Source organism: Flagellimonas meridianipacifica, from assembly GCF_003001695.1.
GTDB classification, from domain to species: Bacteria; Bacteroidota; Bacteroidia; order Flavobacteriales; family Flavobacteriaceae; genus Flagellimonas; species Flagellimonas meridianipacifica.
On the sequence record NZ_PVYX01000001.1, the window covers coordinates 1,038,086 to 1,095,756 of the forward strand.

Annotated in this window: 60 protein-coding genes (2 of these 60 running past the window's edge); 47 read left to right on the forward strand and 13 right to left on the reverse strand. The window is 39.3% G+C overall.

The window, feature by feature from the left end; all coding sequences use genetic code 11:
- The 7 genes from CLV81_RS04585 to purD form a co-directional block, all read left to right on the forward strand.
- On the forward strand, positions 1-1,122 hold the 3' portion of the coding sequence (locus CLV81_RS04585; RefSeq protein ID WP_106143867.1) for a hypothetical protein. Its footprint begins 27 nt before the window's first position; 1,122 of the gene's 1,149 nt are visible here — the last part of the coding sequence; the start codon falls outside the window, past its left edge; its stop codon occupies positions 1,120-1,122.
- A 3-nt stretch (positions 1,123-1,125) separates the two neighbouring features.
- Positions 1,126-2,481: an O-antigen ligase family protein gene (locus CLV81_RS04590; RefSeq protein ID WP_106143868.1), complete on the forward strand. Its 1,356-nt coding sequence runs from the start codon at positions 1,126-1,128 to the stop codon at positions 2,479-2,481.
- Complete coding sequence (locus tag CLV81_RS04595) at positions 2,468-3,517, forward strand: glycosyltransferase family 4 protein (RefSeq protein WP_106143869.1); 1,050 nt, start codon at positions 2,468-2,470, stop codon at positions 3,515-3,517. The genes CLV81_RS04590 and CLV81_RS04595 overlap by 14 nt, the downstream gene beginning before the upstream one ends.
- Positions 3,501-4,637, forward strand: a complete 1,137-nt coding sequence (locus tag CLV81_RS04600; RefSeq protein WP_245911918.1) for a glycosyltransferase — start codon at positions 3,501-3,503, stop codon at positions 4,635-4,637. Before CLV81_RS04595 ends, CLV81_RS04600 begins: the two co-directional genes overlap by 17 nt.
- A gap of 228 nt (positions 4,638-4,865) precedes the next feature.
- Positions 4,866-6,131 (forward strand): exopolysaccharide biosynthesis polyprenyl glycosylphosphotransferase, encoded by a 1,266-nt coding sequence (locus CLV81_RS04605; RefSeq protein WP_313790278.1) that lies wholly within the window; start codon positions 4,866-4,868, stop codon positions 6,129-6,131.
- A 3-nt stretch (positions 6,132-6,134) separates the two neighbouring features.
- The gene (locus CLV81_RS04610) at positions 6,135-7,112 is read left to right on the forward strand and encodes a UDP-glucuronic acid decarboxylase family protein (RefSeq protein WP_106143871.1); all 978 of its coding nucleotides are present in this window, start codon (positions 6,135-6,137) and stop codon (positions 7,110-7,112) included.
- 42 nt (positions 7,113-7,154) lie between these two features.
- A complete protein-coding gene (gene purD / locus CLV81_RS04615; protein ID WP_106143872.1) occupies positions 7,155-8,426 on the forward strand; it encodes a phosphoribosylamine--glycine ligase in 1,272 nt (423 codons plus the stop codon).
- Here the strand turns inward: purD and CLV81_RS04620 are convergent.
- On the reverse strand, positions 8,421-8,642 hold the full coding sequence (locus CLV81_RS04620) for a DUF6341 family protein (protein ID WP_106143873.1): 222 nt from the start codon (positions 8,640-8,642) through the stop codon (positions 8,421-8,423). The two genes, purD and CLV81_RS04620, sit on opposite strands and share 6 nt — an antisense overlap.
- A gap of 39 nt (positions 8,643-8,681) precedes the next feature.
- Here CLV81_RS04620 and CLV81_RS04625 point away from each other — a divergent pair, with 39 nt between their 5' ends.
- Genes CLV81_RS04625 through CLV81_RS04635 form a run of 3 tightly spaced genes read left to right on the forward strand, consistent with a single transcriptional unit; the run spans position 8,682 to position 11,290 of the window.
- Positions 8,682-9,611, forward strand: coding sequence for a hypothetical protein (locus tag CLV81_RS04625; protein WP_106143874.1), 930 nt, complete (start codon positions 8,682-8,684; stop codon positions 9,609-9,611).
- Between the two features lie 37 nt (positions 9,612-9,648).
- Positions 9,649-10,257 carry a DUF4254 domain-containing protein gene (locus CLV81_RS04630; RefSeq protein ID WP_106143875.1) on the forward strand — a complete coding sequence of 203 codons (609 nt, stop codon included), beginning with the start codon at positions 9,649-9,651 and terminating at the stop codon, positions 10,255-10,257.
- Positions 10,241-11,290, forward strand: coding sequence for a glycosyltransferase family 9 protein (locus tag CLV81_RS04635; protein ID WP_313790279.1), 1,050 nt, complete (start codon positions 10,241-10,243; stop codon positions 11,288-11,290). Before CLV81_RS04630 ends, CLV81_RS04635 begins: the two co-directional genes overlap by 17 nt.
- Here CLV81_RS04635 and CLV81_RS04640 read toward each other — a convergent pair whose 3' ends face one another.
- Positions 11,291-11,908, reverse strand: coding sequence for a TetR/AcrR family transcriptional regulator (locus CLV81_RS04640; protein ID WP_106144906.1), 618 nt, complete (start codon positions 11,906-11,908; stop codon positions 11,291-11,293).
- Between the two features lie 273 nt (positions 11,909-12,181).
- Between CLV81_RS04640 and CLV81_RS04645 the strand changes: the two genes are divergently transcribed.
- The 15 genes from CLV81_RS04645 to CLV81_RS04715 all read left to right on the forward strand — a co-directional run bounded on the left by CLV81_RS04645 (position 12,182) and on the right by CLV81_RS04715 (position 25,630).
- Positions 12,182-12,472 (forward strand): hypothetical protein, encoded by a 291-nt coding sequence (locus tag CLV81_RS04645; protein ID WP_106143876.1) that lies wholly within the window; start codon positions 12,182-12,184, stop codon positions 12,470-12,472.
- Between the two features lie 146 nt (positions 12,473-12,618).
- Positions 12,619-13,044 (forward strand): VOC family protein, encoded by a 426-nt coding sequence (locus CLV81_RS04650; RefSeq protein WP_106143877.1) that lies wholly within the window; start codon positions 12,619-12,621, stop codon positions 13,042-13,044.
- Positions 13,045-13,160: 116 nt separating this feature from the next.
- On the forward strand, positions 13,161-14,234 hold the full coding sequence (locus CLV81_RS04655) for a helix-turn-helix domain-containing protein (protein ID WP_106143878.1): 1,074 nt from the start codon (positions 13,161-13,163) through the stop codon (positions 14,232-14,234).
- 65 nt (positions 14,235-14,299) lie between these two features.
- Positions 14,300-15,448, forward strand: a complete 1,149-nt coding sequence (locus CLV81_RS04660) for an NAD-dependent epimerase/dehydratase family protein (RefSeq protein WP_106143879.1) — start codon at positions 14,300-14,302, stop codon at positions 15,446-15,448.
- Between the two features lie 98 nt (positions 15,449-15,546).
- Entirely contained in the window at positions 15,547-16,476 is a 930-nt protein-coding gene (locus CLV81_RS04665; RefSeq protein WP_106143880.1) for a helix-turn-helix transcriptional regulator, read from the forward strand.
- A 110-nt stretch (positions 16,477-16,586) separates the two neighbouring features.
- Positions 16,587-17,186: a hypothetical protein gene (locus CLV81_RS04670; protein WP_106143881.1), complete on the forward strand. Its 600-nt coding sequence runs from the start codon at positions 16,587-16,589 to the stop codon at positions 17,184-17,186.
- A 174-nt stretch (positions 17,187-17,360) separates the two neighbouring features.
- On the forward strand, positions 17,361-18,269 hold the full coding sequence (locus CLV81_RS04675) for a helix-turn-helix domain-containing protein (protein ID WP_106143882.1): 909 nt from the start codon (positions 17,361-17,363) through the stop codon (positions 18,267-18,269).
- A 74-nt stretch (positions 18,270-18,343) separates the two neighbouring features.
- Entirely contained in the window at positions 18,344-19,228 is an 885-nt protein-coding gene (locus CLV81_RS04680) for a nuclear transport factor 2 family protein (RefSeq protein WP_106143883.1), read from the forward strand.
- A 259-nt stretch (positions 19,229-19,487) separates the two neighbouring features.
- Entirely contained in the window at positions 19,488-20,822 is a 1,335-nt protein-coding gene (locus CLV81_RS04685; RefSeq protein ID WP_106143884.1) for a serine hydrolase domain-containing protein, read from the forward strand.
- Between the two features lie 98 nt (positions 20,823-20,920).
- A complete protein-coding gene (locus CLV81_RS04690) occupies positions 20,921-22,186 on the forward strand; it encodes a serine hydrolase domain-containing protein (RefSeq protein WP_106143885.1) in 1,266 nt (421 codons plus the stop codon).
- Between the two features lie 24 nt (positions 22,187-22,210).
- Complete coding sequence (locus CLV81_RS04695) at positions 22,211-22,690, forward strand: DinB family protein (RefSeq protein ID WP_106143886.1); 480 nt, start codon at positions 22,211-22,213, stop codon at positions 22,688-22,690.
- Between the two features lie 86 nt (positions 22,691-22,776).
- Positions 22,777-23,589 (forward strand): alpha/beta hydrolase, encoded by an 813-nt coding sequence (locus tag CLV81_RS04700; RefSeq protein WP_106143887.1) that lies wholly within the window; start codon positions 22,777-22,779, stop codon positions 23,587-23,589.
- Positions 23,590-23,642: 53 nt separating this feature from the next.
- Entirely contained in the window at positions 23,643-24,440 is a 798-nt protein-coding gene (locus CLV81_RS04705; RefSeq protein ID WP_106143888.1) for a hypothetical protein, read from the forward strand.
- An 88-nt stretch (positions 24,441-24,528) separates the two neighbouring features.
- Complete coding sequence (locus CLV81_RS04710) at positions 24,529-25,095, forward strand: Crp/Fnr family transcriptional regulator (RefSeq protein ID WP_106143889.1); 567 nt, start codon at positions 24,529-24,531, stop codon at positions 25,093-25,095.
- Positions 25,096-25,159: 64 nt separating this feature from the next.
- Complete coding sequence (locus tag CLV81_RS04715; protein ID WP_106143890.1) at positions 25,160-25,630, forward strand: DoxX family protein; 471 nt, start codon at positions 25,160-25,162, stop codon at positions 25,628-25,630.
- Here CLV81_RS04715 and CLV81_RS04720 read toward each other — a convergent pair.
- The 4 genes from CLV81_RS04720 to CLV81_RS04735 all read right to left on the reverse strand — a co-directional run bounded on the left by CLV81_RS04720 (position 25,621) and on the right by CLV81_RS04735 (position 31,062).
- Entirely contained in the window at positions 25,621-28,743 is a 3,123-nt protein-coding gene (locus CLV81_RS04720; protein ID WP_106143891.1) for a TonB-dependent receptor, read from the reverse strand. The two genes, CLV81_RS04715 and CLV81_RS04720, sit on opposite strands and share 10 nt — an antisense overlap.
- Positions 28,744-28,792: 49 nt before the next feature.
- Positions 28,793-29,881 (reverse strand): arsenosugar biosynthesis radical SAM (seleno)protein ArsS, encoded by a 1,089-nt coding sequence (gene arsS, locus CLV81_RS04725; protein WP_106143892.1) that lies wholly within the window; start codon positions 29,879-29,881, stop codon positions 28,793-28,795.
- 59 nt (positions 29,882-29,940) lie between these two features.
- Positions 29,941-30,276, reverse strand: a complete 336-nt coding sequence (locus CLV81_RS04730; protein ID WP_106144907.1) for an arsenosugar biosynthesis-associated peroxidase-like protein — start codon at positions 30,274-30,276, stop codon at positions 29,941-29,943.
- 93 nt (positions 30,277-30,369) lie between these two features.
- Positions 30,370-31,062: a TIGR04282 family arsenosugar biosynthesis glycosyltransferase gene (locus CLV81_RS04735; RefSeq protein WP_158259073.1), complete on the reverse strand. Its 693-nt coding sequence runs from the start codon at positions 31,060-31,062 to the stop codon at positions 30,370-30,372.
- Between the two features lie 313 nt (positions 31,063-31,375).
- On the opposite strand from CLV81_RS04735, the gene CLV81_RS04740 reads away from it, so the two are divergent.
- Positions 31,376-32,161, forward strand: a complete 786-nt coding sequence (locus CLV81_RS04740; protein WP_106143894.1) for a patatin-like phospholipase family protein — start codon at positions 31,376-31,378, stop codon at positions 32,159-32,161.
- On the opposite strand, the gene CLV81_RS04745 is transcribed toward CLV81_RS04740, so the two are convergent.
- Both CLV81_RS04745 and CLV81_RS04750 read right to left on the reverse strand, forming a co-directional pair.
- A complete protein-coding gene (locus CLV81_RS04745) occupies positions 32,148-32,519 on the reverse strand; it encodes a hypothetical protein (protein WP_106143895.1) in 372 nt (123 codons plus the stop codon). The two genes, CLV81_RS04740 and CLV81_RS04745, sit on opposite strands and share 14 nt — an antisense overlap.
- Positions 32,520-32,522: 3 nt before the next feature.
- Positions 32,523-33,572: a ferredoxin--NADP reductase gene (locus tag CLV81_RS04750; RefSeq protein ID WP_106143896.1), complete on the reverse strand. Its 1,050-nt coding sequence runs from the start codon at positions 33,570-33,572 to the stop codon at positions 32,523-32,525.
- Between the two features lie 122 nt (positions 33,573-33,694).
- On the opposite strand from CLV81_RS04750, the gene CLV81_RS04755 reads away from it, so the two are divergent.
- Both CLV81_RS04755 and CLV81_RS04760 read left to right on the forward strand, forming a co-directional pair.
- Positions 33,695-35,164 (forward strand): DUF5687 family protein, encoded by a 1,470-nt coding sequence (locus tag CLV81_RS04755; protein ID WP_106143897.1) that lies wholly within the window; start codon positions 33,695-33,697, stop codon positions 35,162-35,164.
- 29 nt (positions 35,165-35,193) lie between these two features.
- Positions 35,194-35,889: an ABC transporter ATP-binding protein gene (locus CLV81_RS04760; protein ID WP_106143898.1), complete on the forward strand. Its 696-nt coding sequence runs from the start codon at positions 35,194-35,196 to the stop codon at positions 35,887-35,889.
- Positions 35,890-36,016: 127 nt separating this feature from the next.
- Here the strand turns inward: CLV81_RS04760 and CLV81_RS04765 are convergent, their stop codons facing one another.
- The 3 genes from CLV81_RS04765 to CLV81_RS20440 all read right to left on the reverse strand — a co-directional run bounded on the left by CLV81_RS04765 (position 36,017) and on the right by CLV81_RS20440 (position 37,323).
- Positions 36,017-36,388, reverse strand: coding sequence for a SnoaL-like domain-containing protein (locus CLV81_RS04765; protein WP_106143899.1), 372 nt, complete (start codon positions 36,386-36,388; stop codon positions 36,017-36,019).
- A gap of 32 nt (positions 36,389-36,420) precedes the next feature.
- Positions 36,421-37,080, reverse strand: coding sequence for a DUF2461 domain-containing protein (locus tag CLV81_RS04770; RefSeq protein ID WP_106143900.1), 660 nt, complete (start codon positions 37,078-37,080; stop codon positions 36,421-36,423).
- A 63-nt stretch (positions 37,081-37,143) separates the two neighbouring features.
- Positions 37,144-37,323, reverse strand: coding sequence for a hypothetical protein (locus CLV81_RS20440; protein ID WP_146129826.1), 180 nt, complete (start codon positions 37,321-37,323; stop codon positions 37,144-37,146).
- 249 nt (positions 37,324-37,572) lie between these two features.
- Here CLV81_RS20440 and CLV81_RS04780 point away from each other — a divergent pair, with 249 nt between their 5' ends.
- The 12 genes from CLV81_RS04780 (at position 37,573) to CLV81_RS04835 (ending at position 48,699) form a co-directional block, all read left to right on the forward strand.
- The gene (locus tag CLV81_RS04780) at positions 37,573-38,586 is read left to right on the forward strand and encodes a GlxA family transcriptional regulator (protein ID WP_106143902.1); all 1,014 of its coding nucleotides are present in this window, start codon (positions 37,573-37,575) and stop codon (positions 38,584-38,586) included.
- 103 nt (positions 38,587-38,689) lie between these two features.
- Positions 38,690-41,239 (forward strand): type IX secretion system periplasmic lipoprotein PorW/SprE, encoded by a 2,550-nt coding sequence (porW, locus tag CLV81_RS04785; RefSeq protein WP_106143903.1) that lies wholly within the window; start codon positions 38,690-38,692, stop codon positions 41,237-41,239.
- Positions 41,240-41,251: 12 nt separating this feature from the next.
- On the forward strand, positions 41,252-41,701 hold the full coding sequence (locus CLV81_RS04790; RefSeq protein WP_106143904.1) for a bactofilin family protein: 450 nt from the start codon (positions 41,252-41,254) through the stop codon (positions 41,699-41,701).
- Positions 41,679-41,909 (forward strand): AtpZ/AtpI family protein, encoded by a 231-nt coding sequence (locus tag CLV81_RS04795; protein ID WP_106143905.1) that lies wholly within the window; start codon positions 41,679-41,681, stop codon positions 41,907-41,909. The genes CLV81_RS04790 and CLV81_RS04795 overlap by 23 nt, the downstream gene beginning before the upstream one ends.
- A gap of 4 nt (positions 41,910-41,913) precedes the next feature.
- Positions 41,914-42,303 (forward strand): DUF6168 family protein, encoded by a 390-nt coding sequence (locus CLV81_RS04800; RefSeq protein WP_146129827.1) that lies wholly within the window; start codon positions 41,914-41,916, stop codon positions 42,301-42,303.
- Between the two features lie 76 nt (positions 42,304-42,379).
- Positions 42,380-43,498, forward strand: coding sequence for a F0F1 ATP synthase subunit A (gene atpB / locus CLV81_RS04805; protein WP_106143907.1), 1,119 nt, complete (start codon positions 42,380-42,382; stop codon positions 43,496-43,498).
- Between the two features lie 37 nt (positions 43,499-43,535).
- The gene (gene atpE / locus CLV81_RS04810) at positions 43,536-43,730 is read left to right on the forward strand and encodes an ATP synthase F0 subunit C (RefSeq protein WP_014032715.1); all 195 of its coding nucleotides are present in this window, start codon (positions 43,536-43,538) and stop codon (positions 43,728-43,730) included.
- Between the two features lie 74 nt (positions 43,731-43,804).
- Complete coding sequence (locus CLV81_RS04815) at positions 43,805-44,305, forward strand: F0F1 ATP synthase subunit B (RefSeq protein ID WP_106143908.1); 501 nt, start codon at positions 43,805-43,807, stop codon at positions 44,303-44,305.
- A 7-nt stretch (positions 44,306-44,312) separates the two neighbouring features.
- Positions 44,313-44,852, forward strand: coding sequence for an ATP synthase F1 subunit delta (gene atpH / locus CLV81_RS04820; protein ID WP_106143909.1), 540 nt, complete (start codon positions 44,313-44,315; stop codon positions 44,850-44,852).
- 2 nt (positions 44,853-44,854) lie between these two features.
- Positions 44,855-46,435: a F0F1 ATP synthase subunit alpha gene (gene atpA, locus CLV81_RS04825; RefSeq protein ID WP_106143910.1), complete on the forward strand. Its 1,581-nt coding sequence runs from the start codon at positions 44,855-44,857 to the stop codon at positions 46,433-46,435.
- A gap of 104 nt (positions 46,436-46,539) precedes the next feature.
- On the forward strand, positions 46,540-47,400 hold the full coding sequence (atpG, locus tag CLV81_RS04830; protein ID WP_106143911.1) for an ATP synthase F1 subunit gamma: 861 nt from the start codon (positions 46,540-46,542) through the stop codon (positions 47,398-47,400).
- A gap of 75 nt (positions 47,401-47,475) precedes the next feature.
- On the forward strand, positions 47,476-48,699 hold the full coding sequence (locus CLV81_RS04835) for an MFS transporter (protein ID WP_170068325.1): 1,224 nt from the start codon (positions 47,476-47,478) through the stop codon (positions 48,697-48,699).
- A 10-nt stretch (positions 48,700-48,709) separates the two neighbouring features.
- Here CLV81_RS04835 and CLV81_RS04840 read toward each other — a convergent pair whose 3' ends face one another.
- Entirely contained in the window at positions 48,710-50,365 is a 1,656-nt protein-coding gene (locus CLV81_RS04840; RefSeq protein ID WP_106143912.1) for a sulfatase family protein, read from the reverse strand.
- 138 nt (positions 50,366-50,503) lie between these two features.
- On the opposite strand from CLV81_RS04840, the gene CLV81_RS04845 reads away from it, so the two are divergent.
- The 7 genes from CLV81_RS04845 to CLV81_RS04875 all read left to right on the forward strand — a co-directional run bounded on the left by CLV81_RS04845 (position 50,504) and on the right by CLV81_RS04875 (position 57,308).
- Positions 50,504-51,979 carry a lipopolysaccharide biosynthesis protein gene (locus CLV81_RS04845; protein WP_106143913.1) on the forward strand — a complete coding sequence of 492 codons (1,476 nt, stop codon included), beginning with the start codon at positions 50,504-50,506 and terminating at the stop codon, positions 51,977-51,979.
- A 63-nt stretch (positions 51,980-52,042) separates the two neighbouring features.
- Positions 52,043-52,477, forward strand: a complete 435-nt coding sequence (dut, locus tag CLV81_RS04850) for a dUTP diphosphatase (RefSeq protein WP_106143914.1) — start codon at positions 52,043-52,045, stop codon at positions 52,475-52,477.
- Between the two features lie 33 nt (positions 52,478-52,510).
- Positions 52,511-53,527 carry a sugar nucleotidyltransferase gene (locus CLV81_RS04855; RefSeq protein WP_106143915.1) on the forward strand — a complete coding sequence of 339 codons (1,017 nt, stop codon included), beginning with the start codon at positions 52,511-52,513 and terminating at the stop codon, positions 53,525-53,527.
- 32 nt (positions 53,528-53,559) lie between these two features.
- The gene (locus CLV81_RS04860) at positions 53,560-54,462 is read left to right on the forward strand and encodes a tetratricopeptide repeat protein (RefSeq protein WP_106143916.1); all 903 of its coding nucleotides are present in this window, start codon (positions 53,560-53,562) and stop codon (positions 54,460-54,462) included.
- 16 nt (positions 54,463-54,478) lie between these two features.
- Positions 54,479-55,243, forward strand: coding sequence for a lipoprotein insertase outer membrane protein LolB1 (gene lolB1 / locus CLV81_RS04865; protein WP_106144909.1), 765 nt, complete (start codon positions 54,479-54,481; stop codon positions 55,241-55,243).
- A gap of 34 nt (positions 55,244-55,277) precedes the next feature.
- Complete coding sequence (locus CLV81_RS04870) at positions 55,278-56,468, forward strand: murein hydrolase activator EnvC family protein (RefSeq protein ID WP_245911919.1); 1,191 nt, start codon at positions 55,278-55,280, stop codon at positions 56,466-56,468.
- Positions 56,469-56,471: 3 nt separating this feature from the next.
- The gene (locus CLV81_RS04875) at positions 56,472-57,308 is read left to right on the forward strand and encodes an aldo/keto reductase (protein WP_106143918.1); all 837 of its coding nucleotides are present in this window, start codon (positions 56,472-56,474) and stop codon (positions 57,306-57,308) included.
- Here the strand turns inward: CLV81_RS04875 and CLV81_RS04880 are convergent.
- Positions 57,305-57,671, reverse strand: partial view of an acyl-CoA thioesterase gene (locus CLV81_RS04880; RefSeq protein WP_106143919.1) — the 3' portion only. 146 nt of this gene lie beyond the right edge of the window; 367 of the gene's 513 nt are visible here — the last part of the coding sequence; its start codon lies beyond the right edge, outside the window; its stop codon occupies positions 57,305-57,307. The genes CLV81_RS04875 and CLV81_RS04880 overlap by 4 nt on opposite strands.

Consider the following 57,671-nt stretch of genomic DNA (forward strand, 5'->3'; position numbering starts at 1 on the left):
TTTTTTGGCATTTTAGTCCAAGTTGTTGCCACTCAGGGAATCATAACTTTCAATTTGTTTGAATTTTTTGGCAATTGGGAGTTAAAATCTGCTTTGCATCCGATCGGAGTCTTAATTGTGTTAACCTATTATGGTTTAAAATTTGTCAATGGAGCTGTCTTCAAGTATTCTATGATTGACATCCTAGTTTTGTTCTATTTTGTTATTTGCACTTTTATTTTGGTATACAACGTTACGGATACTTCCGGGTTTTTGTTTGCTTTTAGAGAGGTACTTTTAATTTATATACTTGTTTTTTTACTTGAACAAACGAGTATTCCAATCCATTTGTGGAGAAAAATACTTAAACTCCTATACATACTGGTTTTGTTGAATTTACTGTTTGTTTTCTTGACATATATTTTGGGACCTGCGGATTATATGAAACTGTTGACGGGCAGATTTGTTTGGCCAATTGATATGGAGTACAAGTTTAAAATTAGCAACTATTATATCTTTTGGAGGAGTCCAGGCCTTATTGGGGAAACCGCGGCTGTTGGGCATTTTGGCCTTCTTTGCTACTTCTTGTTCGAAGAAGATGAAGTATATAGAAAAAAGAAGGTTTTTGCTTTTTTACTGATATTGGTGGCCTTTGTAAGGAGTGTCTACCTTATTTTTCTTTTTTATTATCTGTTTCAATTCTTTCTTAAGAAGAAGAATCTTTTTAAATTAAATATAATATTGCCATACTTAGTTGGATTAGTTATTCTGGTTGCCATTCCACTATATTTTTTTAAATTTTTATCGTTGTATTCAATTGTTGCTAGGGTGAATCATTGGGTAAACGATTTGGAAGTGGAATTCAATTTGCTTTTTGGGGGTGCAATCGGAAATGTGGGTGGAGCTGCAAGAGGGGTTGGATTTGTTTCTACATTGGATAGCTATTGGCTTCTAATGCTCGTTTCAACCGGTTTAATAGGAATTGCGCTGATTGTCCTTTTCCTAATCGAAAAGGCCAACAATAATCAAAGGCTAAAGATTATACTTATTTCTTTTCTTATAGGAGCCTTTTTTATTACTATTACCCAAAGTATTCCTTTTCTTGTCCTCTTTCCTTTATTATTTCTTAAAAAAGAACTTTAGAAGGTGATTAAATCTATTTTACCAGTTAGCGAAAGATTTGTAAACATAGGTTTTGTTCAATTATCTTACCTGCTCGCTTTATTTCCATTACTGCCCTATGGTGCGAGGAGTGCAGTTACTATAATTTGGGCACTTTTAGGTCTAGATTTATACTTAAAGGAAAGGAAGTTAAACCTAGTACAAATAAAAAGAAATCGGAAAATTTTTGTTTTTACCATATTACCTTTTGTTTGTTTGTTAACCTCAGTTTTTTATTCTAAAAACTTTGGCGAAGGCTTAGATAAACTAGTTCAGGTTTCTTCCTTGCTTATTTATCCGCTCATTTTTTTCCTCAACACAAATAAATTTGACAGAAAAAGGCGGGAGAAAATAATAATCATTTTTTGTGTTTCCGTTGTGCTTTTAGTTACATATCAAATATTGATGTCAATCAATAATAGAACATTCTTATTGGAAGATTTAAGCCAACGTGAGATTCAAAGAAATAATTTAAGTAGCTATGATACCATAGATGCTGAAATAAAGAATACAATCAAACTTAGAAGATTCCGTAATTATGTGGTCAATCTGGTAAATGTCCATACTACCTATCAAGGGCTTTGGATATCTTTTGTCTTATTTCTACTTTTTAAACATGTCCCGTCTAAAAAGAACAAAAACAGAATAATTAGGTACACATTACTGATTATTTTAGGTGGTTTTTTGTTTTTTTGGTTGTTGCTGTTGTCTACTAGGATGCCGATTTTGGCAATACTATTAGGGGGCCTTTTAACAATAATTTTGTTTACAAAACTTAGTTGGAAGACATATTTGCTTGCCTTTGGTTTTACAGGTTTTATAGCAATTGGAAGTTACTTGACCGTAGATTCCATTCGTTTGCGTGTAGACGAGGTGTTCAAGACCAAGTTTGCTCTTCCCAGCAAGGGAAACGACATTGAAACGTACAACTCTACCAATGTGAGAAATGGTGTCTACTATTGCTCATTTAAAGTAATTAAAGACGATATTCTTTTTGGTTTAGGTTTGGGGGATGTACAGGATGGACTGGATAATTGCTACAGAAAGGATCTAAAAGCCAAAATTTACCGCTGGACTACATACAATACTCACAATCAATATTTGTTTTTCCTATTATCAAGCGGATTTCTTGGCTTAATAGCATTCTTAATTTCTATATATATACAATTTAGGGTAGCACTGAGAAGAAAATTAAGTCAATACTTCTACTTTTTGACTATAGTCTCGATTGTATTTTTAACAGAAAATGTTTTATTGCGCTCAGATGGATTAATATTCTATTCTTTCTTTAGCGCTCTCTTCTTATTCAACTCAGAAATTCTGATAAATGATAATAGTTAACGCACGATTTCTTACTCAGCCGGTTACGGGCGTCCAAAGGTTTGCAATTGAAATTTCGAAGATTATAAAAAAAAGACTGGGGGACAAGGTACATTTTATCACTCATCCAGGAATACTTCATCATAAGTTGGCAGAAGAATTAAAAGCCGAGGTTATAGGGCTTAACAGAAGCCATATTTGGGAACAGATTGATTTACCACTCTATTTATCTATGAATAAGCGACCGCTCTTGATATCTTTTGGCTACACTGGACCACTTTTCTATCGAAATCAGATAGTTTCAATACATGATATGGCGTTTAAGTACTACAAGGAAACTTTTTCCAAAAGCTTTTCTTATCTATACAACTTTTTAGTACCCAAAATTGCAAAAAAGTGCCTTCATGTTTTTACAGTAAGCAAGACTGCAAAAAATGAGCTTGCAAAGGAGTTGGGCATTCCCAAGGAAAAAATAACTGTTGTTTATAATGGCTTGTCAGATGTGTTTAAGACAGGTGGGCAGACAATTACAAATAAAGAAAAATACATATTAACAGTGTCTTCTCATCATCCTAGAAAAAATTATCCTAGACTTTTAGAGGCTTTTTCGATGTTGGATAATAAGTCCATCAAGTTATATGTCGTGGGCAATGAAATAAAACACTTTTCCAGTAGTATGGACAAATTGAATGATGTTTCTGTTGAGCGAGTAAAATTTTTGACAAATATTTCAGATGAACTTTTATCATCTTATTATGAGAATGCAGAACTCTTTGTTTTTCCTAGTTTATATGAAGGATTCGGGATACCTCTTGTCGAAGCTATGGGCATGCGGTTAAAATGTGTAATTTCTGATATTCCCGTTTTTAGGGAGATTGCAAAAGAAAATGCAATCTTTGTAAACCCAAAAGATGTAGAATCCATTAAGGAGGGTATTGAGATTGGACTGAAGTTGGATAAAAATAGGATGTCCTATGACAATATGTCCAGATTCAGCTGGAACACAAGCGCTAACAAGGTTTTAAAACTATTAAATCAAATTGAAAAACAAAATTAAGATAATGCATGTTCTAAACTCTGTAGGGGGTGTGGATGTGTCTTTGAGATTGATTTTAGAAAATATTGACCCAGAACAATTTGAGAATGTTGTTGTTCATGGAGTAAATGATACTAAAAAACAATATCTTAACAAACACGGCGAGAAATTGAAGGAGTTTAAATTTAGAATTTCACGAGAAATAAATTTATTCAATGACCTTCTTGCTCTTTTTAATACCATTAAAATCTTAAAAAAAGAAAAACCTAATTTAGTTCATGCACATAGCGCCAAAGGTGGGATTATAGCTAGGGCAGCGTCCCTATTTTATAAAACGACCGTTCTTCATACTCCCCAAGCGTATTCTTATTTAAGTGCACCTAGAGGACTCAAGAGAACCATATTCCTTTCCATTGAAAAGCTTTTCAAAAACTTTAATTCTATTTTGTTAGCATCTTCTAAATCAGAACTTGAAAGAGGAATTAATGAAGTTGGGTATAAGAAGACAAATACTTTGCTTTTTAACAATTCAATACTTCCTATTGAATTGAATAATAGCGAAATACAACATGTTGTGACTTGGCCCAAAAGTTACATTTGTTCCGTAGGAAGGCCTTCCTATCAAAAGAACGTTGAAATGATGGTTGAAGTGATAAAATGCGTTAAAGATAAAATACCTTCAATTCATCTTGTTTTAATGGGGATTGGAGAATATAGTCCAAACGTAAACAGTGTAAAGGAGTTGATTAAAAAGTACGGGTTAGAGAAGAATATTACTTTGGTAAAATGGATAAAAAGAGAAGAAATTTTTAAAATTGTTTACTCCTCTACGTTATATGTTTCAACTGCAAGATATGAAGGATTGCCATATTCCATTATAGAGAGCTTAGCTTTATCGAAAGCATGTGTTGTAACAGATGCAGACGGTAACAGAGATTTGGTAATCGATGGAGAGAACGGGTTCCTTGTTAAGAACAATGACATTCAAAACATGGCAGATAAAATATGTAGACTAATTGAAGACAAGAAATTAAGAAATGAAATGGAACAGCAATCTTTAAACTTGTTCAATCAAAAGTTTAATATGAGCACTAACATAATACAGTTGGAAAAAATATATGAAAAGTTAGCAGTCCGATAAATTCAGGAGCCTGTCTTTTTTAATGCCATTAATTTCCATTTAATAGTTCTAGTTTTGTATTGAAAATAAAATGTAAAACCGTTAAGCTAAGGTTTTTTGGTTTCATCCTAAAAAAAGAGGGTACTAACTCATTTTTTAAATATGTTTTTCAGGCAAAAAAGATATTCAGGATTTATTATACCTATCTCATACCTTCTTGATTTGTTGATAATAAATCTTTTTGCCTACATGCTTCCCATAAATTTACAGAGGCCGATCTTGTTTCACGGTTACATTTCGTTAGCTTGGATTATTGTGGCTGTAAAGAACAACTTTTATCGAGTTTACAGATATACAAAAGTTGCACAAATACTGCGATTGATTTTTTCGCAATTCGTTTTGTTTTTCTTAATTCTTTATGCGTTTATTGGCTTTTTTAAACAACCCGTGATGAGCCGTTTGGCACTAGCACAGTATTTTGTATTTGTTCTATTGGCTGTGTTCACTTTAAAGTTTATTGGTTATTTGTCACTCATGAATTATCGGAAAAGGGTAAAAGGGAACCTAAGGAATGTGGTGGTAATTGGAAAGAACCGAAAAACTGACCAACTTGTAAAAGTATTTACTGAAAGAAGGGAGTTTGGTTATAATTTTCTGAAGCAATTCTCTTTAAGTGATAGCAATTTTAGCCTTCAAGACTGTTTCAATTATATTTCGCAAAAGGATGTTGATGAAATTTATTGCTCTGTATCCGACTTGGGGAACGATGAATTGGCCGATTTCGTAAACTTTGCGGACAATAACTTAAAGACCTTAAAGTTCGTACCGGACAATAAAAATATTTTTTCTAAAAAATTAAAGTTTGAATATTATGATTATATACCTATTCTTTCTTTACGAGATATTCCTCTTCATATTCCATTAAATTCCTTTTTAAAAAGAAGTTTTGACATTGTGTTCTCTATTTTTGTGATTTTGGGAATTCTTTCTTGGCTTACACCTTTATTGGCACTACTAATCTCTCTTGAGTCGAAAGGGCCAGTTTTCTTTAGGCAGACCAGAAACGGCATTGATAATAGGGAGTTTTATTGTTATAAATTTCGCTCTATGGCACCAAACGGAAATGCCGATGATTCACAAGCCACTAAAAATGATATGAGAGTTACTAAGGTAGGGAGATTTATTAGAGCAACTAGTATAGACGAATTGCCTCAATTTTATAATGTACTTTTTGGCACTATGTCTGTGGTCGGACCCAGACCTCACATGGTAAAGCATACCAATGAATATTCCGATAGAGTAGATAAATACATGGTAAGGCACTTTGTAAAACCTGGAATCACTGGTTTAGCACAAGTAAAAGGATATAGAGGAGAAATTGAGAGTCAGTTCGACATACAGAATAGAATTAAGCTAGATATCTTTTATGTGGAAAACTGGTCCATGTTTTTAGATTTTAAAATTATCGTTCAAACCATAATAAATGCCCTTAGGGGTGAAGCTAAAGCATATTGATTTATGAAAAAAACCTTAATTACAGGAGCAGCGGGATTCCTTGGGTCGCACCTTTGTGACCGTTTCATTGCTGAAGGACACCACGTAATTGGTATGGATAACCTGATAACAGGCGATCTCAAGAATATTGAACATCTATTTCCCCTGGAAAATTTTGAGTTCCATCACCATGATGTATCCACTTTTGTACATGTAGGCGGAGATTTGGATTACATTCTGCACTTCGCTTCTCCCGCTAGCCCGATAGATTACTTAAAAATTCCTATTGAAACTTTGAAGGTGGGCTCCCTTGGAACTCTGAATCTATTAGGGTTGGCCATGAATAAAAACGCCCGAATCTTAGTGGCCTCCACCTCAGAAGTCTATGGAGATCCGTTGGTTCACCCGCAAAACGAGGATTATTATGGTAACGTAAGTCCAATAGGGCCCAGAGGAGTATACGACGAGGCCAAACGCTTTATGGAGTCCATTACCATGGCATATCATCGCCATCATGGTTTGGATACACGTATTGTGCGTATTTTCAACACCTATGGTTCTCGTATGAGATTGAATGATGGTCGTGTGGTGCCAGCATTCATAGGTCAGGCGTTAAGAGGTCAGGATTTGACTGTTTTTGGGGATGGTTCCCAAACCCGTTCATTTACTTATATCGATGATCAGGTTGAAGGTATTTATCGTTTGTTGATGAGTGACTACGTGGAACCTATCAACATAGGTAACCCGGATGAGACTACAATTTTGGAGTTTGCCGAGGAAATTATAAAGTTAACAGGGACAGACCAAAAAATTATTTTCAAGCCGCTTCCACAAGATGACCCGTTGCAAAGACAACCTGACATTTCTCGAGCTAAAGAGATTCTGGATTGGGAGCCCAGGGTTCCACGCTCAGAAGGATTGAAACAAGTGTACGAGTACTTCAAATCCCTATCTGAAGAAGAGCTTTGGAAAGCACATCGGGATTTTTCAAATAACAAATAAAGAAATTCGTTCCAAAGCGTATTTTTGCCAAAAATACTTTTGATGAACATCCTAGTCCTTGGTTCCGGTGGACGCGAACACACCATTGCGCACAAAATTTCCCAAAGTCCGTTGCTCAAATCACTTTTTGTAGCCCCTGGAAATGCCGGTACGGCTCAAATTGCAAACAATGTTGCTATTGGGGTCAATGATTTTGAGGAAATTAAATTGCTAGTTCTAAAAGAACAAATAGAGTTGGTGGTGGTGGGACCGGAAGACCCATTGGTCAACGGTATCCATGACTTCTTTTTGAATGACCCAGAGATTAAGCATGTGAAAATCATTGGACCTCAGAAGGCTGCAGCCACTTTGGAGGGAAGTAAGGAGTTTGCCAAAAGGTTTATGATGGACCATGGTATACCCACTGCAGCATATCAAAGTTTTACCTCGGACAAATTGGATGAAGGATTTCAGTTTTTGGAAAGCTTAAATCCACCCTACGTGCTTAAGGCAGACGGACTGGCCGCTGGAAAAGGGGTTTTGATTCTTAATGATTTGGAAGTTGCCAAAAAAGAACTTAAATCCATGTTGATGGATGCCAAATTTGGGTATGCCAGCAGTACTGTTGTGATTGAAGAATTCTTAGACGGAATTGAATTGAGCTGTTTCGTGTTGACCGATGGGGAGAATTATAAAATACTTCCCACGGCTAAAGACTATAAACGAATTGGAGAAGGGGATACTGGTCTTAACACTGGAGGTATGGGCGCCATTTCCCCAGTTCCTTTTGCAGATGTAGATTTTATGCAGAAAATAGAGGAACAAATTGTTAAACCAACCATAAATGGCCTAAAAAAGGACAACCTACCCTATGTAGGATTCATTTTTATCGGGTTGATTAAAGTGGGTGATGCACCCAAAGTAATCGAATACAATGTTCGTATGGGCGACCCAGAAACTGAAGTGGTCATTCCAAGAATAAAAAATGATTTTGTTGAGTTGCTTCAAGCAATGGCCGCTGGAAAACTTGATGAGGTTGAATTGGAAATTGATAAAAGAACCGCTACAACGGTAATGGCAGTCTCAAGAGGTTATCCTGAGGCTTATGAAAAAGGTAAAACCATTACGGGTATTGAAAAGGTAAAGAATGCCACCGTTTTTCATGCAGGAACTAAATGGGAGAATGGACAGGTGGTTACAAACGGAGGTCGCGTAATTGCCATTACTTCCTTTGGTAAGGATTATAAAGAAGCATTAGAGAATTCCTATCAAAATATGGAGAAACTCCATTTTGAAGGAATCTATTATAGAAAAGACTTAGGGTTTGACCTATAGGTAAGAGTGGGAGCTGATGCTTTTATCTTCCTCTCCTCTTGAGTCAAAAATCTTCAACTGCTGCATCCAATACAGCATGGCTATAAAGCCAACAATGAAAAATACCCAGTTAATGGAGTTGGCGGCCCACCAACTTTCCATGAAACGAAAAAAGTCATATGGGGCAAAAAGCACATTTACAAATAAGTCCTCAATGCCGTAAAAAAACTTGCTCATCTTAGCTATATTTACCCTGCAAAAATAGCAAAACCAAAAATGATTTCAAGTTTTTTTAGTAAAACAAAACCCATAAATTATGTGGTTCTGTCCACATTCTTGGTTTTGTTCTTTTTGTTATATGGGATTTATGGACCAGTTACGTCAATCTTTGGAGATAACTATGCTTTGAACTTTCTGGTTTTGGCAGCTTTGGTAATTGAGATGCTAATTGTCAATGAAATCATCCGTAGGGAAAAAGTCACCGGATTTAGTTCGTTTGCTATGTTGTTTTTTGTAATGTTTTTGGTGGTTTTTCCCGAAAGCATGACGGATACCAATGTGGTTTTCTGTAATTTTTTTTTACTGTTGGCGCTCTGGCGCTTGTTGGCCATTAAGACAATTAAAAATGTAAAGCACAAGATTTTTGATGCCTCTCTTTTTATTGGTATTGCTAGCCTATTTGTAGATTGGTCACTTATCTTTCTAACCCTGGTATTTTTGGTGATTAATTTATATGATCGGGCAACTTTCAAGAATTGGTTTATCCCCTTTGTGGCCATAATCACCCTGGGTATATTGACCATAACATCGTTTCACCTTTATGACAACCTCATTTTTTTAAAGGAACATTATCGGTTTCAGATGAACTTTTTAAGTGAGGACTTCAAGCGATTTGAAATGATAAAATCCATAGTTTTTGTTTTCATTTCATTAGTAGTGATGACTTTGGTTTTTTTGAAGCTGAGACAAAGGGGAAGCGGAAAACTACTGGCCCTGCGTATTCTTTTCTTTTCTTTTTTATTGGCTTCTGTTATACTACTTGTTAGCGTAAAGGGAGAAAGAGCCGCACTCCTTGGGTTTTTCCCAGTTTCCGTGTTTATCACCAATTACCTAGAGAGCTTTGAACAAAACAGATATAAAGAAGTTGCCATTGTCATTTTATTGTTTCTTCCTTTTTTCATTCTTGGAGTTCAATTGAGTTCGTAAATCTGAAAGCAATATCTTTGCGAAAAGAACGGAAAGCATGCTTTTTACTACATTGGCCAATACTATTTTTGAGGAAAGCATAAACACCTATCACATTAAGGACGATGTTTATCAGGATTTCAGCAATCCGTATCCAAAGGATACAATAGAACATTTGCTATATAGAAAGAATTGGATAGATACGGTCCAATGGCATTACGAAGATATTATCCGTGACCCCAACATTGACCCTGTGGCCGCATTGGATTTAAAACGAAAAATTGACGCCAGTAATCAGGACCGTACGGATTTGGTAGAGTATATTGACAGTTACTTTTTAAAAAAATACCAATCGGTTGAGGTCTCGAAAGACGCTACTATAAACACGGAGAGCCCGGCCTGGGCCATAGATCGACTCTCTATTTTGGCCTTGAAAATTTATCATATGCAAGAGGAGGCCAATAGAACGGATGCTTCCCCAGAACATATCCTAAAGTGCAATACCAAATTGGAAGTGCTTTTGGAACAACGCAAAGATCTTTCTTCAGCGATTGACCAACTTCTTGCCGATATTGAAGCGGGGAACAAGTACATGAAAGTCTACAAGCAGATGAAAATGTACAATGATGATGAATTAAACCCGGTTTTGCGTGGACAAAAAGAATAGTCCCGTCCATATTCTTGTAATACGTCTGTCGGCCATGGGAGATGTGGCAATGATGATACCCGTCCTGAACACACTTATTGCAACATACCCTAACATAAAGGTAACTGTACTTACCAAAAAAAGCTTTTCACCAATGTTTGCATCAATTCCGCGAGTTGATGTACATATTGCGAATGTAAAAAGCGAGCATAAGGGTTTTCCTGGACTCTGGCGGTTATACAAGGAACTCAAAAGTAGGGATATTGATGCAGTTGCAGACCTTCACAATGTGTTGCGAAGCAATGTATTGAAAAAGTATTTTGGATTGACCGGAATTTCTTTTAAACAAATTGACAAGGGAAGAAGGGAAAAGAAGGCACTGACTCGCTTGAAGAATAAAGAATTCGGTCCACTCAAAACCACACATGAACGGTACACCGATGTGTTCAGTGATTTGGATTTTCCCATTGACTTATCCGAATGGAAACCTTTGGAAAGGCAACCACTTCCGGAGAAAATTGTAAATCTTATTGGTCAGGATACCAAGAAATGGATTGGCATTGCCCCTTTTGCAGCCCATGAGGGTAAAATGTATCCACTGACATTAATGAAAGAAGTAATCAATGAACTTGACAATACCGATAAGTATAAAATATTGCTTTTTGGTGGGGGCGAAGACGAAACGAGACAACTTGAAGAAATGTCTGGTAAGTTTTCCAATGCTCTGAATCTAGCAGGCAAACTTTCGCTGGAAGAAGAACTAGCCATTATCTCAAACTTGGATGTTATGGTGTCCATGGATAGCGGAAATGGGCATCTTGCAGCCAACTACAATATTCCCGTTGTCACTTTATGGGGAGTAACCCACCCTTATTCCGGATTTTATCCTTTTAATCAACCCTTGGAAAACGCTTTGTTGTCGGATAGGGAAAAATACCCAGGCATTCCAACTTCAGTGTATGGAAACAAAGTGCCAGAAGGATATGAAAAGGTGATGGAGACAATTTCACCTCAAAGGGTTGCTGACAAGATTTTGGAGGTTTTGGGAAACTGATTACATCAACTGTGGTTCTGCTTTAAGAGAACCAAAATAGTGCTTAAGCTGTTGAAGGTATAAATACCTGCTCTGGCGGGAGATTTTATCCGACATCATGGTACGGATTCCTAAGAAAGAAGCGATAATGTAAGCAGCAATCCCCTCACAATCCAAATGACGTGCAATATGTCCATCCACTTTTCCTTTTTTAAGTAGGGAAACTAGATTCACTTCCCACATTTGGACAATATCTTTCAAGTATCTGCTTATCTCCGCATTACGTTTGTTGAACTCAGTCAAAAAATCAGCAAGCATGAATCCATACACCATTTCATTGCCTTTATTGGGTTCCAAAGCTTTTTCGATACTATCCAAAATGATAGGCAAAGGGTTTTCATGGGTGTTCAACGGTTCAATCAAAAGAGCATATACTTTTTGCACGACCAAACTCTGTATAATATGAATAAAGAAATCTTCCTTGGATTTAAAATGATGGTAAAAGGCCCCTTTTGAAAGTTCTAATTCTTTCAGGATATCATCCAAATTGGTATTGTAATACCCTTTTTTGGAGAAAACATCCAGACCTTTATAGCACAGTCTGTTTATGGTAACTCGAGATTTGAGGTTCTTTTCCATAAGATTCGGGTTTTGATGTAGTAGACCTTTAAGTCTGTTACAAAGTTCCAGGAGAAGGATACTGTTCTCAAGAATCAAGGACAAATCTGTAAGAAAAATCGGTGAAATGTGAAAAATCAGCCTAAAACCGGAATGACGAAAAAAAGAACAAACCCGTCAGTCGGTTTAAGGGATTGTTTTTTGGGGTAAAAGGAAAACCATTCGTGAAATCAAGAGAGGGATGCGTTGAAGAATTTCAGAACTTTAGCAGAACTTATTGAAATGTATCATTCTATGAAAATAGTAAAGGTTGCAACTACAATTCTGCTGGTATTGCTATTTGTTTTGGCTATCGCAAGCTTGTTAATGGGCGGATTTGTACCCTTGTTCAGCATTGCCTTTGGGTTTCTCCTGATTTACTACGTTTTGGTCTATGGAATTATTTTTCTGGCTCATAAAACAGGAAAAGCTATTTTGAGGTATTTGGCATTATTGCTTTTTTTCCTGCCTGTGGTTTGGGGTCTTTGGGATTTGGAAAGTCTATTCAATTTTCTGCTTCAGGGAATACACCTAGACATGAAATGATTCAAGACATACGACCTCCATTTTATTCATTTACCAAAGTGTTTTTTCGAAAAAAATTCAGAACTTAAGTTACTAACAAAATGAATAACAATTTTCAGAACAAAGGCGAATCCCCTCAGGCCATTCTGAATCAAAAAAACCTTTAAATGAAAACAACAACCTTTCTAACCTTTGTAGGCGACCAATGTGGTAAAGCCAAGGAAGCTATTGAGTTTTACACTTCTCTTTTTCCAAATTCTGAGGTAAAGAGCATTACAAACTACGCCCAAGGCGAGGCTGGTGGAACCCCCGAGCTTATCAAATACGGAGTGTTTACCTTAAACGGCACCGAATATGGCGTATCCGAAAGTAATTATGCCCATAAATGGTCATTTTCGCCCGGGGTATCCCTATTTGTAGATAGTGATTCCGAAGAAGAAATAGACACCCTATTCGAAAAGCTGGTGGCCCATGATGGTATGGTCATGGTACCTTTGGATAACTACGAAACTGGTGACTACGGCTTCGGTAAAAAATTCGGATGGGTTCAAGACAAATATGGTATTTCCTGGCAAGTAAATCTAGCCGAATAAATATCCATGCAACGGTTGGTAACATCTTATTCAGAATTAAGGTCTTTAAGCTTTTTCGTGAAAAATCTCGAGCTTCATTCACACTAGGATTTAGGTAATTGTAAAAGCATGATATTTTGAATAGTTCGGGTTTTTTGGACATCGTTTCTGGTATTGGTGCAGTGCAAGGTCTTCTATTTGCGTTGTTGCTGTTGGCCAAGAAGGACAAACAATTCCCAGACCGGATTTTGTTCATCTGGTTTTTGATATTTTCGTTTCATCTATTGTGTGGAATGGGCAAGGACGTTTACCCCACACTGGCTTTGTTTTCTGTATTGACCATGACCCTAGGGTTCCTACATGGCCCCTTTTTCCTGCTATACCATAAATCCTTGACCAATAAAAACTGGCACTTGGCAGACGGTCTTCATTTTATTCCTTTTCTGATTTTTACCTTTTTAGGCTTCTTCATCGACTCCGATTTTGCCTCATCTTGGAATCTTATCGTTCTGTTTCCCAAAATCGCTTCATTAACTGTTTACCCTGCTTTTGTTTTGTTTTCTAGCATGAAACAAATGAAATACTTTAAGGACAACCATGCAGGCAATATGGTTTTGGCACTTCGTTGGATTCGTAGTATAGCTCTGCTATTTCTGTTCAGCATAGGCATTAGTATCTTGAGGATGGCCGTGGAATTATCCGTAGGGGTACGCTATTTTGAACTTTGGGATGTAATCCGATATGTGGTGCTTTTAACAGCAATCGGGTATTTTGGGTTGAGGTATGGGATCGTCTATAATCCAGAGCAGACTATTTCTCTGGAAACCAAAAACAATTACAAAAACAGTCCTTTACAGAAAGAAGACATTGCGAAGTATGCGGACACCATCAACAATTTTATAAATACGAATGAAGCGTATCTGGACCCGAACTTTTCTTTGTCGACACTTTCGGATGCAGTAGGTATTCCCAAGCATCATCTGTCCCAAATTATCAATTCGGAGATGAAGACCTCCTTTTACACCTTAATTAATTCCAAAAGAGTAGAGCACGCCATGGCTAAACTTAAAATTTCTGATAAGATGAATTATACACTTGAAGGTATTGGTTATGAATCGGGCTTCAATTCAAAATCATCGTTCTTCCATAATTTCAAGAAGGTAACGGGCAAAACACCCAAGCAGTACTTCAGTGAAATCAGTAGTTCTTAATTAAGCTTCACCACAATTCATACGGGGAGTGTTTTCTTAGCACGCATAACTTAATCACTGTTTGGATGAACAAAAGAAGCTTTTTGAAAACATCAGCTCTGGGAGCTACAGCGGTTTTGGCGAATCCTTTTGAAGCATTAAATGCCGGATTGGTCAATAAAAGTAATGGTAAAAAAGCCCTTATGCTTGGTGGCCGGGGCTTTATTGGACCTTCAATCGTGAAGGCGCTTTTAGCGGCAGGTAATGAGGTTACCCTGCTGAATCGAGGCAAAACGAATGCTGACCTTTTTCCGAACCTACCTGTGATTATTTGTGACAGGGAACGTGAAAACAAAGCAGGTCTCAAGGCTATTGCTAAAAAATACAAGGAAACCTATTGGGATGTTGTGGTGGACACCTGGCAAAAATCCCCCAAGGCCGTATCTGATTTTTTGGAAGAGTTTAAAGACTCTATTGGGCACTACCATTATATTTCTACGATTTCGGTATATGATAAATGGGACAAAAAATACATTGTGGAAAGTGAACCCTTAAATCCGCTCCCACCTGAACCAACAACAATAGGTGAAGAGTTTCGATACGCCATTCGGAAAACCTTTGCCGAAGAGGCCATTAGAAAACATACCAACCGGTACACTATTTATAGATCTTCTGGGATGAAGGATTACAGGGTTACCGACCCTAGCGACCCCAATGACCAACCGTATTGGCCTGTTCGATTTAACCGTGGTGGGGAAATTCTCGTGCCTAAAATCGATAATCATTACATTCAGTTTACCGATGTGCAGAGCTTAGTTCATTTTTTAGTGCAGTGTTCGGAAAACAAAACGTATGGGGAGTTCAATGTGGCGCATGCTACCATGACATTCAAGGATTACGTGTCTTGTTTGTCTTACGTTACCCAGAAGCCGGATAAATTACATTGGATTGATGGTGAGTTTTTGGAAAAAGAAGGGTTACTACCCTATAGAATAGTGCCTTTCTGGCGTGAGCAACCTGTTGGATTCTACTATTTCAATATACAAAAAGCACTTTCGGCGGGGTTGATCAATCGCCCAGTGACCGATATGCTGGCCGACCAGATAGCGGGTTATAAAAACAGATTTCCAAAAGATGATGTTCGCTTTGGAACGACGGTAGGTGAAAATACCCTGAAGTACTTTTCCATGGAAAAGGAAAAAGAGGTGATACGCAAATGGCTAGCTAGCAAATAGCATAAAACATAAACGTACTATCAAGAGCAAGGCTATCTTCCCATTTTTAGCGAAAATTTCCGAACTTCACTACAAGGGGAACAACCAAATAGGCAAGCTTGAAAATCACATTAGATTTAGAACAAGACTTCAAGGAACAATTTCGGAACATTATTGGTTCGGAGGCCTTTGATAGGGCATCAGGCTACTCCATGGACAAAATCAAAAAGGTACAGTTCCCGGATCAGACAGAGCTCTACTATTTTGCCCCAGTGGAGCACAGGATTCCTGTTTTCATGACGAGCATCAACGCCAAGGAAAGTGAGTGGTATGTGATCCATATGAATATTGGTGGGGATATACATTTAAAACGAACCGAAAAGCATCCGTCGGACTATCACAGATTTGTCCCTTCTGGGGTGTTGCTGTATTGCCCAGGCATTGTAGTAAAAACCAATTTTCCAGAAGGCCATAGGTCCGAACTGGCAACAATCCGTATTCCAAAGTGTTTTATAGACACTTATTATGAAGATTCCTTTATTCAAAATGGACAGCTCTTGGTTTATGAAGATTTGGAATACGACATCAAAAAGAGAATTCGGGTTGCCATAAAAGGGATGGACAACAAGCTTAAATGTCATGCCATTGTGATGGAAGTTATTGAGCATCTCTTCCATAAAATCAAATCAAATGCTTCACAATCAAAAGTGATAGCGTTGCACAACGATGACATTCATAATCTTTTAACTGCTTCCGGGTTTCTGAAAAACCCGCTGTCGAATAACATACCCTCGATTGGCGAATTGGCTAAAATCGCAAAAATGAGTCCATCGAAATTCAAAGCTTCGTTCAAACAATTCTTTGGTAGGCCGCCCCATCAATACCATTTCACCATCAAAATGGAATACGCCAGGAACGAACTTAAAAAAGGTCGTAAAACACCAGTTGAGTTGAGCCACGAACTAGAGTATTCGCATCCTTCCAATTTCACTTCGGCTTATAAAAACTACTTTAATGTGGTTCCATCTTCCGACTTTGTAAAGGGCTGAATTAGCTTTTGGCACTACAATTTTGGCTTCTGCCACTATCAACCAATCCAAAAATATACTAGACTTGTTTGAGTAAAAAACAACCTAAATTATCCAATACAACAAACGATATGAAACTAGCACGATTATTCTGGTCCCTTGGTTCAATTCTGATAAATGGTATCATTGGAATTTACATCTATATGATGAGCCAAGCTCCACAAGGTAAAGAAGAACGGTATCAATATATTAACGAGCATTGGGATGTGTTTGGCAGCCATTGGAAAGTTGAACTGCTCTTAATGACTTTAATTGCCGTAGGTGCATTGTACTTTGCATTTCGAACCCAGAAAATAAGTTGGACGATAGTATCTGTAGGACAGCTTATCCTACTTTTGACCTATCCCTTTATGCTCGGCGGATACCGAAATACCCCTATTGAACTTGCCGTAATGGCCAATGAGATGGCGACCGTTGTCTTTATATTCGGGAATGTTATTTTCTTCACCGGATTATTCCTATTATATATGAAAGATGTACACCTTAAGCGATGGTTAAGAATCGTTGCATTTTCACTTTCCGGAATTATGCTGGTTGTTTTTCTAATTGTTTTTGCCGAGGTCATCACCTGGGGTCAAGCGTTGGCCATTGCTCCGCTTGCCAATATAATGTACTTGATTAATGCCTACTACGGGTTCAAGATGACTTTGGAACCGCAAGAAAATTCTTGAGTTCTAAATCTTAGGCCTATGATTTCGAGCTTTGTTTTGGACAAGATTGTATTCTCGATATATCTTTTTGGAAACCTTTGGAACTAGCACGCATGCCTTGAACATGGTTTAATGTTGGATATGACGTGTATGAGCTATACAAGTTGTATCTTAATCGTTTACCACTCAAAATGAATGGACGGTAAAATCGATATACTGAATTTTAGAGAGATGAATGATTTGTACCAGTACATCAATGTGCCGGTGCAAACCACGAACCCAAATCTTCATATTTATCGATTTTCAGACTTTACAAAAGACTCCATCGAATCCATTCAGCCCCATACAAAAGATTTTCATCAGGTATCCTTTATTCAGGGATTTGGAAGTTCAGAATTGAACATAAACCATCAAAAAGTAAATGAGCTCAATAGCGTTCTTTACTTCATTTCACCAAATCATGTATATTCTTGGGTTAGAGACCAAAATATTGAAGGATACATATTGAACTTTAAACAAGACTACCTTTCTAAAGAGCCCGCAGACTTTCAAAGCGAGTTTTTGTTCTTTGAATTGGATAAACTAAATGCCATCCCAATCGACCAAGAAGAGAACCAAAGGGTAGTCGATATTTTTGATGAGTTTTTCTCAGAATATCATCAACCGAGAAATTCATTTTCCGAAAAAATCCTAAGACATTATTTGCAGGTGGTACTTTACAAATGCCTCGACTTATATCGTAGAAGGGAGAAAACCATTGAAGCATTGCCCAAGAATCAAGGGCTTTTTGTGAAGTATAAGAATTTGATAAACAACTATTATTTGTCAAAAAGGAGTATTAAGGAATATGCAGCTTTACTCAACGTTACGCCAAATCACCTAAGCGAAACCATTAAATCATCCACAGGTAAGAATGCGTTGTACTATATCAACCAAAGGCTTCTTTTGGAGGCCAAAAACCTTTTACGATACGGCCACGAAGACATAAAACAAATTGCCTATACCCTAAACTTTGCTTCACCCTCACATTTTGGGAAATTCTTCAAAAAACAGACCCGGCAAACACCGGCTACCTACCGGAAAGAGCATCAATCCCAGAAATAGGACATTGCTTCCATCTTTTGTTATATCCATCGCGGATTTACCGAAATACTTTTACATCAACAAAATGAAACAAGATGAAAAAAGAAGTTTTTCTATTGGTAACACTACTAACAATAACAGCGATGAAAGCACAGGAAACATTAAAATTTAAAGTAATTGGAGGATATCAATTCGCAGAAGGATATACCATTCAAAACAACGCACCTTTCATCTTTGCACAAGCCGGACAATTGACTGGTTCTTGGCATTGGGAATTTGAAAACGGAAGAAAAGGGAACACACATATTAACGGTGCAACTGCGAATCGGGTTCTTTTTAATGGCGAAAACGAACTGTTCGGAACCATGAAAATCAATATGTTCGAGTTTGAAGGTTCGGCACCGGATACCGATTTGTTGTTTCTTTCTTATAAAGCCCAAAAGTTTGAAGTAAATGGAAGTCAAGTGACCATAAAAGTATCTGGGGAGTTTATAGGGGGGACCGGAAAATATAAAGATGCAAGAGGTTGGTTAACAGTGACTTCCGTGAATGGCTTCTTTGAAGACGGTAAAGGGGAAATTATTCTTGGAGAAACTCCGGAAATAACCCAAGAACAAGTGTTGGAGTGGACCAACAACTACTTCAAGGCCACACAAAGTGGAGATGCCATGATCTGGGCCAATACGTTTGCCGAGAACGCCTACATCAATGACCCATACGGAAGCCCCGCACCCAATGGCAGGGAAGAGATAATCAAAATTGGCGAAAACTTTATGTCATCCTTTGAATCTGCTGGGCTTTATCCCGAATACATTTATGTGAATGGACTTGTGGCCACTTCCAAATGGACTGGTAAGGGTATCACCAATGATGGTAAGGAAGCTACTTTTGAGGGAATAAACGTTACCACCTATAACGAAAAAGGAAAAATAGTGAGCCATTTGGGCTATTGGGACCCAGAAAAGATGGTAATAAAGTAGCGAGGTTTAAAACCATAGTCATACAAAAAAATCAGCTTGGGCAGAGTTTGAAGCTGATTTTTGTTTATTCGTTTAGGAGAAAGGTGTCATTTCGAGTATTTCCTTCGCATAATGCTTAGGGGCTGCCCAGGTAGCCTTCAAGCCTGATATGGAGAAATGGAATAAAGAGTAACTTTATATGTATTAATAGCCTATCGGCACAAGTGATTCTTAAACGCATCAAGTGCATCTACCTCAACAATAAATATCAGAAAACTCCATGAGGAAGCAACTACTATATCTTTTCATTTTGCTCGTTTCATTTCTTTGTGGATGCACCCAGCAAGATAAGACTGCTCAAATTGAAGAACTAATGGGCGAGTTGTATAATCAAGGCAAGTTTAATGGAGCTATTATGGTTTCGGAAAACAACGAACTGGTTTATAGCAAGGGTTTTGGCTTTGCCGATTTTGAAAAGAAGATACCTTTCCAGACATACACTTCGATGGATGCAGGATCTATGGCAAAAACGTTTACCGCTTTGGGCATATATATTCTTGAACAACGGGATGTACTTTCCACAAACGATAGGGTCGCCAATCATATTGATTCGTTTCCCTATGATGGCATTACCATTGAACACCTGCTCAACCATACTTCGGGATTAGTTTCTGAGGACTTTGTTTTTAATCAGGCGGAAGAAGGAAACGTAATTGACAATGATTTTTTTCTGAAGGTGATAACGGACAGTGTTCCCTCCCTTTTGTCAGAACCAGGGTCCAAGTTCCAATATAATGGCATCAATTATATTTTGTTGGCGATAATCATTGAGAAACTTACAGGAAATTCATATAATCAATTTATCAAGGCTAAAATAGCTGACTCGCTACAAATTACGGACTGGTTTCTTCGCCCTGCAAGGCTTGAAGATTGGCCTAAAGACCGGACCAAAGGATACAAAAAGGTCAATGATAGTCTACAACCTTCAGATTTGGAAGATTATGAGGGCTTTTATGGAGATTGCAACTTGTTTTTTTCAGCATCAGATTTATTAAAATGGAGTCAATCGTTTTATGCAAACACGATAATTGATAGTACAAGATTGAATGAATTGCTGAAAACGAAAAGTAGTATCAGCGGTTTAAATGCACTGCATTGGTATGTCTTGGAGGATGAAAACCAATTTCATTTTACCGGACATTGGAAGGGCTTTTACACCATGGTTTATTTCGACACGAATCGTAAAAGGTCTATTGTGTACGTAAGCAACACCTCCATAGAGTATGGGTTAAGACCACAGTTGGTCACACAGCTGCTGAGTATTTTGAATAATACACCGGGGCAACTGACCCAACCCAACCCTATTAATCCAGCGAAGGAAAACATAAACTCAGCTTCATACAACGTTGAAAAGATTGGGGTTGTTCATTTTACCGAGAGTGATGGGCAATTAAACATTGCGATTGGGGCAAATACGTATAATATGTATGAGGTCGGGGAGAACTACTTTTATGTTCCCAGTATTGATTTATGGATTTGGTTTTCGAATACCACAGAAGAAGGTTTCACGATTAACTGCTCTGACATCTATGGCATAAAAAGAACGCACCAGTAGATTGACTTTCACTTTTTTATCTGAAATTCTCATACGTGACTTTAAATATTGTACATTTCATTGATACCAAGCGAATTACTTAACTTGATTGATTGGTCATGAGCAAATCACCTCTTTTTATTTCTGCATTTTTAATAAGCTCTGGCCTGCTTTTTTGCCAAAGCAATCCAAGCCAATCTGCTGCCGTAAAGCGACAATTTCATGAACGTTTCAACCTAACAAGCCAATTTGAAGGAGGAGACCTGTCGCGGTATGTATATACCCATATGTCAGAATTTTTCCCCAATATTACCCTTCAAAAATCTGAGAATAGTCAACCCTTGCCCCTCGCCTTAAATAAGGATATTGACTCCTTTCAAGTATCGCTAAAAGAACAGAAAGTAAGCTTGGCCAACTACGTTCACCAAGCACCTGTAGATGGAATGCTTATGATACACAAAGGAAAAATAGTATTTGAGGTCTACCCCAGAATGCATCCGGACCAGAAGCATCTTTATATGTCTGTAACCAAACCTTTTGCGGGGGCCCTGGTTGCCATCTTGGAAGATAAGGGTTTGATTGATGTTAGCGAGACCATAGAAACCTATATACCCGAACTCAAAAACACAGCTTGGGAGGACATACGCATCATCAACATACTGGATATGGCCTCTGGCATTTGTTGGGAATTTGAAGAGGGTATGGAAACGTATAACAACCTCAACTCATGCTATATGCAGTTTGAGGGTTCTATCGGGTGGTCACCCTCCATAGAGACCACACCCGCAAATCCGTATGAGGGGCTTGCAAAAATGGAGCGCTACAAGGAACAAGGCCTGTCCAATGACTACTCGGGGATAAACACCTTTCTGTTGAGCTGGCTAATCGAAAAAGTAACGGGTCAACGCTATACCGATGTGTTGGAGGCAGAAATTTGGCAACCCATGGGTACTGAAAATGATGGACTCATGGTGACACCGAAAAGAAACATAAGCGCAGCATTTGGAGGCATGAGCTCCACCTTGCGCGATTTGGGAAGATTTGGGCTTTTGTTTACCCCTTCGGGACCCCAAGGTATAATTAGTGAGGCCCATTTGGAAAAAATTCAAAAAGGGGGAAGACCTAAATTGTTGGAAGCATCGGAGTCTATTCCCTTAATCTTTTCAATGGACGATGAAAAACCGGCATTTTGCACCTATCAATGGGATTTTACCATGGCCGATGGTGATTTTTACAAAAGCGGTTTCCATGGTCAGGGTTTGTATGTGTCTCCAGAAAAGGATTTGGTTATTGCTTATTTTGGCACTTCAGATAGGGATGGCACCTATCACGACCTTAGAAATATAAGCAGGCAATTGGCGAAGTCCACACTATTTGGTGAATAGCCCCACAACCGACCTGAGCAAAGAATGAAACAAACCCAACTTTTAGCAAACCGATTAAAAGAAGTCCTCACCGAAGGCAAATGGGTGATTGGCACCAATTTCAAAGCGCAGATTGAGAATTTGAATTGGAAAGAGTCCACCCAAAAAATGCATGGGTTGAATACTATAGCCGATTTGACTTTTCATACCAGCTATTATATAGCAGGTGTGGCAAGTGTGCTTGAAGGAGGCAATCTTGAGATTAGGGACAAATATAGTTTTGACTATCCGCCCATTACGTCAGAACAAGACTGGAAAAACCTAGTGAATAAATTTTGTGGTGATGCGGAACGACTTATCCAGCTTGTGGAAAACCTGCCGGAAGAAAAACTACAACAGACCTTCGTGGACGAAAAGTATGGCACCTATCACCGAAATATTGATGTTATCATTGAACACTCCTACTACCATTTTGGGCAAGTAGTATTGCTTAGGAAAATGATAAAAGGAACAATCGAGGATTAGAATGAGTTTGAACTATAGACCATACTCCTCAAAATTTTCGAACTTTACAAAAACGTGGAATTCCCATTTGAAATAATTTTCAACGCATGAAAACCAAACTAATAATGCTTTTGCTTTTGGGTAGCAGCTTAAGTCTTTTCGCCTCTAAGGTCGATACCTTGGTGGTGGAGAGCATGGCCATGAACAAGAACATCAAGAATGTAGTAATTCTACCGGATTCCTATGCTTTCCAAAAAGAGCAGTTCTCGGTGCTCTATCTGCTTCATGGCGCTGGAGGAGATTATAAGGGCTGGATTTGGCAGGTTCCTGAATTAAGGGAATACGCAGATACCTTTAATATGATTATCGTATGCCCTGACGGAGGAGAGACAAGCTGGTATTATGATAGCCCTATTGACAAAAGTGTGCAATATGAAACCTACATTTCCTCCGAACTTGTGGGAGCGGTCGATACAAAATACAACACCTCAAAGCAGAAAAAAGACAGGGCCATTACAGGCCTTAGCATGGGAGGTCATGGGGCATTGTACCTCGCATTTAAACATCAAGACATTTGGGGCGCGGCAGGGAGCATGAGTGGGGGTGTGGATATTCGGCCTTTTCCCAATAATTGGGACATTAAAAAAAGATTGGGAACCTACCCAGAAAACAAAGCGGTCTGGGAAGAAAATACGGTCATCAATTTAGTACACTTGCTGGATGGAGACTTAAAACTGATTATTGACTGCGGTTATGATGATTTCTTTTTTGACTCCAACCAAAGACTACACAAAAAATTGGTAGAGCGAAACATAGCTCATGACTATATTGAAAGACCAGGAGTCCACAATTGGGACTATTGGGCCAATTCCATTAAATACCAATTGTTATTTTTTAGTGATTTCTTTGAGGATGACTAAAACCTCAACCCTAAACAGCCATTAATACGATTTTTAGGCACAATAAGCACAAAATGAAGTGGATTAAAACCATAGAGGATTTGACGGAGTTTATGTTCCAAAATAAAGAACGTTCCTCTAATCGGAATAAAAAAGGAAATGGCGAAATTCCACGAGAATTATATTTAAGAACTTGCTCTGAAATTGCAAATAGATTATCTGAAAGTGGATTTAAATATGCCAAAAGTCAACAAAAACTTAAACTCGAGAGTTCCGATAAAAAGTATCTTTTAACCATTAGGTTTTCCTCAAATAGAGATAATGTCAAAGGGCAATACGTCGAATTAAATTGTCATTATTTTGTAGCATCAAAAGACTTGGAAAAGTTTTCCAAATCAAAACCCTTAATTGGTTTTTCTTCAAGCACTTTGATTGATTCTGATATTGGAACTCTGATTGACCCAAAAAAAGGACAAATAATTTGGAATCTGGCCGATAATAAAGATTACCAAGATGCCATAACAACCATTCCAAAAATGGTAAGAGAAAAATTAATCAAGATTTTTAACGACTTGCAAAGTTCAGAACTGGTAATTAATGAAATTAAAAATGGCGATTTCGAATTAAGAAACCCAATTAACACAGTTCAATATGTATTGAGTTGTGAAAAGAAAGATATAGCTGACAAATACCTATCTGAATTTGTACAAAGACCACCAAAAAAGATTCTAACTGATTATTTAAAATACAAAGAGGAACTAAAGAAAAATGGTTTGCCTAACGAATTTGTTTCCGGAATTGGATATGGATATGAGATTGCTTTGATGGAAATCATCTATGAATTAAAAATTACTGTGCCCAATAACCTATAACCTTCGCGGGAAAGAGTTTGTTACTTGTGCAGGGCCACTCCAATTTACACACTCTTGGTTTATTGCCAAAATTCCCGAACTTCATGGGATGGAAGAAATCAAAAAATTCATTGACCATATCCATCCAATGAATACTACGGATTGGGACTTTTTTTCTTCAAAATTGTATAGGGAAACCGTAAAGAAAGACGCAACGCTTATCAATATCGGTGAAGTTGAGAACTACTTATCTTTTATTTCCGAAGGGATAGTGCGGTTTTATATTCCCCAGGAAGAAAGTGACTTGACTTTTGGGTTTCTATTTGAAAACGAATTTATTACGGCTTATGATTCCTTTATTACCCGAACCCCTTCCCAATATCAAATCGAAACGCTGACCAACGCGACCTTGTGGCGAATATCGTATCAAGACCTTCAAGAGGTGTATCAAAAAACTGAGAGCGGAAATGCAATTGGCAGAAGAATGGCGGAAAATATGTTTTTGATAAAGTCGAAACGAGAAATTGCCCTATTGAGCAAAACGGCGGAAGAACGTTATTTGGACTTGTTTCGGGAACGCCCCAATTTATTAAAACAGATTCCCCTAAAATACATTGCCTCCTACATTGGGGTTACTCCTCAGGCGTTGAGCAGAATACGAAAGCGAATTACTTAACCTGGGTTCATTGTCTGCCCTAAAATCAATTATCAATTTTGTAACTGATTTAAAGAAAGACCTTATGAAACCATTTGTCGTACTTCTATCCAGCTTTGTGATTGCCATTTTCGTGGTGAAACTTATTTATAAGAAATATGATTTTGCCTTGTCGGCACGGATAGCCATGTCCATCATGTTATGTTTTACGGCCATAGGACATTTTGCATTTACCAAGGGCATGTCTATGATGATACCGGAGTTTATTCCGTTTAAGACAAGCTTCGTTCACCTCACGGGAATCTTTGAAATCCTTTTGGCCATAGGTTTGCTTATCCCTAAACTAAAAGTGATAAGTGGATGGGCTTTAATCATTTTTCTGGTATTGATGTTACCTGCGAATATTTATGCTTCCATACACCATGTAAACTATCAAAAAGGAACCTTTGATGGAAATGGTCTTTCCTATCTATGGTTTAGAATTCCATTGCAAATTCTGTTTATTGTTTGGGCGTATATAAGTTCAATCCAAAATAGTATGCTTTTTCAAAACTGATACGTTGCCCCAAACTGCATACGCCAGCGAGAGTTTTGGTTGTCCACTACCCAAGGTGTTGCATCGGTATTGGTGTATTGAAATAAGGGTTGGTTGTTTTCAATGCCCCGAAATCGCAACAGACTAAAGTTGGAGTTGACTACATTGGGGACAAATACCAACCGGCCCCAATCACGATTGATTAGGTTAAACACATTGAAAATATCCATGGAAAAACGCAAGCGGTTTCTCCCACCCAAGTTGAGGTTATAGGCTAGCTTGGCATCCAATCGGTGGTTCCAAGGGGTTTTGGATTCGTTGCGCTCGGCAAACCCACCTCGATTGCTTCGCAAATAATCGTTGCCCTCTATAAAGGCATTTAATCGTTCCCATTGTTCCGCGGTTGTCTGGGTAACGTTCCCGTTCACATCCGTAATGTCGATAAGGTTGATTTCTGAAGCATCCATGGGAATATAGATCAAATCGTTTCGTGAGGAGCCATCTTGGTTGACATCCCCTTGGTACACAAACGAAAACGGATTGCCCGAAGTTCCGTTGTACAGGGCAGAAATTTCCAATTGCCCCTTTTTTCCAAAATCAAGGCCATAGGTATGGTTACTCACAAACCGATGTCGCAAATCAAAGTTAGATGCGGACAGACTTGGCGCATTGGGCGTTATGGATTGGTTCCACTCAAAATTGGCCGCTGGCGAGCTACGTACAGTACTCGATATATCCCGACTTCTACCAAAGGTATACCCCAAATAACCGTTATAATTTGAGGTGGACTTGGAAAGCCCAAGGGTTAAATTGTATCGATACCCATCGTTGGAATTTGTCAACAAAAACACATTAGTGAAATTGGGATTGATTTTGATGGCATCGCCCGTTTCCAAAAAGTAGGTGCGATTATCAGCACCATCAAAAGTGCCCACATTATCCCTTCTATTTATAGATTGAAAGAAAATACCCTTAAGCACTTTGGTATACGAAGCATCAAAGGTCAGGTGGTAATTGTGGGGTAGCTTCAAATTAAACCCAAGATTGCTTTTCCACTCTCGGGGCAATTCAAAATCGTTATCTACCAAATTGATTTCCGCAATGGGAGAATCCCCCGCCAAATCGGAAACATCATTAACAATGGTCTGGACACCGTCCGGACGAATATCCACATTAAAATATTGCGTTCCCGAAATATATTCGGCGTAGGCAAACCACAAATACGGCAATCTTCCGGTGAAAAGCCCAGACCCACCATGCATTTTTATCCTTCGGGCAGCATCAAAAGTATATTCAAAACCAAACCGAGGATTGATATGTGGCGCGGTGCGAATCTCATTACTGAATTGACTGAATTCTGGGGTTTGGGTCACCTCTTCGCTAAGAGGAATTTCGTTCAACAAGAATTGGGAATCCAAGCGAACCCCAAATGTCAATGCAAGTTTATCGGAATATCGAAATCTATCCTGGGCATAGAGTCCCGCTACCAAAACATCCACCGTGGCTGATGGGGTGTTTTGTACAAAGTCGAACGTATTGTCGTTCAGTCGATATACTCCTCGAATACGCGAAGGCCTATCGTTCAAAAAGTTTTCTACAGAACTGTACTCCCAACGCCCGTTCCAGGCCGACAAAAATCCGTAATCGATATCATTGTATTGGGCCAAACCACCAAAGGTGAGAGTATGTTTGTTTTTGAAAACGGTAAACTTATCAGCAATCTGAAGGGTGTTCAATCGGGTATTGTACACCGAAGCTTCCCGATAGGTGCCCGCAAAAATTCGGTTTGAAGCATCTGAAATTTGAAGGTGCGGAAAAACCTCACCATCAAAATCACGACCTTCCTTTCCATAATTATAGCCAATGCTCAGTAGATTGGAGCTCGAATTGTCAAAGTTTGATTTCAGCTCTGCGGTTAGGCTGTTCGCTACACTGTTATGACGAAATCCTTGGTTTCCAAAATTGAAGATAGACTCATTCCACTCCAAATTGTCTGCAAAACTGTTTACGTAGTTGTTTCGCAAAGTCAGTTTGGTTTGGTCCGAAATGTTGAAGTCGAACCGTAGAAAGAGTTTGGTACTGTTGGTTCTTAGCGATGCATCGGTAAACGTGCCAGGGTCGTAGTTGTAATCCGTTTGTAGTTTGTCAACAATCAAGTTGATAGTCTCTGTGGAAATATTGGAGCTGGAGCTTCCGGGAGCATTTAAAACTGGATTATTGGAAGTAGCCTGCTCAAAATTCATAAAATAAAAGAGCTTGTCTTTTTTGATGGCGCCTCCTGTGGAAAAACCGATTTGAAAATCATAAAACGACTGCACATTCTGCTCAATACCGTCAGAATATCTTCCTACTAAAGCTTGATTGTTGCCATAACCATATACCTCGGTTTGTGCGGTATTGGTACCGTTTTTTGTGACAACATCGAGATTGGCCCCAGAAAAATTTCCAATACTCACATCAAAAGGCGTGGTTTTTACGGATAACTGCTTTATAGCACCAAAACCTATGGGTTGAGTTCTTGCCAAACTTCCCGGGCTTCCGTTGGCGGAAGAACCTGCCGCCCCACTTGAGGGTTCCTGAAAACCAATGACGTCATTATTGGCCACACCATCAATATTCAAGTTGTTGAAGCGGTTGCTAGCTCCAGCAAAAGAATTGAGATTGGCCTCCGGCAGATTTCGGGTCAAATCCTGGATGCTTCGGGTTATGGTTGGCGTATTTTTTAGCGCTTCCGAGTCTATGGTCTGCTCAAATTCTGACGAAGTGCTCTGATCAGCGATTACCACTACTTCATCTAAACTCTCACCCTGCTCCTGCAAAACAAAATCTTGATAGGTGGTTTCGCTGAGGTTTATTTTTACCCCTTGGATGGCCGTAGATTGATATCCCAAAAAACTAACCGTTATGGTGTAGGCGTTACCTGGCGGGATATTCTGTACGGAGTAATAACCAGATTCCTGTGAAATGGCACCGAACTTAAAATTAGTTTCGGAGTCTGTTACCACTATATTGGCAAATGGTAAAGGTTCATCGTTATTTGCCATTATTTTTCCCTCGAGTCTCCCGGTAGTTTCTTGGGCACGTAAAGAAGTAGTGGACAATACCAGTCCAGCTAGTATGAAGATTTTTTTCATCTAGAATTATAACTTAGGTGTTTCGCGTAATTTGGCGGGTTGATTTAGTCTACGCTACGGTACCTTGACAACTGCTACCTGCTCCGGCAGTGCAGCCATAACAATGCTGGGAAATCACAATGTTGCGGTCATTAAGTAAATCTTCATTGTAGTCCTTAATGTGTTTTACCTTACTGGCTACCTTTAAGTCCAACATCTGGTTAAAGTCGCAATCGTACAACCAGCCGTCCCAACTTACGGAGATGGTGTTGGTGCACATCACATTGGCCACTGCCGCTGGGTTATAAGCCTCTACCAAGGCATACATATAATCCTCGTAATTGTCTGAAGCAATCAAGTAATCCAAAAAACGGGAAATGGGCAGGTTGGTAATGGCAAACAAATTGTGGAACTGGATACCGAAGTCTTCATCCAAAGCTTTTTTAAAGTCGCGCTCCATGGCCATTTGGTCTCCCGGTAAAAATGCTCCGGAAGGGTTATATACCAAATCCAAACGCAAATCGCTATTTGGCATACCATAGCCTACGGCATTCAATTCTTGCAAGGCCTTAATGGATTTGTCAAAAACTCCATCCCCACGTTGTTTGTCCGTTTTACCACGGGTGTAATGCGGCATGGAAGACACTACGTGCACATTGTGTTTCTTGAAAAATTCAGGAAGGTCATAATACTTTTTGTTTGCACGAATGATGGTCAAATTGGAACGCACGATAAAATCTTTGATACCCGCTTTAGCAGCTTCTTCCACAAACCATCTAAAATTGGGGTTCATTTCGGGTGCACCTCCAGTAAGGTCCAAGGTATGGGCACCTGTGTTTCGGATAACCTCCAGGCAGAGTTCCATGGTCTCACGGGTCATAATTTCCTTTCGGTCCGGTCCTGCGTCCACATGGCAGTGCTCGCAGACCTGGTTGCACATATACCCCACATTAATTTGAAGGATTTCCAATTTGTTGGGGCGCAACGGATGATGCCCGATTTCCGCAATCTTGTCCTTAAAATAAGGTAGCTCTCCATCCGCAAAAATCCCCCCATTTAGGATTTCCATCTGCTTGTTGATGGAAGCGAGTTCGCCATCGCGGGCCTTAAGGGATTTTTTGGCTGCCTTTTTGATTTCGGGTAATATGCTTTGTTCCATTTTTTAGTATGATTTTGAGAAAGGATAATAGGCCCTTTGGTCTTTACCCTTTATCCGTCTTACATAGACAATTTGTTATACTTGTTCATCATCTGCACCCCGTGAACCAAGGTTGCACCACTTTCAATGGCGGCACCCGCGTGCACGGCTTCCATCATTTCTTCTTTGGTAATGCCCCGTTGCAAACCGTCTTTGGTGTAGGCATCAATGCAATATGGACATTTCACCACATGGGCCACGGCGAGGGCAATCAAAGATTTTTCCCTGGCACTTAATGCCCCTTCTTCGAAAACCTTACCGTAATAATCGAAAAATTTGTTGCCTATCTCTTCACTCCATTCGGTGATTTTTCCAAACTTCCTTAAATCTGCTGGATCGTAATATGAATTTGCCATGATGTTTTGTTCTATAGAATTTATGATGCGCACTCAAGGTGCATGAATTGAAAAGGGTACCTCAGTAGCTGAGGCTTTTGGGTCGAAGGAAATTTAGCCCCTAAATGGAGAGCCCTTATTAAAAGGAGTTGTGGTAGAACGGTTCTTGTAAATAGGAATGGGAACCAGGGTATTCGGTTGCCTGAAGTTAAATATGGTGTTGAAAAGTGCAATCCAATGCGCGGAAAAGCGCTTGATAAAGTTGGAAAGACGTTTTACATCAGCGATGGAATCAATATCATTTAATTTGCCCAAGGAAGTCATGTCAACGCCTTGACTTTCCAATTGGAGCACTAATTTCTTAAACAAGGAAGCACTTTGCCATGGCAAGACCTCAAAAGATTCTTTTTGGAAGTTATCGCGATGCAAACCCATCAAGTAACATCCACCATCTAAGGTAGGCCCAATAGCTGCACGATTTTTTGACACTTGAACTTGAGCTTCCAAAATATGTTCGGCAGTCAAGTTCGGACTATCATTCCCCACCGAAATCACCTTGGAAAACCCTAAAGCAAAAATAGCTGTAAAAGCGTGGGAAATTCGTTCTCCAAACGTATCCCCTTGCTGTTCTTGCTCCGTAAAATGAAAGAAAGGAAGCCCGGTGCGTTCAATCGTTTTTAGGGTATGATGTGTTAAATCCCGAAAAAGAGGTATTGCTTTATCGGTGAAATTTTTGCGTACAAAATCCTTCTCTGCAGAATTGGCAAAGAAGAGGATGGCGGTATCATACTGAAACGTATTGCGCAACGCGAAAAGTCTTTTCGTAAACTTACGATAAAAAAGAATACAGGGTTTGGTCGAATTTTAATAAAAGGAATTACTATGAAAACGAGGAAAACGTTCAATTTTAACATTCCGACCCGTAAGTCGGTTCCAAAAAAGATGAGGTATGGCTAAGCACGGTCGATGAATAGCAATTAATCGATGAACGTTATTTATATGTATTAAGGGGTTAGATACAAACTCGGAAGTCTGTAAAGCTTTCTTAAAATTAAGGCAAAGGCCCCATAATTTTTATGTCCAAACAGTACCTTTGTAAGGCCTATAAACACTACCCTGTATGTCTCAAATTGAAATCAAAAAAAAATCGATTGGATTGGTCCTATCCGGAGGCGGAATTCGGGGTATGGCCCACATTGGATTGATTAAAGCCATGCAGGAGCATGATATTGAAGCTGAGGTCATTTCCGGGACCAGTGTTGGGGCGTTGGTGGGTGCGTTGTATGCCAATGGGAATTCGGTGGAAGATATGCTCCAATTCTTTCGGGAGACCCCATTATTTCAGTATAATTTTTTCGCCATCAATAAACCTGGTTTTATCGATACAGACCGTTATTTTTCCATTTTTAAGGGCTTTTTTCCAGAAAATAGTTTTGAAAGCTTGCAGAAACCCCTCTATGTGGTGGCCACGGATTTGATGCGCGGTTTGGAAAAAGTGTTTTCCGAAGGTGAATTGATTCATCCTCTGCTCGCTTCGGCAGCCCTGACCCCTGTTTTTAGCCCAGTTGAAATCGACAAAACCCTGTACGCTGATGGTGGAATCATGAACAACTTTCCCAAGGAATATGTGGATGGTAAGGTAGACTTTGTTATTGGCAGCAATGTTTCAATAGCAGGGGAAATTGGTAAAAAAGACCTGAAAAATTCGCTTCAATTGGCTGGAAGAGTCACGGGTTTGATGATTTATGCCGCAAGCCACAAAAAACTGGACGAATGCGACCTATTTATTGAACCGCTGGAGCTTGAAAAAATTGGTGTGTTGGATAAAAAAGGAATCGAAAAGGCCTACCAAATAGGATACGACCATGGAAGCCGTGCTTTGGAGTCCCTTCTTATTGAAAAATAAACTTCCACGGAATCACAAAAGGTAAGACCAAACACCAAATCAGAAAAAATAGAGCCATACCGGATGGATACGATTTCTTTTCCAAAATAGCGGGCACAGCCACAAACAGGAGCCAACTTCCTTTATAAATCAATTGAAATAGGAGAACCAAAGCCATTCTTTTGGGATAAAAAAGACCTAAAATGGATAAAATGAATATGGCACTCCATAAGCAACCTACCAAACGAATGGTTTCTGAATATTCTACCGAATTCTGAAAAACAGTACTGACGGCCCGTTTGGGATAGAACAGGCTGGTTATGCTAATCCAGCCAGCCACCAAAACATTAGCTAAATAGACAGCTTTCAGTCCAATCATCTGTTAAACATCATCATAATCTACCTTTAAGGTAGGTGTAAGAGGGTGTGCCTGACAAGTTAAGATTAAGCCCTCAGCAACTTCCCCATCGGTAAGAATCTGGTTTTTGACCATTTCTGCCTTTCCTTCGGTCACCCGGGCAATGCAACTACTGCATACCCCACCTTGACAAGAATAGGGAGCGTCAATGTCTTGCTTTAAAACCGCATCAAGGACCAATTCTTTTTTATCCATGGTCACCGTAAAGGTCTCCTCATCTACAATTACCTCAACTTGGGTTTTTCCATCTAATTCTTCGGCCAAAGCATCTTCAGTATCCGAGCTTGTGAATAATTCAAATAGGATTTTATCTTCAGAAACGTCATTCTTTTTCAAAGTATTTGAAACGGTATTGATCATTTCCTCGGGACCGCAAATGTAGAACGCATCAAAATCCACTTCCTTAAACTTGTTTTTAACGATAAAATTCACGGTTGAGGTCTCAATCCGACCGAAAAGTGCATTATCCTCTTGGGAACGACTGTATAAATGCTGAACTATAAACCTATCGGTATATTGCTGTTGAAGTTCTTGGATTTTCCTCAAATACATAGTTTCATTAGGAGTCTGATTGCCAAAAACCAAGATAAATTTGTTTTCAGGATGACTTTCCAAAACGGTTTGTGCTATGCTCATGATGGGAGTAATTCCACTTCCGGCAGCAAAGGCAGCAACATTTTTCTTAACGTTATCGGCTTCAAAAACAAATCGCCCTTCCGGAGGCATTACTTCAAAAGTATCTCCAATGGCAATAGATTCGTTGGCATACACAGAAAATGTTCCGTTCGGTACTTTTTTTATTCCAACCGTTAATTGCCCAGAAGATGGAGCAGACGAAATGGAATAAGCTCTTCGCACTTCTTTTCCGTTTACGCCATGTTTTAGGGTAATATATTGTCCAGCAGTAAAGCTGAAAATATCTTGAAGACTATCTGGAATATCAAAAGTTAACGTAACGGAATTAGGAGTCAATGCTTGAACGTCTGAAATCTTTAGGGCATGAAAATCACTCATGAAAACAATTTTTGCGCAAAATTAAGGATTAGCGATGTTTCTGCCTTCATTTTTAGAAAATTGTAACGGCTTGTAACAAAACCTTGGTTTTGATTACTAATTTGGAGAAAAATTGCCAACCCATGTTCAAACACTTTATTCGACTACAGTGGAAGTCGTTTTTTAGGTCCTCCTCCTTTGGTAAAGGGATTGCCCTTAAAATCCTGATGATTTTTTTCGGATTATATATGTTGGCTGCACTGGTTATTACGGGGTCAGGCATATACTTCGTTCTTCAGGAACTTTTTCCGGACCAGAGCCCAATGTGGACACTGAACCAATATCTCGTGTATTGGATATTGATGGAAATGTTTTTTCGGTATTTTCTGCAAAAGTTACCGGTAATGGATATCAAACCTTTCCTGATTGTCCCTATCCATAAAAGTAAGATTACCCATTACATTTTGGGAAGGTCAGGGGTTTCCATTTACAACCTTTTCGCCATTTTTTTCTTTCTTCCCTTTGCAATTGTATTGCTCTTTAAGGGGTATGCTGCTTTGAATGTGTTGCTCTGGCTGCTTTCCATCTTTGCTATAGTGCTTTGTATCAACTACGTCAATTTTCTCATTAATAAAAGTGACAAGGCCCTTTTTGTAATCATTGGACTGATTTTGACCTTTTACGCCTTGGATTATTTTCAAATTGTACCCATAAAGGAATTCTTTGGGCCCACATTTCATGGATTGTACGCTTACCCGCTTGCATTTTTAGCACCCATAGGACTGGCGTTCATTGTGTATTGGCTTAATTATAGATTTTTGCGGAACCGTCTTTTCTTGGATGACTCTCTAAAGACCAAAAAACAGGAAGCCAAGTCTTCAGATTTAGCATGGACCCGAAGATTTGGGGACATTGCTCCTTTTTTGCAATTGGATTTAAAACTGATTTGGCGAAACAAGCGAACCAAGGCCCAAGTTTTTATTTCCTTATTGTTCGTTTTCTACGGACTCATCTTCTACACCCAAGACATTTATGCCAACATGATGCCCATGTTCGCTTTTCTTGGGATTTTTATGACCGGAATCTTCTTGGCCAACTTCGGACAGTTTATCCCAGCATGGGACAGTGCCTATTATAGCATGATGATGTCGCAGAACATTCCGCTTAGAAAATATTTGGATTCCAAAGCAGGATTGATTTCTGTGAGTGTGGTGGTGATGTTTCTGTTGACCATACCCTACGTATATTTTGGCTGGGAAGCTTTGGCCATCAATTTTGGAAGTGCCCTGTACAACTTAGGAGTAAATATTCCGGTGATTCTATATTTTGGTTCCTTCAATAAAAAGCGAATAGAGCTTGACAAAAGCCCGTTTGGTAATATGCAAGGTACGAGTGGCACCCAGTTTTTAATAATGTTACCTGTCTTGGGCGCTCCTATTCTCATTTTCACCATTTTTCACTTCATTTTTTCGGTTGAGGTAGCCGTTGCGGTACTTTCCATTATGGGAATTGTAGGGTTTATGTTCAAAAACAAACTGCTGGATGCAATAACCGAACAATACCGCAAAAAGAAGTATGGCATGATAGCCGGTTTCAAAGAGAAAAATAGCTAATTCAAAATAATAAGAAATACCAAGTAGATATGATTACTGCGGATAACCTTACTAAAGCATACGGTTCTCAACTGGTCCTGAATATTAATCATCTGGAAATCCCAAAAGGTCAAAGTTTTGGTTTGGTAGGGAATAATGGCGCTGGAAAAACTACCTTTTTTAGTCTTTTGTTGGATTTGATACAACCCTCATCGGGCAAAATTGTAAACAACGAGGTAGAAGTAAGTGCAAGTGAGGATTGGAAACCTTTTACCTCTTCTTTTATTGATGAATCCTTTTTGATAGGATATTTGACACCAGAGGAGTATTTCTATTTTATTGGGGATCTGCGAGGAAGAAACAGGGCCGATGTGGATGCGCTGCTGGCTCAATTTGAGGATTTTTTCCATGGGGAGATATTGGGCCAAAAGAAATATTTAAGGGACCTTTCCAAAGGAAACCAGAAGAAAGCGGGAATTGTGGCTTCTTTTATTGGAAATCCTGAGGTAGTTATTTTGGATGAACCTTTTGCCAATTTGGACCCCACCACCCAAATACGCTTGAAGGCCATAATTAAGGAATTGGCCGCAAGTGAAGGCGTAACCGTTTTAGTGTCAAGCCATGACCTTATTCACGTGACTGAAGTCTGTGAACGGATTGTGGTTTTGAACAAAGGCGAGGTGGTCAAAGACATTCAAACTTCCGCAGAAACGCTTAAGGAACTGGAAACTTTTTTTGGGGGATAATATCACTTTGAGCGCAGTTGACAGCGGTTTACCTTGCTATAATAAAGACCTCTCAACTGCGCTCAAAGTGACGATTTTTTTTCATTGCCCGAATACTTTTAGGCTCTAGGCGAAAAATGTCTTTTCATTAAGCGCTTGGTACAGGGGTGTAGTAAAATTCTTCTTTAACAATCTTTCCGTTTTCCACCTGATATAGGCAGATTTCTTCCATGGATTGTCTCCCACCTTGTTTGAAAGTGGCATCCATTTTCATACGGCAGGAAAAAAAGTTATCTGCCACAATGGGGTCAGAAACTTCATTTCCATGGAATTCAGAAACCATATTGTTGAAATACTCAGCTTTCTTAATTACTTCATCAAAACCGGAAACCCTTTCCATTGGCGCCCCTTTGGGTTCTATGCTCTCAATGTTTTGGGCATACAAATCGTTCATTGCTTCGTCAAACAGGCCTTGTCTGCAATAATTGACTAATTTGTCGGCTACTTCTTGTGTTGTCATGTGTTTGTTTTTATGATTAGTACTATATTTTCTTAAGCTAAAGCCTTGTTTAAGTAAGTGTTTAATGGTCGTATGGCCTCGAAATGATTCAGGACCTCATCCACGAGGCTTTCGGAATCGTAAAAGGGAGCAAGCGGAAATTCAGCCATCGCATAGAATTGTTTATTGAAAATTAAATCTGTTTTCTTTGAAACAGGCATCAACTCCTTATCCAAACGCTTAGCTTTTTCTCCTTTCAATTTTCCGAAGTTTTGGACAAAATCCGTTTGCTCCACAATGGAAAGCAGGGCCTCTGCATTTTCGGCGATATGGTAGCGCAAATGCTTTAATTCTGGAGTGCTTATCATAAAGAGTCCACCACCCACATGAATGTTTTCTGCATCAATTCCCAAATAAAAACCAGGAAGCTCGGACTTTTTGCCTCCCGGAGAAAAACCGGCCTTCATTATGGTGTTGTAAGGTGATTTGTCCTTAGAAAATCGGATATCCCGATTAATTCGAAACAGGGCTTTTTTGGAGTCCTCATCAATCTTGCTTTCCCAATCTTTTAAGGTTGGAAGGACAGCGTCCAATAGATTTAAAAAAGGTGTTTTTACGTCCTTTTCATAACGCTTTTTATTGGCATGAAACCATTCCTTGTGATTGTTTTGGGCCAGTTCTTTAAAAAAGGAGCTGTATGCTTCAGTAATCATCTGGTAGATATTAAGGTTCGTTTTGAATAAGACGATTTCGGGGATTTCATTTGGACATATAGCTCAGGCCTTTTCTTTGATCAAGGTCAATGCCATTTCGGTCATTTTTTCCCAAGCATCCTGTTCCTCAAAACCCACTTCATACCATCCGGTCAAGGGTCCCTTGTTCTTAAAGGGGTTAAATTCATTCAGAGTAAGATTCGGTCCTTCCATATTAAAGTCCTTCCCTAATTTGAAAACCATTTTTTGTTTTCTGGAAAAAAATGCAAAGACTTTATTATCATAATGGATTGCCGGGGAGCTCATCATTTTCCCTTCGGTGACCTTTGGGTGTTTTGAGCAAAGTTTTTGCCGGATTCTATCGAATTTTTCAAATTCCATTTCTCAAAGCTACAAAAGACAGATTCTTACAAAAAGGGCATATAAGACACTTTTAAGGGTTGATTGCGCCAAACACTTTTCCTATTTTTGAAAGAACCTAAATTCCACAGAATGAAACATGTATCTATTTTGGTTCCCAAGCGCAACGCTATCTTGAGCAGTGTTGTGGGACCTTACAAAGTGCTTTCAGTGGCCAATTCTTTTTTAAAGAAAACGGGCATTAGAAATGACAATTTTTTTGATGTTCATTTTGTTGGTTTGGAAAAGGAAACAATTCTCTATGATGGTGCTTTCAGTATACATTGCAATGCAACAATCAGTGAGGTGAAAAAAACGGATTTGATTCTTATTCCTGCTTTCCGACCTGATTTGTTGCTTGAGGAACTGGAAGAAAATAAGGAATATGTACCATGGATTTTGAAACAACGCAATCAACATGGGGCTGAGGTTGGGAGTATGTGTCTTGGCGCTTTTGTTTTGGCCATGACCGGATTGGTGGATGGCAAACAATGTTCCACCCATTGGGCTGGAATGGAAATATTTAGGCAGTTGTTTCCAAAAGTGAATTTGGTGTCCAACAAGATAGTTACAGAAGAGGATGGGATTTACTCCAGTGGTGGAGCCTACTCCTTTTTGAATCTTATGGCCCATTTGGTGGAGAAATACTGCGGCAGGGCTACCGCAATCTACGTGTCAAAGTTTTTGGAGATAGAAATTGACCGAAAGGATCAAAACCAATTTGCCATTTTTCAAGGGCAAAAAGATCATGATGATAAAGCCATTAAAGATGCTCAGGAATTCATTGAGCAAAATGTGAATCACAAAATATCTGTGGAAGAGCTTGCCAAGAAATTTGCGATTAGTAGTAGAAATTTTGTTCGAAGGTTTAAAAAGGCCACACAGAACACCCCTTTGGAATATATTCAACGAGTGAAAATTGAAGCCGCCAAACGGAGCTTGGAATCCACCCAACAAAACGTAAACGAGGTCATGTACCAAGTGGGGTATATGGACCAAAAAGCATTCCGGACGGTGTTCAAAAAATATGTAGGTCTATCTCCGGTGGCATACAAAAGCAAGTACAATCGAGTCAGGGTAAATTATGAAAGCCCTTCCGCTTGGTGAGAGGCTGTTTTATGTTCTCAAAAAAGAATTCTGTATTTTATCGATTAACCTTATAATAATCTTACCTTTTCTGAGTTAAGTTTAGATACGATTACAGATTATTTTGAACCATTTTCAAAAATCTTTAGGGGCACTTTTTTTGGTTGGGACATTGCTGAACTCCTGTTCGGTCAAAAAAGATAAGTTCATCAATCGGAATTGGCATGCATTGAACACCAAGTACAATACTTTGTACAATGGCAACCTTGCTTTTGAGGTGGGCCGGGAAGAACTCAATACCAATTATCGGGATGATTTCTGGGAGGTACTTCCTGTGGAACGTTTGGAAGTGACCGATGAGATAAAGTTGGATTCTGAGGACAACAACCCCAATTTTGAAATTGCTGAGGAGAAAGCCACCAAGGCCATCCAGAAGCATAGCATGAACATTAAGGACCAGGAACGTAACCCTCAAATTGATGAAGCCTTCCTGTTGTTGGGAAAAGCTAGGTATTTTGACCAGCGTTATATTCCCGCTTTGGAGTCCTTTAATTATATCCTTCGTAAATATGCGGCAAGCGATAAACTAAATGAAGCTAGGATTTGGAGAGAGAAAACACACATGCGGTTGGATAATCCTGAGCTGGCCGTTAAAAACCTTAAACGATTATTCAAGTACGAGGATTTAAGGGACCAAGAGCATGCTGATGCAAGTGCGGTTCTGGCCCAGTGCTATATTAACCTGAAGGCTCCTGATACGGCTATCCAAAGACTTAATATAGCACAGGCATACACCAAGAAGAATTGGGAACGTGGTCGTTACCTATTTATTATAGGGCAGCTATACAATCAGTTGGGGCATAAAGACAGTGCCAATTATGCCTTTAACAAGGTGATTGATTTAAACAGAAAGTCTCCCCGAGTATATATGCTGAATGCCCATTTGAAGAAAATACAGAACACTGAAATCACGGATGGAAATCAAGAGGACTTATTGGAATATCTGACCGATTTGGAAGAGAATCGGGAGAACCGTCCGTTTTTGGACAAGATTTATAGAGAGGTAGCCCAATTTCATCTGGCCACCGAATCCGATAGCTTGGCTTTGGTCTACTACAATAAATCCCTAAAGGCAAATCAAGGAGATAGAAAACTGAGTTCTCTCAATTATCAGAGTCTGGCAGATTATTATTTTGACGAAAACAATTATAGAACTGCTGGTGCCTATTACGATAGTACGCTGACCAATTTGAAGGAGAATACACGTAAGTATCGAAGAATTAAGAAGAAGCTGGATAATCTTGAGGACGTTATAAAATATGAAGACATAGCCCAATATGCAGATAGTGTTATCACCATTTATAGTATGCCCGAAGCTGAGCGTAAAGCTTATTTTGAAGACTATATCGCTGAATTGAAGCGCAAGGATGAAGCGGAAGCAGAACGAGAATTGAAACGAACCACAGCCGGTTTTGCTGCCTTTGGGGAATCAAAAGGAGGAAAGGCAAACAAAGGCAAATTCTACTTCTACAACATTACGAGCTTAGGCTACGGGAAAAACGATTTTAAAACTCGCTGGGGCAATAGAGCTTTGGAGGATGATTGGCGTTGGAGCAACAAGAGCAGAACACTGCCTTCAGAAGCAACAGGAACAGATGTTTTGGCCAACGGGGACTCGCCTGAGGATTTAGCGCCGGACCAGAAATACGACGTGGACTTTTATTTATCCAGAGTACCTACCGAAGTAGCGGTAATTGATAGTCTTCGAAAAGAAGAGAACTTTGCCAACTATCAATTAGGTCTTATTTATAAAGAAAAGTTCAAAGAAAATCTACTGGCCGCGGGAAAATTGGAAGACGTTTTAAAATCTGACCCGGAGGAACGTTTGATTTTACCATCCAAATACAACTTATATAAGATATACGAGGAGTCAGGAAGTCCATTGGCTGAATCGATGAAGCAGAATATTATTTCCAATCATTCGGATACTCGCTATGCGGAAATACTTTTGAATCCACAAGCTGTGCTTGAAGGAGATACGGATAGTCCTGATGCAAGATACTCGCAGCTATTTAAATCGTATCAAAGACAGGAATTTTTGCTGGTAATCACACAAAGCCAAGAATATATCGACCGTTTTACGGGAGACCCTATTGTTCCAAAATTTGAAATGTTGAAAGCAAATGCCATTGGGCGTCTTCAGGGATTTGAACCTTTCAAGGAAGCCTTGAATTATGTGGCGCTCACTTACCCCAACAATATTGAGGGGAAACGAGCTGAAACCATGGTGAAGGAACAACTTCCTAAAATGGCAAATAAGGAGTTTTCCCAAGAAATTGGTTCAAAAGGAGCAGGAAATTGGAAAGTTGTGTTTCCATATAAAATAAGGGATAACGAAAAAGCGTTAGCCTTAAAGGAGCGATTGGAAGAAGTGGTAAAGGATCTTAAATACAAAAACGTAATCTCCAAGGATATCTATAATCTTGAAGACCAGTTTGTAGTGGTCCACGGCTTCAGATCACAAGAATTTGCATTAGGCTTTGTGGAGCTTATAAAAAAGAACCGCGACTACCTAATCAAAGAGGAGAATTTTGTAGTTTTATCGGATAATTACAAGGTCATCCAAATCCATAAAAATTTAGAATCATACAAAGAACAAATGTTAACCCCATAACCGTAGAACACAATGTTTTCAGACAACAAAAAACCCAGACCTATGACAGAATTTGGCGGACAACCCAACAGAATAGAAAAGAACACCAAGATAAAGGGTGATATCACTTCCGAAGCCGATTTTAGAATCGATGGAAAATTGGAAGGGAATGTAAAGACCTCAGGTAAAGTAGTTATTGGTAAAGATGGCTATATAAACGGGAAAGTAGAATGTGTAAACGCTGATATTGAAGGTAAGTTCAATGGCGAACTTAACGTGAGCGATTTGCTCTCTTTGAAAGCCTCAGCGACAATTGAAGGTAATGTGAGTGTTTCCAAATTGGCCGTGGAACCAGGAGCTACGTTCAACGCATCTTGCACCATGGGTAAAGGAGCTATTACTTCGACCCCTGCATCTACTCCCACTGCTACTGCAAGCAAGCTTCAGTCTACCAAGACTAATGAACCCGCAAAAGTCTCCTAAGAAAGACGATAAAGATTATTTGAGAAAAGGGGCCAGGCTCTCCGGCATGGCCCTTCAAATGGGGTTAACTATCTATTTAGGGAATCTATTGGGAAAATGGATAGATTCCAAATACACTACCGATTTCGCGGAAACTTTGTTTACTTTGCTTGCCATAGCGTTGGCTATGTACGCTATGATACGACAAGTAACACAACTCAATAAATAACTACTTGAAAAGAGGTTTCATACTCAGTTTGGGCATCGTTTTATGCTTTGCATTGGCCTATTTTTTGAATCTCACCTTTGTTCCGGAAGAGCAATTTTCCAAAATAGCTTTAAACAAGCATTATGCATTCCATTTGGCGTTTTCTTTCTTGGTTTGCTTACTTTTTTTTGGATTGAACCATCACAAAAAATGGAAAGAGCAACTTGGATTCATATATCTAGGCACATTTTTTCTGAAGTTGGTCATCTTTGTTGTAGTTTTTCAAGATTTGGTTAAACCCTCTAAAAGCCTTGAAAATATTGAGGTTTTTCTTGTATTGATTCCGTTATTTTTAGGGTTGGTATTGGAGGTTTTTGTGATTTCACAACTATTGAATAAAACCGACAAGAAATAATTAAAAAATAAGGTGGAAAATCTTATATAACTAATTACCTTTGCGCAGATTTTTAAGGAGGGGTAATTAGCAAAAAATGACAAAGATTTTACGTAAGCCAAACCTAGTTCTGACAACCTTATTTATTTTACTGCTTAATTCATCTTTATTTGCAAAAAGTGATGAAGGCCACGATGGAGCAGTAGACACCAAAGATGAAGTGGGAGAATATATCTTACACCACATTAAAGACGCACATGACTTTCACCTTTTTTCATATACCGACAGTCACGGAGAACGCAAACATGTTGGATTTCCACTTCCGGTAATTGTATGGTCAAGTAAAGGATTGACCACGTTCATGTCCTCCAAATTTCATCATGATGATTCAGGGCATCAAATTGTTGAGGCTAATGGAACGCGTTTTGTAAAATTGCATAGTAAGATTTATGAATTGGAAGAAGGTGCTGAGGCAATTTCTTTTGATGAAACGCATCACCCAACCAACGCCCACAAAGTATTGGACTTTTCCATTACCAAAAGTGTATTTGGTATTCTATTAGTTGGGCTTTTAATGTTTATCTGGTTTGCAGGATTGGCAAGGCAGTATAAAAAGAAACAGATTCCAACAGGTTTTGGACGAGTACTTGAGCCTCTAGTGCTATACGTAAGAGATGAAATCGCAAGACCAAATATTGGTGAGAAAAGATACCGAGAATTCACGGGATATTTATTGACAGTTTTCTTCTTTATCTGGATACTGAATTTATTGGGATTAACCCCTTTAGGATTTAATGTTACAGGTCAATTAGCGGTAACGGCAGCTTTGGCCATTTTCACTTTAATTATATACACCTTTAAAGGTAACAAAGGATATTGGGGTCACATGTTGTGGATGCCTGGTGTACCGTATTTAATTCGTCCAGTTCTTGCCATTATTGAAGTGGCAGGAGCATTTCTGATTAAACCATTCTCATTATTGGTTCGTTTGTTTGCGAACATTTCCGCAGGGCATATTGTGGTAATGAGTTTGATTGCCATTATGGTTACTATGAAATCTGAAATGGGTGCTGTGGGAGCAACAAGTCTCTCATTCGTGCTTTCATTCTTTATAACATTAATTGAAGTTTTGGTTGCGTTCTTGCAAGCATACATATTTACTATGCTATCTGCGCTGTTTATTGGAATGGCAGTGGAAGAACACGATCATCATTAACGAGAATTTTATTTTGTTTAACTAGAAATAGATTATTATGACAGTTCCAAATTTAGTAGGTGCAGGCCTTATTGTAATCGGTGCAGGTATCGGATTGGGTAAAATTGGTGGTAGTGCCATGGAAGGTATTGCTCGTCAACCAGAAGCTACTGGTAAAATCCAAACTGCGATGATTATTATCGCTGCACTATTGGAAGGTTTGGCATTCGGTGCGCTTTTCTTAGGAAAGTAATCCAATCGCAAAACAAAAACGCACCATTTTGCAACGATTGGTTGCAAAATGGTGTTTAAAAAAGAAATAAGATTATGGAACAACTATTAAACGATTTTTCACCAGGACTATTTGTAATGCAAACCGTGTTACTAATAGGTCTTATTTTCTTGTTGGTAAAATTTGCATGGAAGCCTATCTTGAATTCGTTGGAAGATAGAGAAAAAGGAATCCAAGATGCTTTAGATGCTGCGGAATCTGCCAAGAAAGAAATGCAAAATATCACAGCAGATAGTGAGAGCTTGTTGAAAGAAGCTCGTGCCGAAAGAGAGTCCCTTTTAAAAGAAGCCAGAGAGCTTAAGGAGAAAATCTTGGCTGATGCCAAAGAGGAAGCCCAGAAAGAAGGGGACAAAATGATTGCAAAGGCGCAAGCCACTATTGAAAGTGAAAAGAAAGCCGCAGTTGCAGATATCAAAGCCCAAGTGGCCACACTTTCCATAGATATCGCAGAGAAAGTAATCAAGGATGAACTATCCAACAAAAGCAAGCAACAAAAGTTGGTTGATGATATGTTGGGGGACATCAAATTGAACTAAAACCACTATGAACGAAGGAAGAGCTGCCATACGTTACGCAAAAGCGACCCTTGATTTCGCCGTAGAAAAAAAATCCGCAGATAAGGTCGAAAAAGACATGCGTCTTATCAAGGATACTATCGCGGAGAACAAGGAGTTGGCTACGCTATTGGGAAGCCCTGTGGTAAAGAATGCGGATAAAAAGAATATCCTTAATGAAATTTTTAAGGACTGCGGTGAGATTACCAAGGGTCTATTAGGAATTTTAACGGATAACAAAAGAGTGGATTTGCTCAAGGAAGTGGCCTTGAAGTATATCATTCAATATGAGCAGATGAAAGGTGAGGATGTAGCTTATGTTACTTCCGCAGTTCCTTTAAACGCTGCTCTTGAAAAGAAAATATTGGCAGAGGTGACCAAAATGACAGGGAAAAAGGTCACCCTCGAGAACAAAATAGATGAAAGCATCTTAGGAGGATTTGTGTTGCGCGTAGGAGATTTGCAATACGACGCCAGTATCTCGAACAAATTGAACGGATTAAAAAGAGAATTTACAAATAGTCTATAAAAATGGCAGGAGTAAAAGCCGCTGAAGTATCAGCAATATTAAAAAAACAATTATCTGGGTTTGAAGCTACGGCATCTTTGGATGAAGTAGGTACCGTTTTGGAAGTAGGTGATGGTATTGCCCGGGTTTACGGACTTTCCAATGCTCAGTACGGAGAGTTGGTTGAGTTCGATGGAGGTATGGAAGGTATCGTTTTGAACTTGGAAGAAGATAACGTAGGTGTTGTATTGTTGGGCCCATCTAAGCTAGTAATGGAAGGTGCAACTGTAAAAAGAACACAACGTATCGCTTCTATTAATGTTGGTGAAGGTATTGTTGGTCGTGTTGTGGATACTTTGGGTAACCCCATTGATGGTAAAGGTGCTATCTCTGGTGAAACCTATGAAATGCCCTTGGAACGAAAAGCACCTGGTGTTATCTATCGTCAGCCGGTAAATGAGCCATTGCAAACTGGGGTTAAAGCGATTGATGCCATGATTCCAATTGGAAGAGGGCAAAGGGAGTTGGTAATTGGCGACCGTCAGACAGGAAAGACTACGGTTTGTATCGATACCATCCTAAACCAGAAAGAATTTTATGATGCTGGTGAGCCTGTGTACTGTATTTATGTTGCCGTGGGACAGAAGGCATCAACCGTTGCTGCTATCGCGAAGACTTTGGAAGATAAAGGAGCTTTGGCATATACTACCATAGTTGCAGCAAATGCATCTGACCCTGCGCCTATGCAGGTATATGCTCCGTTTGCAGGTGCAGCAATTGGAGAGTATTTTAGAGATACAGGTCGCCCTGCTTTGATTATCTATGATGATTTATCAAAACAAGCCGTTGCCTATCGTGAGGTGTCTCTTCTTTTAAGAAGACCTCCAGGACGTGAAGCATACCCAGGTGACGTTTTCTACCTTCACTCAAGATTGTTGGAGCGTGCTGCAAAGGTGATTGCGGATGATGACATTGCAAAGAACATGAATGACCTTCCGGATACTTTGAAGCCTATGGTGAAAGGTGGAGGTTCTTTAACTGCGCTTCCGATTATTGAGACACAAGCAGGTGACGTTTCCGCATATATCCCCACCAACGTAATTTCCATTACGGATGGTCAGATTTTCTTGGAGCAGGATCTATTCAACCAAGGAGTTAGACCAGCGATTAATGTAGGTATTTCCGTATCACGTGTGGGTGGTTCTGCTCAGATTAAGTCCATGAAGAAAGTGGCAGGAACTTTGAAATTGGACCAAGCCCAGTTCCGTGAATTGGAAGCGTTCGCGAAATTCGGTTCTGACTTGGATGCTGCTACTTTAAATGTGATTGAAAAGGGGCGTAGAAACGTGGAGATTTTGAAGCAAGCACAAAATGACCCATTTACGGTAGAAGACCAGGTGGCTATTATTTTTGCAGGTTCTAAGAATCTTTTGCGTGATGTGCCTGTTAACAAGGTAAAAGAATTTGAAAGAGATTTCATTGAGTTCTTAAATGCCAAGCACAGAGGCGTGTTGGATACGTTAAAAGCTGGAAAATTGACCGATGAGGTGACTGAAACATTGACAGCTGTTTGTAAAGATCTTTCAGAAAAATATAGAGGATAATGAACTGTTATTCCTGCCTTTATTCTGAGCACAGTCAAAGGGAGGTAGGAATCCAGACTATCTAAAAGGTTTACGCATCAATTGCGGAATGACAAACAAATAGAATGGCAAACTTAAAAGAAATACGCAATAGAATTTCCACGGTTTCCTCAACCATGCAGATTACCAGTGCCATGAAAATGGTTTCTGCTGCCAAGTTGAAGAAAGCCCAGGATGCCATTACGGCCATGCGTCCTTATGCCAATAAGCTTACCGAACTTTTACAAAGTTTAAGCGCCAGCTTGGATGGTGATGCTGGGAGTGCTTATGCCGATAATCGCGAGGTAAACAAGGTTTTAGTAGTGGCAATTTCATCGAACAGGGGACTTTGCGGTGCTTTTAACTCCAACATCGCAAAGCAATGTGCTGTATTGGTGAATGACACCTATGCAGGTAAAGAAGTCGATTTCGTGGCCATTGGAAAAAAGGTGAACGACGGATTGAGTAAAAAATCAAACGTAGTTGGCAACAAAAGCGAGGTCTTTGATGACTTGACGTTTGACGCCGTTTCTGAAATTGCCGAAGAGTTGATGGCCAGATTCACAGATGGCGATTATGATAGAATTGAATTGGTGTATAACAAGTTCAAAAATGCCGCTACTCAAATCGTAATGACGGAGCAATTTTTGCCCATCGTACCCATTGAGGGAGATAATCAAAACGGTGGAGATTACATCTTTGAACCGGAAAAAGCGGAGATTGTTGAGCAGCTGATTCCGAAATCATTAAAGACTCAATTGTACAAGGCTATCCGAGATTCTTTCGCCAGTGAACATGGAGCCCGTATGACAGCTATGCACAAAGCTACCGATAATGCAAAAGAATTGAGAGACCAGTTGAAGTTGACGTATAACAAAGCAAGACAAGCTGCGATTACCAATGAAATCCTTGAGATTGTTGGTGGAGCTGAAGCATTGAACAATTAAAAAATTTGTTCAGTAAAACAACATACAAGCCTCACTTTATAGTGGGGCTTTTTATTGGAGATAAACCAAGTTCCAGTGAAATCTAAGAAGACTGCATTACTTTTTATTTTCATCACCATTTTGGTTGATGTTATCGGTATTGGAATTATTGCACCAATAATTCCTGAGTTTATCATGCAATTAACGGGCGAAGGAAACCATATGGCTGTGATTTATGGAATGTGGTTGACCACGGCTTTTGCGGGAATGCAGTTTTTGTTTTCTCCGGTAATGGGTGAGATTTCTGATAGGTACGGTCGTAAGCCCATTCTTTTATTATCCCTTCTTGGATTAAGTTTTGATTATTTGGTTCACGCTTGGGCACCCACCATTATGTGGCTTTTTGTTGGACGGTTCTTGGCGGGTATTACTGGAGCCAGTGTGACTGTTGCAACGGCCTACATTGCAGATATCAGTACGGTAGAAGAAAAGGCAAAGAACTTCGGTTTAATTGGTGCTGCTTTTGGGTTGGGGTTTATCATTGGTCCCGGTATTGGGGGATTTTTCGGAGATATCAATATTCGATTACCCTTCTACATTGCTGCAGGTTTGACTTTTGCAAACTTTCTGTTTGGATACTTCGTGGTACCTGAATCTTTATCCAAAGAAAAGAGAAGACCCATAGATAAAATGAAAATGATTCCCGGGGTTTCTTTGGTCGCATTACGAAGATATAAAGGGGTGTTGATATTGATATTTGCCTTTTTTATGGCAAATTTGGCTGGGCAGGCTTTACCGTCGGTATGGTCTTATTACTGTATTGAGCTTTTTAGTTGGAGTCCAAAGCAAATTGGAGTTTCTTTGGTCGTTGTAGGTTTATTGGTGGCTTTTGTTCAAGGCTTTTTGGTAGGCAAAGCAGTAGAATGGTTTGGGAAACGAAAAGTAGTTACCATTGGATTTTTACTTTGGACCTTGGGAATGTTCTTGTTCTCCCAAGCTGACGAACCTTGGATGTTATATGCATTTTTGATTCCTTATGCACTTGGCGGGATAGCCGGACCAACCGTGCAAGGTATAATTTCGAACCAAGTTTCTGAAAAGGAACAGGGCATCCTTCAGGGCTCCATTACGAGTTTGGTAAGCATAACTGCTATTCTTGGCCAATTGGTATTTGCGCCGGTGTTCTATTATTTCATTCGTCCTGAAACCACCTTTTACTTTCCCGGAGCGGCTTATGCACTCGGTGCGATTTTTTTATTGATTGCTCTTATTCTTGCCATAACGGCAATGAAGCGAATGGATACCGCTGGTAGTCTTTAAAGAGATGGTCTCAAGACTTGTTGAGCGGAGAATCAATATTATTGGCCTTATGGATTTCAATATATTGTTGGTTTAATTCATCCGAATCTTTGTATTGTACTCGTAGCTCATCCAATTTTACTTTCAGTTCCTTGACTACATCAGCGTAAGCGGGGTCATCGTAGACATTGTTCATTTCCTGTGGGTCTTTCTTTCGGTCATATAGTTCCCATTCGTCAACATCATAATAGAAATGAGCCAGTTTATAGTCAATAGTAACAATCCCATAGTGTCTTTTTACTTGATGTACGGCCGGGTATTCGTAGTAATGATAGTAAACTGCATCACGAGTCCATCCTTCAGTATTGCTAGTTAAAAGTGGCATTAAACTTTCTCCTTGCATATCTTCAGGGGCTTCTATTTGGGCCGCATCCAAAAAGGTCTGGGCGAAATCTAGGTTTTGCACCATTTCTTCATTGGTGATTCCTGGTTTGATTTGATTGGGCCAACGAATCAATAAAGGAGTTTTGAAGGATTCGTTGTAAATAAACCGCTTATCAAACCAACCATGCTCTCCCAGATAGAACCCTTGATCAGAGGTATAGACCACCATTGTATTGTCAGATAGATTGTTGTCATCCAAATAACTCAAAACCCGCCCTATATTGTCGTCGACCGAAGAGACACAAGCCAGGTAATCCTGCATGTATCTTTGATATTTCCATTTCATTTTTTCTTCTTCGGTCATATTAGGCCAATGCTCTTCAAAATCTTTGTTTATGACATCAAGTATAGGTTCATAGGCCGCCTTCTGTGCTTCTGTAATTCGTTCCGTATAGGGTTTATCAAACCCACCTTCATACTCTCTTACCTTTGGACTAAGGTTTTTCATTCTTGAGGTTACCTCTGGTCTAATTTTGCTGTCATGGTTGTACATCATGTCGTTCAGCAAATTCATTTCCGCGGTCCTTGCCGCAGTCCCTCTATTCTCATAGTTATCGAACAAAGATTCAGGTTCCGGAAACTCCTTGCCCAAAAATTCCTTGAATTTGTCCGGTCTAGGCCACCACGGTCTATGTGGGGCTTTATGTAGATACATCAGCATAAAGGGTTTTACCGTATCTCTTTTGGTATCCAACCAATCCAATGTCAAATCTGTGATGACGTCGGTCACGTAACCTTCAATTCGGGTAGTATCTCCGGTTTTTGTAATAAAATCAGGGTTGATGTAGGAACCCTGTCCAGGAAGAATCATGAATTCGTCCACGCCCTTGGGATTATTCCCAAAATGAAGTTTTCCGAACATAGCGGTTTGATAACCTGCATTTTGAAAAATCTGTGGGAATGTAACTTGGGTAGTATCAAAGGGCATTTGGTTATCCACTTTACCGTTGATATGGGTGTGTTTTCCCGTTAGTATGGTGGCCCTTGAAGGTGCACATATTGAATTGGAAACGCAGGCATTGGTAAAAACGATACCTTCTTTTCCAATACGGTCAATATTAGGGGTTTGAATTAACCTGTCGTCATAGGCACTAATCGCCTGATAAGCATGGTCATCAGACATTATGAATATGATGTTGGGCCGTTCAGTAACCTTTGCTTTTTCCTCTTTTTTTTCTTGGCAGCCCGTGAAAATAAACATGCAAACAAAGGAGAGAACCAAAGGGATATGGAGAGTTTTCATTGGTCTTACAGTTAGTCTATGAAGATAGCGAATATTTAAGTCTGTTTTTTGAAATTCTTCGGAATCCGTTATTCATGTATTCAGGTGATAGCAACTTCACGGTTTTGTGTAACTTGCACAGGGTTAAACCAATCCTAGTTGAATCCTTTAAAAAAGCTCTTTAAGCAAACCTTTATTTATGGATTGGCCACTGTATTGCCAAGGGTCATTTCTTTTTTCCTGTTACCGTTGTACACTTCGGTATTTGAAAATGCCTCAGGATACGGACAATACACCAACATTTATGCTTGGATTGCCATTTTCAATGTGTTTTTGGCTTATGGTATGGAAACTACATTCTTTAGGTTTTATAACAAGAATAAGGATAAAGAAAATGTAGTTTCAACAGCACTTCTCTCCTTATTAGGTTCATCTCTATTGTTTTTGATTTTTGCCATGACCGTTAAGGGTTGGTTTGCAAATTTCACCAATATAGATGCGGAATACATTCGGTTTACTACCTATATCCTGGTTTTGGATGCATTGGCAATCGTACCATTTGCATTACTGAGAGCCAATGAAAAGCCCATGCGGTATGGCTTGCTAAAGGTTATCAATGTGGCCATAAATTTGGGCTTTAATGTGTTTTTCCTATTGATACTTCCTGGGATGTCGGGGGAAAACAATGAAGGCTTTACGGCCTCATTATATAGAGAAGGTTGGGAAATCCAGTACATATTTATTTCCAACATCATTGCAAGTGGAATTACACTATTGTTCCTTTTACCAACCTATTTCAGGGTTAAATTTCGCTTTGATGTTTCCCTTTGGAAACAGATGCTGAAATATGCGGGACCTATCCTTATAGCTGGAATTGCTTTTACAATAAATGAGGTTCTGGATAAAATTCTACTTACAGAGTTGCTTCCGGATAACATCGCAGAGGCTGAAGTGGGAAAATATGGGGCTTGCTATAAACTGGCTTTGTTCATGACATTGTTTGGAACTGCTTTTCGAATGGGAGTGGAACCGTTTTTCTTCAGTCATGCCAATAAGGAAAACCCTCAGAAAACCTACGCTCAGATTACCAACTATTTTATCATATTGGGTAGCGTAATTCTCCTGGGAGTTGTGGTTTTTATAAATGTTCTTGCAAAACTGTTGATTCGCAATTCTGTGTATTGGGAAGCGTTGGATGTTGTTCCCATTATTCTATTGGGGAGCCTTTGTTTAGGCATTTATCATAATTTATCGGTATGGTATAAAATTACGGATAAGACAAAATATGGCGCCTACATCTCATCCGTTGGAGCGCTTGCAACTTTATTTATCAATTTTGTTTTCATTCCAAAAATTGGTTACATGGCTTCTGCCCTGGCAACTTTGATTGCGTATGCCACTATGATGATTCTTTCGTATTCTCTTGGAAAGAAGCATTATCCAATTCCTTACAACATGAGGAAGATTACCTTCTATTTGGGATTGTCCATTCTGTTTTCAGTGCTTTCCTTTTACGTTTTTAACCGAAATTTAATAGCTGGAGGGGCGCTTCTTTTGTTATTTTTGATATTGATATATAAGTTGGAAGGAGAAAATCTCCGTACCATTTTTCAATCCACATCCAAAACACAGTAAATAGGGATAGAGATAGTACTTTCCGAAATATGATTCTAACCATTATACAGCCAAATCAAAAAAATGAAAGTCAAAATAATTAGCAAATCCAACCACGATTTGCCCCACTATGAGACGTTAGCCTCTGCGGGAATGGATTTGAGGGCCAATTTGGATGTGCCAATTATGCTGAAACCCTTGGAACGGAGCATTATTCCGACTGGTATTTTTATTGAACTTCCGGTAGGAGTTGAAGCGCAGGTACGGCCTAGGAGCGGTTTGGCTGCTAAAAAGGGTATCACTGTTCTCAATGCACCGGGCACCGTAGATGCGGATTATCGTGGTGAAGTGGGTGTTATTTTGGTCAATCTTTCAAATGAAGAATTTATTGTCAATGATGGAGAGCGGATAGCGCAGATGGTGATTGCTAAACATGAAAGGGTAGAATGGGAAGAGGTTGAACAGTTAACTGAAACAGATCGGGGTTCAGGAGGATTTGGAAGCACCGGAACACAATAAAAACAAATACTAACCACGTTATACTATTAGATAATGAAGATAATTGTCCCAATGGCGGGGAGAGGGTCCCGACTTAGGCCACATACATTAACGGTTCCCAAACCACTAATACCGGTTGCAGGGAAACCCATTGTGCATCGTCTGGTCAGTGATATTGCCAAGGTTTTGGGAGAGCCCATTGAAGAGGTGGCTTTTATTTTGGGAGACCCTGCTTTTTTTGGTGATGACGTTGTTGAGAGCCTAAAGAAATTGGCTCAAAGTTTGGGGGCAAAAGGGTCCATTTATAGGCAAGACCAGCCTTTGGGAACGGGTCATGCCATTATGAGTGCCAAAGAATCACTGAGTGGACCGGCGGTGATTGCTTATGCAGATACTTTAATTCGAGCTGATTTTGATTTGGACAAATCTGCAGATAGTGTTATTTGGGTAAAACAGGTAGACAACCCTGAAGCGTATGGGGTGGTTAAGTTGAGTGAAAAGAATCAAATAGTTGAATTGGTGGAAAAGCCAAAGAAATTTGTTTCTGATTTAGCGGTTATTGGGATATACTACTTCAGGGATGTTGGGGTGCTAAAGGATGAGCTTCAATATGTGTTGGATAACAATGTGATGCATGGCGGAGAATATCAAATCAATGATGGGATAAAACGAATGATGGATAAGGGCATGAAGTTTGTGCCAGGAAGAGTAGATGAATGGATGGATTGTGGGAACAAGGAGGTTACCGTGGAGACAAATCAGAGAATGCTGGGCTTTTTGGAGAAGGATGGAGAGAGCCTCATTTCTGCTGATATTACTTTAGAAAATGCCAATATTGTGGAACCTTGTTTTATAGGGGAAGGAGTGGTAATAAAAAATACTACGGTTGGACCTTACGTTTCCATCGGTTCAAATACAAAATTGGAGAATTCGACAGTAAAGAATAGTATAATCCAAAATGAGAGTAAGATATCCAATGCCAATTTGGACAATGCCATGATAGGGAATTATGTGGTTTTTGATGGTAAGTTCGAAACGGTAAGTCTTGGAGACTATTCTGAAATGAAGTGATTTTTGACAGAGAGCATAAAACTATAGGTAGAATGAAGAGGAGGATATGGTGGGCTTTATTGATTTTTTGTGTACCCTTGGGCATTTGGGCTCAAGAGGAGGAAAGCGCTGAGCTTTTCCTGGAAGAATATACCGATGAGTTTCAAAATCTGTTTTTTGAGGCGTTGAAACAAAAGGGGATACAGAATTATGACCGAGCCACTGAAAAGTTGTTGGAATGTAAAAACCTGCAACCAGACAATGTGGTCGTTGATTATGAATTGGCTCGAGCCTACTTTTTGGATAAAAAATACAACTTGGCTCAAGGTTATGCGATTCTTGCGCTAGAAATTGAGCCTGAAAATTATTGGTATTTGGAGCATTTCATTTCAATTCTTGATAAGCAAGGCAACACCATTGACGCTTTTTCGGACAGGATTCCACTCAAAAATGCTGACCTACAGGAGAATTTAGCCAAAGTATATTTCAATAAAGGAAAATACAGGGAAGCACTGAGGCAATTGGACAATCTTCCCAAGACCATTTCTACAAACCGCTTAAGACAAAGGATAGAGGACTCGCTCCAAAGAAGGCGTATTACAAAAACCGTTATAGTCGATAAATCTCCAGTAAAGGAAGACCCAATTGAACAGTATAAAAAAAGGATAGATGGGCTCATTTCCACATCAGATTTCAAAACACTGCAAGTTGTTTCTAAGGAAGCGATAGAAACCTATCCCCTACAGCCCTATTTTCAGTACGGATATGGTCTAGCTTTAACCAAAACCAACCAAAAACAAAAAGGAATTGAAATATTGGAAGGGGCCCTAGACGTCATCTTTGACAACAATGCTTTGAAAAATAGTATTTATAAAGCGTTATCTGAGACTTTTGCTTCCATGGGGAATGATAAGAAGGCCAATGAATATGCCAATAAGATTCAAAGTGGTTCATAAGAATAATTGGGAGACAATGTCGAAACAATTGATGTTTTTTATTTCGTTGATGCTTTTGGTCGTAGCGTGCAAAAGCACAAAAAATGTAGTTGGTGGTGAGGTGGACGACTCCATTTCAACAAAGAAGATTATTGCCAATCATTATGGGAATCAAGAAGACTTTAAAACTCTAAGAGGTAAAGTAAAGATTGATTATTTCAACGGAAAGGACAGACAAGGTATTTCCGTTAGTCTTCGAATGGAAAAAGACAAGGTTATCTGGATAAGTGCTCCTTTAGGTGTTGTAAAAGCACATATCACTCCGGAAAAGGTATCATTTTACAATAAACTGCAAGGGGAATATTTTGATGGGGACTTTAGTTTTCTAAGTGAGTTATTGGGTACCGAACTTGACTTTGCAAGTGTTCAAAATTTGTTGTTGGGCAACGCTATCTTAGATATGAGAAAAGAAAAATTCACTTCAAAAGTTGCCGACGGAAACTACCAATTGAAACCTAGGAAAGCCAAAGAACTCTTTTTGCTTTTGTTCCAGTTGGAACCAAAATATTTTAAGATTGCGACACAAGAAGTCCTTCAACCTGAAGAAAATCGATTTTTGAGTGCAGAATATACTTATCAGGATATTTCTGGAAAGATATTTCCAAACTCTGTAAAGGTTGTTGCGCTGGACAAAAAGGATAGAACAACCATAGACTTGGATTTTCGTAACTTGGAATTGGACAAAGCCTTAAATTTTCCCTTTAAAATTCCTAAGGGATATGAAGAAATTATATTGAAGTAATATGTCAATTAAATCTACATACCATGTTGTTATAATGCTGATTACATGTATATCGGTATGTGGTTTATACGGGCAAACAGGAGAGCAAAAGGCGTTGGAAGCCAAAAGGGAAAGACTTCAGAAGGAAATCAAGGAAATCAATAGATTACTGTTTGCTGAGAGGAAGGAAAAAGGCGATGTGATTGACCAGATGGAGGCATTGGATAAGAAAATAAATGTTCGTCAGGAACTTATCAGGCTCACTAATCAACAATCAAATCTCTTAAACCGGCAGATTAATGTTAACATAAGAACGATAAGTAAGCTCAGAGAGGATTTGAAGCTCCTCAAGGAGGATTATGCCCAGTTGATTAAAAAATCGTATCAAAATAAGGCACAGAACAATAGATTGATGTTCCTTTTGTCTTCGGACAACTTTTATCAGGCGTTGAAAAGATTGCAGTATATGAAGCAGTATGCCCAACACAGAAAAAAGCAGGGGGAATCCATCGCTACTAAAACATCTGAACTGACAGCTCTCAATAAAGATTTACTGGAACAAAGGAAGTTGAAGGAGCAGCTTCTAGCAGAAAATCGAAGCGCCAAGAACACACTAACCAAGGAAATAGCATCCCAAAAAGAGCTGTTGACGAGTATAAAACAGAATGAAGCTCGCTACACTGCTGCAATAGATAAAAAACGCAAGGAGGCCCGACGAATTGACAGGGAGATTGAACGGTTAATTAAAAGTGCCATTGTGAGCACAAACAAAAGGACTGGCAACACAAGTACCCGTACGTTTGCACTTACCCCTGAGGCGAAAATTGTAGCTACCAATTTTTCAGCTAACAAAGGAAAATTGATATGGCCTGTTGAAAAAGGAATTAAAAGTCAAGGGTATGGTCTTTACAAGGACAAGTTGTACCCAGGCATCGAACATCGAAACAATGGTGTTACCATTACTACCGATAAAGGAAGCAAAGCGAGAGCAATTTTTGAAGGTGAAGTAATTGCGATTCTTAGCGTTCCTGGAGGCAGTAGAGGCGTGCAAATAAAACATGGAAATTATATTAGCACGTATTATAACCTGTCTAAACTCTATGTGAAAAAAGGGGATAAAGTTTCAGCTAAAGAAGTTTTGGGCGATATTTATACCAGTCGGTTTGATGGCAGTACAAAACTAAAATTCTACTTGTACCGGGATTCCAACCGACTGAATCCGGAGGAATGGATATATCAATTATAGAAAATGGAAAAAATCACTGATTTACAAGGCACTTTTGAATTGAACAACGGCGTAAAGATGCCATATTTTGGTTTGGGAGTCTACTTGTCCAAGGATGGAAATGAAGTAATCCAGGCTATTGACAACGCCCTGGAACATGGTTATAGACATATAGATACTGCTTCAATTTATAAAAATGAGAAAGGAGTAGGTGAGGCCATTAGGCAGAGTTCCGTAAATCGTGAAGATATATTTGTGGTGAGCAAGGTCTGGAATAATGACCAAGGCTTTGAATCCACTCTAAAGGCCTTTGATGACAGTTTGAAACGTCTCGATTTGGATTATTTGGACCTATACCTAATTCATTGGCCGAAAGAAGGATTGTACAAAGACACTTGGAAGGCACTTGAAAAGCTATACAAGGAAAAAAGGGTAAGGGCTATTGGGGTGAGCAATTTTCTTCAACACCATCTTGAGGATGTGATGGCAGACTCAGAAGTGGTCCCCATGGTAAATCAAATGGAGTTCCACCCGTATTTGGTACAACAGGATTTGCTAGATTTTTGTCAAGAAAAGGGAATCCAATATGAGGCTTGGTCTCCTATGATGCAGGGTCAGATTTTTGAAATGGACCAATTCAAACAGTTGGCCAACAAATATGGAAAAACCATTGCCCAAATTGTTTTGAGGTGGGATCTTCAGAAAGGGGTTGTCACCATTCCAAAGTCGGTAAAAAAAGAGCGAATCATTTCCAACGCCCAAATTTTTGACTTTGAGCTTGAAGAAAGTGATATGAAACTATTGGATGCAATGGATCAAGGGAAAAGATTCGGTCCCGACCCAGATAATTTTGATTTCTAAGAAGTGAAAAGAGCTTTTAGTTCTGTTGCTTCTCCGGGTTTCATTTTCCCTGCCAAAACCAAGCTCAATTGTTTTCTTCGAAGTGCTCCGGCATGCCGTTCTTTTTCCAAATCCGTCTCAGGAACGATTTCCGGAACCTCTGTCGGTTTTCCGGTTTCGTCTACAGCGACGAAAGTATAAATGGCCTCATTGGCCTTGGAGCGCTCACCCGTAAACCGATCTTCCATCCATACATCAATATAAACTTCCATAGATGTCCTAAAGGCCCGTGAAAGTGATGCTTCTATGGTTACCACACTGCCCAAAGGAACATTTCTATTAAAGGCAACATGATTTACTGATGCAGTAACCGTAATCCTTCGG

What these genes read in the sequence shown, in the direction of transcription:
- CLV81_RS04595 (WP_106143869.1), top strand. Translation starts at nt 2,468, where the DNA reads ATGATAATAGTTAACGCACGATTTCTTACTCAGCCGGTTACGGGCGTC.
- CLV81_RS04605 (WP_313790278.1), top strand. Translation starts at nt 4,866, where the DNA reads ATGCTTCCCATAAATTTACAGAGGCCGATCTTGTTTCACGGTTACATT.
- CLV81_RS04610 (WP_106143871.1), top strand. Translation starts at nt 6,135, where the DNA reads ATGAAAAAAACCTTAATTACAGGAGCAGCGGGATTCCTTGGGTCGCAC.
- purD (WP_106143872.1), top strand. Translation starts at nt 7,155, where the DNA reads ATGAACATCCTAGTCCTTGGTTCCGGTGGACGCGAACACACCATTGCG.
- CLV81_RS04620 (WP_106143873.1), bottom strand. Translation starts at nt 8,642, where the DNA reads ATGAGCAAGTTTTTTTACGGCATTGAGGACTTATTTGTAAATGTGCTT.
- CLV81_RS04625 (WP_106143874.1), top strand. Translation starts at nt 8,682, where the DNA reads ATGATTTCAAGTTTTTTTAGTAAAACAAAACCCATAAATTATGTGGTT.
- CLV81_RS04630 (WP_106143875.1), top strand. Translation starts at nt 9,649, where the DNA reads ATGCTTTTTACTACATTGGCCAATACTATTTTTGAGGAAAGCATAAAC.
- CLV81_RS04640 (WP_106144906.1), bottom strand. Translation starts at nt 11,908, where the DNA reads ATGGAAAAGAACCTCAAATCTCGAGTTACCATAAACAGACTGTGCTAT.
- CLV81_RS04645 (WP_106143876.1), top strand. Translation starts at nt 12,182, where the DNA reads ATGAAAATAGTAAAGGTTGCAACTACAATTCTGCTGGTATTGCTATTT.
- CLV81_RS04650 (WP_106143877.1), top strand. Translation starts at nt 12,619, where the DNA reads ATGAAAACAACAACCTTTCTAACCTTTGTAGGCGACCAATGTGGTAAA.
- CLV81_RS04660 (WP_106143879.1), top strand. Translation starts at nt 14,300, where the DNA reads ATGAACAAAAGAAGCTTTTTGAAAACATCAGCTCTGGGAGCTACAGCG.
- CLV81_RS04670 (WP_106143881.1), top strand. Translation starts at nt 16,587, where the DNA reads ATGAAACTAGCACGATTATTCTGGTCCCTTGGTTCAATTCTGATAAAT.
- CLV81_RS04675 (WP_106143882.1), top strand. Translation starts at nt 17,361, where the DNA reads ATGGACGGTAAAATCGATATACTGAATTTTAGAGAGATGAATGATTTG.
- CLV81_RS04680 (WP_106143883.1), top strand. Translation starts at nt 18,344, where the DNA reads ATGAAAAAAGAAGTTTTTCTATTGGTAACACTACTAACAATAACAGCG.
- CLV81_RS04685 (WP_106143884.1), top strand. Translation starts at nt 19,488, where the DNA reads ATGAGGAAGCAACTACTATATCTTTTCATTTTGCTCGTTTCATTTCTT.
- CLV81_RS04690 (WP_106143885.1), top strand. Translation starts at nt 20,921, where the DNA reads ATGAGCAAATCACCTCTTTTTATTTCTGCATTTTTAATAAGCTCTGGC.
- CLV81_RS04695 (WP_106143886.1), top strand. Translation starts at nt 22,211, where the DNA reads ATGAAACAAACCCAACTTTTAGCAAACCGATTAAAAGAAGTCCTCACC.
- CLV81_RS04700 (WP_106143887.1), top strand. Translation starts at nt 22,777, where the DNA reads ATGAAAACCAAACTAATAATGCTTTTGCTTTTGGGTAGCAGCTTAAGT.
- CLV81_RS04705 (WP_106143888.1), top strand. Translation starts at nt 23,643, where the DNA reads ATGAAGTGGATTAAAACCATAGAGGATTTGACGGAGTTTATGTTCCAA.
- CLV81_RS04710 (WP_106143889.1), top strand. Translation starts at nt 24,529, where the DNA reads ATGGAAGAAATCAAAAAATTCATTGACCATATCCATCCAATGAATACT.
- CLV81_RS04715 (WP_106143890.1), top strand. Translation starts at nt 25,160, where the DNA reads ATGAAACCATTTGTCGTACTTCTATCCAGCTTTGTGATTGCCATTTTC.
- CLV81_RS04720 (WP_106143891.1), bottom strand. Translation starts at nt 28,743, where the DNA reads ATGAAAAAAATCTTCATACTAGCTGGACTGGTATTGTCCACTACTTCT.
- arsS (WP_106143892.1), bottom strand. Translation starts at nt 29,881, where the DNA reads ATGGAACAAAGCATATTACCCGAAATCAAAAAGGCAGCCAAAAAATCC.
- CLV81_RS04730 (WP_106144907.1), bottom strand. Translation starts at nt 30,276, where the DNA reads ATGGCAAATTCATATTACGATCCAGCAGATTTAAGGAAGTTTGGAAAA.
- CLV81_RS04740 (WP_106143894.1), top strand. Translation starts at nt 31,376, where the DNA reads ATGTCTCAAATTGAAATCAAAAAAAAATCGATTGGATTGGTCCTATCC.
- CLV81_RS04745 (WP_106143895.1), bottom strand. Translation starts at nt 32,519, where the DNA reads ATGATTGGACTGAAAGCTGTCTATTTAGCTAATGTTTTGGTGGCTGGC.
- CLV81_RS04750 (WP_106143896.1), bottom strand. Translation starts at nt 33,572, where the DNA reads ATGAGTGATTTTCATGCCCTAAAGATTTCAGACGTTCAAGCATTGACT.
- CLV81_RS04755 (WP_106143897.1), top strand. Translation starts at nt 33,695, where the DNA reads ATGTTCAAACACTTTATTCGACTACAGTGGAAGTCGTTTTTTAGGTCC.
- CLV81_RS04760 (WP_106143898.1), top strand. Translation starts at nt 35,194, where the DNA reads ATGATTACTGCGGATAACCTTACTAAAGCATACGGTTCTCAACTGGTC.
- CLV81_RS04765 (WP_106143899.1), bottom strand. Translation starts at nt 36,388, where the DNA reads ATGACAACACAAGAAGTAGCCGACAAATTAGTCAATTATTGCAGACAA.
- CLV81_RS04770 (WP_106143900.1), bottom strand. Translation starts at nt 37,080, where the DNA reads ATGATTACTGAAGCATACAGCTCCTTTTTTAAAGAACTGGCCCAAAAC.
- CLV81_RS20440 (WP_146129826.1), bottom strand. Translation starts at nt 37,323, where the DNA reads ATGGTTTTCAAATTAGGGAAGGACTTTAATATGGAAGGACCGAATCTT.
- CLV81_RS04780 (WP_106143902.1), top strand. Translation starts at nt 37,573, where the DNA reads ATGAAACATGTATCTATTTTGGTTCCCAAGCGCAACGCTATCTTGAGC.
- CLV81_RS04790 (WP_106143904.1), top strand. Translation starts at nt 41,252, where the DNA reads ATGTTTTCAGACAACAAAAAACCCAGACCTATGACAGAATTTGGCGGA.
- CLV81_RS04795 (WP_106143905.1), top strand. Translation starts at nt 41,679, where the DNA reads ATGAACCCGCAAAAGTCTCCTAAGAAAGACGATAAAGATTATTTGAGA.
- atpB (WP_106143907.1), top strand. Translation starts at nt 42,380, where the DNA reads ATGACAAAGATTTTACGTAAGCCAAACCTAGTTCTGACAACCTTATTT.
- atpE (WP_014032715.1), top strand. Translation starts at nt 43,536, where the DNA reads ATGACAGTTCCAAATTTAGTAGGTGCAGGCCTTATTGTAATCGGTGCA.
- CLV81_RS04815 (WP_106143908.1), top strand. Translation starts at nt 43,805, where the DNA reads ATGGAACAACTATTAAACGATTTTTCACCAGGACTATTTGTAATGCAA.
- atpH (WP_106143909.1), top strand. Translation starts at nt 44,313, where the DNA reads ATGAACGAAGGAAGAGCTGCCATACGTTACGCAAAAGCGACCCTTGAT.
- atpA (WP_106143910.1), top strand. Translation starts at nt 44,855, where the DNA reads ATGGCAGGAGTAAAAGCCGCTGAAGTATCAGCAATATTAAAAAAACAA.
- atpG (WP_106143911.1), top strand. Translation starts at nt 46,540, where the DNA reads ATGGCAAACTTAAAAGAAATACGCAATAGAATTTCCACGGTTTCCTCA.
- CLV81_RS04840 (WP_106143912.1), bottom strand. Translation starts at nt 50,365, where the DNA reads ATGAAAACTCTCCATATCCCTTTGGTTCTCTCCTTTGTTTGCATGTTT.
- dut (WP_106143914.1), top strand. Translation starts at nt 52,043, where the DNA reads ATGAAAGTCAAAATAATTAGCAAATCCAACCACGATTTGCCCCACTAT.
- CLV81_RS04855 (WP_106143915.1), top strand. Translation starts at nt 52,511, where the DNA reads ATGAAGATAATTGTCCCAATGGCGGGGAGAGGGTCCCGACTTAGGCCA.
- CLV81_RS04860 (WP_106143916.1), top strand. Translation starts at nt 53,560, where the DNA reads ATGAAGAGGAGGATATGGTGGGCTTTATTGATTTTTTGTGTACCCTTG.
- lolB1 (WP_106144909.1), top strand. Translation starts at nt 54,479, where the DNA reads ATGTCGAAACAATTGATGTTTTTTATTTCGTTGATGCTTTTGGTCGTA.
- CLV81_RS04870 (WP_245911919.1), top strand. Translation starts at nt 55,278, where the DNA reads ATGCTGATTACATGTATATCGGTATGTGGTTTATACGGGCAAACAGGA.
- CLV81_RS04875 (WP_106143918.1), top strand. Translation starts at nt 56,472, where the DNA reads ATGGAAAAAATCACTGATTTACAAGGCACTTTTGAATTGAACAACGGC.